The organism is Nocardiopsis sp. TSRI0078, from assembly GCF_001905145.1.
GTDB lineage: Bacteria > Actinomycetota > Actinomycetes > Streptosporangiales > Streptosporangiaceae > Nocardiopsis.
The window spans coordinates 57,672-113,023 of the sequence record NZ_LWLB01000006.1; the positions used below are offsets into that span (position 1 = coordinate 57,672).

Sequence of the window (55,352 nt, forward strand, 5' to 3'; positions counted from 1 at the left end):
TCGACCCCGTCGTCGTGCATGGGCATCTCGAACCAGACCGCCTTGCCGTCCGGGGTCGGGCGCGACCCCCACCGGCTGGCCAGCTGCTCGACCAGGTACAGGCCCCGGCCGCCCTCGTCGTCGGCGGCGGCGCTGCGGATCCGGGGCAGCCGCAGGTCGTTGTCGAAGACCTCCACCCACACCGCGGACGCCCCGCGCCGCAGCCGGAGCAGGAACTCCTTGTCCTCGTTCTCGGCGGGCTCGTCGTCCTCCTCCGCCACCGCCTCCAGCAGGTCCGTCCAGTCCTCGTCGAACTCGTCGGTCGGCCCGCCGACTCCGGGCGCGGTCTCCGAGTCCAGGACCCCGACACCGGTGAACTCGCGGTGCACCGGGTGCGGCGTGGCGTGGATGACGACGTTGGTGACGATCTCCGAGACCAGCAGGCAGGCCAGCTCGGCCTGGTCGCGGTCCATCCCCCACTCCTTGAAGGTGTCGGCCGCCAGGTGGCGGGCCTCGCCCACGGTGGAGGCCTCCGAGCGGAACCAGCCCTCGCACAGCGCGAGCGCGTCGGAGTGGGTGCGCACGACCAGCAGGGCGGTGTCGTCGTCCAACTCGCCCGGAACGCTGTGCACGGCCGCCTCGGCGATCTGGTCCACGTCCTTGTCGGCGACCTCGGCGACCCGCTCGGCCAGCAGCTCCAGCGCCCGGTCGGGGTCGGGGCTGCCGCCCACCGGCCGCCGGTCCACGAGGCCGTCGGTGTACAGCACCAGGGTGGCGCCTATGGGCAGGGCCAGGTCGGCCTGGTGGTAGACCACGTCCTCGCCCGAACCGCCCTTGGCGCGCACGCCCAGCATGCGGTCGGTGACCTCCAGGTCGAGCTTCTCCACCGATTCGGAGGTGACCAGCAGCGGCGGGGCGTGTCCGGCGTTGGCGTAGGACAGCTCACGCGACCAGGCGTCGTAGACCATGTACAGGCAGCTGACGCTGGGGATCCAGGTACCGCCGTTGCCGTCCTCCTGACCGAGCTGGCGGACCCACTCGTCGAGTTCGCGCAGGATGTCGGCGGGTTCGCGGTCGGCCTGGGCGAAGGCGCGCAGGGCGGCGCGCAGCTGTCCCATGACGGCGGCGGCGTGCGGCCCCCGGCCCTCGACGTCGCCGATGACCAGGCCGACGCGCCCGGCCGAGAGCGGGATGGCGTCGTAGAAGTCGCCGCCCACCTGGGTCTGCACGCCGTGCCCGTGCGCCTGGAGCGGGCCGGCGGGCAGATAGCGGTGGGCGACGGTCAGCCCGTCCAGGGAGGGCAGGTTGCTGGGCAGCAGGCTGCGCTGGAAGGCGAGCGCGGTGCTGCGCTCCTCCTCGAACAGGCGGGCGTTGTCGATGGCCAGGGCCACCCGGGAGGCGATGGCGCCGACGAGGTCGCGGTCGAAGCCGCCGTAGGTGCTCTTCTGCCGCGGGGAGAGTCCCGACAGGGCCAGGGTGAGCACCCCGAGCAGCTCGCCGCGGGCCCGCAGCGGGGCGGCGATGGCGGAGGTGACGCCGACCTGGCGGGAGACCTGGTCGGAGCGGCTGGTGGGCGAGCTCTCGAACAGGTACTCGCTGCTGACCACCGTCTCCATCCTGCGCAGCGCCTGGGTGACGAAGTGGCGCTCGGGGTAGCGGACCTCGTCGCCGACGTCGAACCAGGTCCGCGGCGGGGGCGTCCACCCCTCGGCGTGCACCGACACCTGTCTGATCAGGCGGTCGTGGTCGTAGAGGTCGATGAAGCAGTGGTCGGCGAACTGCGGGACGAGGATGCCCGCCACGCCCCTGACCGTGGAGTCGAACTCCAGGGAGCTGGACAGGCGGCTGCCGATCCGCTCCATCAGGCCGTACTGCTCCTCCACCCGGCCGCTGCGCAGCGCCTCGCGGGCGATGAGGGTGATGCCGTCGACCTCGCCGGACTCGTCGCGCATGGGCACGGCCTGGGCGCGTACGTGGATCCACGTGGAGTCGCCCCTGAGCACGGCGAAGGTGCCCTCCCACGGCTCACCGCGCAGGACCCGCCGGGCCAGCTGGGAGGCGTGCTCGCGGTCCGACTCGTGGATACCGATGTCGAGCAGGGAGAGGCCGACGTAGTCGCGGCCGTCCACGAAGCCGAAGAGCTCGCGCGCGAAGGGGTTCCAGTAGCGCAGCAGGCTGAAGCGGTCGATGACGACGATGGCGATCTGCGCCTGGTCCACCACGGCGGCCGTGGCGAGCGCGTCGCTCTCCCGGAAGGGCTCACCCCACCGTGTCATCTAGCCGCCACCTCGCCGTCATGAGCTGCATACATGCCCGCTCCGGGTACCCCGAACGACCGCACCTTGAAGCGAGCGTAGCAACACCGTCAACGTTCCCGCAGCGCAATGTGACAATCCTGATGAGCAACCAATCAACGTGTCCGTACGGTTCACGGCTTGGCGACGAAGATGTGTCCGGCGACGAGCGCCGAGAGTTCGGTCCCCCCGGATTCCCCGTCGATCACGCGGACCCCGTCGTCAGAGGCGCGCAACACCACTTCCTGACCCGGTTGTACCCCGCATTCGCGCAAGGTGAGCATGATGTCGGCGTCCGACTGGATCTGCTCGCTGATGCGGCGCACGGTGGCGGTGGTCTCGCTGTTGCCCGCGACGTCGATCATCGGGACGATGGAGTCGTCGGTGAAGGGCTCGGGGGAGTAGTCCTCCAGGCCCAGCTCGTCCAGGCCCGGGATCGGGTTGCCGTGCGGGCACACCGAGGGGGCGTTGAGCAGCGTCACCAGCCGCTCCTCCACCGCCTCGGAGATCACGTGCTCCCAGCGGCAGGCCTCGATGTGCACGTCCTCCCAGGGGAGCCCGATGACGTCGACGAGCAGGCGCTCGGCGAGCCGGTGCTTGCGCATGACGTGGGTGGCCAGGCGCCGCCCCTCGGCGGTCATGACGAGGTGCCTGTCGTTCTCGACCCGCAGCAGGCCGTCACGCTCCATGCGGGCCACGGTCTGGCTCACCGTGGGGCCGCTCTGGTGCAGACGCTCGGCGATACGGGCCCGAAGCGGGACGATCCCCTCCTCTTCGAGCTCGAAAACCGTACGGAGGTACATCTCCGTGGTGTCGATCAGCCCGTGTGCGGTCAAGTCTCCCCTCCCAAGGCTCTGTGCCCGGCGCGCGGTCGCGGACGGGCACGGCGGGTCTCTCTCAACACAGGCCGGGGCGACGTCATTCCCAGGGGCCGAGTGGGGACCGGGGCGTCCGCAGGACCGCGGGAGCGACCACCGATGGCCACAAGCATATCGTGACACGGAGAACCCGCATTTCCGCACTGTCTCACGATGCGGACACACTATCCCCGAACGCGCAAGAGGTGTCGGCCACGGAGGCCGGTCACCGGGGCGGCGGACCTCCCGGTGTGGAGGGGACGGCAGGTGGGCGGGTGCGCGGTGGGCGCCCCCACCTGGGAGAACGGGTGCTCCGGCCTCCGTGCGGGGCGGTGGGGCCACTCTCCGGCCCCTGTTCAGGGCGCGAGACGGTCGATCTCCCACATGCCGTCCTCGCCCCGGAGGTAGCGGAAACGGTCGTGCATGCGGTCGGCGCCGCCCTGCCAGAACTCCACCTCGCCGGGCACCAGCCGGAACCCGCCCCAGTAGACGGGCCGGGGGATCTCCTCGTCGGCGGACCACACCGTGTCGAACTGCCGGTAGAGCCGGTCGAGTTCGGCGCGGTCGGCCACCGGCTGCGACTGGCGCTCGCTGGCCCAGGCGCCCAGCTGCGATCCGCGCGGGCGCGAGGCGAAGTAGCGGTCGTTCTCCTCGTCACTGAGCCGTTCCACCCGACCGGCCACCAGGACCTGCCGCCGGATCGCGTGCCAGGGGAAGACGACACTGGCCCGGGGGTCGGCCTCCAGGGCGCGCCCCTTGCGCGAGGTGTAGTTGGTGAAGAAGCGCAGGCCGGTGCTGTCGTAGCCCTTCATCAGCACGGTGCGGGCGCGGGGCATGCCCGAGGGCTCGACGGAGGCCAGCACCATGGCGTTGGGCTCGGCGAGCCCGGATTCGTGGGCCTCCTCGAACCACAGGTGGAACTGCGTCATGGGGTGGTCGGCGAGAAGGGACCGCATCAGTGGTTCACCCGTGTACGGTTTGCGCAGTTCGGCGGGGTCTCGGTGGTCCACACGGGGCATCCTCTCGCGCCGGGCGCCTCCCGCGCCACCCGGTCGCGCGCGGGGCGTCCGCCATGCCGCCGGCGCGTTTCCCGAAAAGGCGTGTTCCGGTGCTCCGGGAACGGGGACGGTCCGCCCCGATGGCGAATTCGGCGGATGTGATGATTCGATCGGGCATCACGTCGTTTCACCTCGGGCAATCTCAGCCCTGACCGGCGGCGTCGCCGCCGCCACCACTACTCTGGGACCGTGACCGACGAGATTCAGATTCCCGCGAACCTGCTGCCCTCCGACGGCCGTTTCGGCAGCGGCCCGTCCAAAGTCCGCCCCGCGCAACTCGACGCCCTGGCCTCCTCCGGTTCCCTCTACATGGGCACCTCCCACCGGCAGAAGCCGGTCAAGACCCTGGTCTCCCGGGTGCGCGCCGGCGTGAGTGAACTGTTCTCCCTGCCCGACGGGTACGAGGTGGTCCTCGGCAACGGCGGGACCACCGCCTTCTGGGACATCGCCGCGCACGGCCTGCTGCGCAGCAAGTCCCAGCACCTGTCCTTCGGCGAGTTCTCCAGCAAGTTCGCGAAGGTCGCCCAGGGCGCCCCGTGGCTGGAGGAGCCCACCGTCATCAGCACCGACCCCGGCAGCCACGGCGAGCCCGTCGCCGAGGCCGATGTGGACGTGTACGCCCTCACCCACAACGAGACGTCCACCGGTGTGGCCGCGCCCATCAGGCGGGTGGCGGGCGCCGACGACGACGCGCTCGTCCTCGTGGACGCCACCAGCGGCGCGGGCGGCCTGCCCGTCGACATCACCGAGACCGACGTCTACTACTTCGCGCCGCAGAAGAGCTTCGCCTCCGACGGCGGGCTGTGGCTGGCCGTCATGTCGCCCCGTGCCCTGGCCCGCGTGGAGGAGATCGCCGCGAGCGGCCGGTACGTCCCGGAGTTCTTCTCGCTGACCACGGCGGTCGCCAACTCCCGCAAGGACCAGACCTACAACACCCCGGCCGTGGCCACGCTGCTGCTGCTCGCCGAGCAGCTGGAGTGGATGAACGGCCAGGGCGGCCTGGAGTGGACGGTGGCGCGCACCGCCGAGTCCTCGTCGGTCCTCTACGACTGGGCGGAGAAGTCCCCGGTCGCGACGCCGTTCGTCACCGACCCGGCCAAGCGCTCCCAGGTGGTCGGCACCATCGACTTCAGCGACGAGGTGGACGCCGCGGCGGTCGCGAGGGTGCTGCGCGCCAACGGCGTGGTCGACACCGAGCCCTACCGCAAGCTGGGCCGCAACCAGCTGCGCGTGGCCATGTTCCCGGCGGTCGAGCCGGACGACGTGCGCGCGCTCACCGAGTGCGTGGACCACGTGCTCACCAAGCTGGCCTGAGTCCCTGCTCCGGGCATCTGCTCCGGGAACCCGCTCCGGCGATCCCGCCCTGAGCCCCGCGCACCGCGTTGCACAATGGTGGCCGACCCGGACCCGGGTCGGCCTCTCCCTTTTCCCGACTTCTCGCTTACCAGGACGGTTCGGCTGTGCGCAGGAACAAGAAGGACATCCCCATCAAGATCATCTCGCACCGCGGTGCGTCGGGGCACCGTCCCGAGCACACCCTGGCCTCCTACGAGCTGGGGGCCCGGCACGGGGGCGACTTCATCGAGATGGACCTGGTCGCGACGAGGGACAAAAGGCTGATCTGCCGCCACGAGCAGGAGATCGGCGGGACCACGGACGTGGCCGAGCACCCCGAGTTCGCCGACCGGCGCACCACCCGGACCATCGACGGGCGCGAGGTGACCGGGTTCTTCGCCCAGGACTTCACCCTGGAGGAGATCCGTACGCTGCGCGCGGTCGAGCGCCTCCGGGACCTGCGCGGGATGAACGCCGTGATGGACGGGACCTACGGGATCCCGACCCTGGAGGAGGTCATCGAGCTCGCGTTCTCGCTCACCGAGGAGCTGGGCCGGCCGATCGGGATCTACCCCGAGACCAAGCACCCCGCCTACCACGAGTCGCAGGGCCTGGAGCTGGAGCCGGTGCTGGCCGCGGCCCTGCGCGAGGCGGGGCTGACCGGGCCGGAGCCGAGGGTGCCGGTGTTCCTCCAGTCCTTCGAGGCGGAGAGCCTGCGCAAGCTGGCGGGGACGGAGCTGCCGTTGGTGTACCTGATGGGCACCGAGGAGCACTGGCTGCGCCACACCACCCCGGACGGCCTGGCGGAGGTGGCGTCGTTCGCGCACGCGATCGGCCCGGCCAAGGCCCTGGTCATCCCCACCGGCGAGGACGGGGCCCTGGGCGAGCCCACCGACCTCGTGGAGAACGCGCACGGGGCCGGGCTCCTGGTGCACCCGTACACCTTCCGCAGCGAGAACCACTTCCTGCCCGCGGACCTGCGCTCGGACGGCGGGCCCGAGGACTACGGCTCCTTCGCCGCCGAGTACGAGGCGTTCTTCGAGGCCGGGGTGGACGGCGTGTTCACCGACTTCTCCCGGCACGCCTTCCTGGCGCGCGAGCACTTCCTGGACCCGCAGCCCGTGGACTAGTCGTACTGACCGCGAAGGTGCGCCGGCCCGCCCCATGGGCCGCGGTCTTGTACCTGTAGCGCGCTTCGGCGCCCGACCTCGCTACAAGTACAAGACCGTCCGGGGGCGGGGCACCCCGGACACAGGGGACTCGGCCGTCGGAGGGCCCGGCGAAACGCCGGACTCGTCGGCGGGCACACGCGCCTTCCCCTCCTCCGCCGGGCGGGGCGTCACTGCACGTCGAACTCGTTGCCCTCGGGGTCGCGCATGGTGACGTGCGAGGAGCCGTGCTCCTCCACCGTCCGCACGACCGAGGCGCCCAGCCCCTCCAGCCGCTCCACGACCTCGTCGCGGCGCTCGGGGCCCACCCGCAGGTCGATGTGCAGGCGGTTCTTCACGCTCTTGGGCTCGGGCACGGCCTTGAAGAGCACGCGCCGTCCCAGGCCGGCGCCGGTGGCGTCGTCCACGGGGTCGTCGGGGTGCCGGATGGCGGCGGCCTGGATCCACGCCTTGCGCCCGTCCACCTCGGTGTAGTCGTCCTCCCCCGCCATCCCGGCGGCGACCGCGTACTCGACGATCGCGGTGTTGTCCTCGGGCTCGTACTCCAGCGCCCCGGCCCAGAAGCGGGCGAGGGGGACCGGTTCGGCGCAGTCCACGACGAGCTGCCACTCCACGGCCATCGCTGGCCTCCTCACTGTCCACGCGGATCCGGCACCGCAGTGTGATTCCAGTTATACTGGTTACATGACGCGGAAAACAACCGGCCTGCCGATGCGTCCTCGGAGCGGATCCCCCTACGTCTTCGATCCGGGCGCGCTGTGCCTGGAGCTGCTGGTCACCGGCGGCCCTGGTGAGTACGCGGTCCACGAGAGCCTCCACCGGCCGCGCGACCTCGCCGACTGGTGCGCGCTGCTGCGCCTGCGCCTGGATCCGGAGCTGGTCACCGTGTCCGAGGCGGAGCTCGCCGCCGCCCGGACCCTGCGCGACGCGCTCTGGCGGATGGTCCTGGCCCACCTCGGCGATCGGCCCCTCGCCCCGGAGGACGTCGCCGAGGTCAACCGGGCCGCCGCACGGGCGCCGCTGGCGCCGAGGATGGGCACGGACCGGGAGTGCGCCTGGGCGCTGCCCGCGGACGCCACCGCGGTGCTGTCCACCATCGCCCGCGACGCGGTCGAGCTGTTCACCGGCCCCCTGGCCGACCGGATCCGCGAGTGCGGCTCGCATGACTGCCGCCTGGTCTTCGTGGACGTCTCGCGGCCCGGTCGGCGCCGCTGGTGCTCCATGGAGCGCTGCGGCAACCGCCAGAAGGTCCGGGCGCTGCGCGCCCGCGGGGAGGACCGCCTCAGCCCCGGCGGGCCAGAAGGACGATACCGGTGATGACCAGCGCGGCCACCGCGGCCCCGCCCACGATGAACGGCAGCGCGCTCCTCGCCTCCGGCCCGACCGTGCCGCCCTCCTCCTCGGCGGGCGGCTCCTCCCTGACGGGCTCCTCGGCCAGGTACCGCTCCTCCAGGGGGATCCGCCAGACCGGCGCGTCCGGTCCCTCGGTCCCGACCATGAGCGCGGTCCCGTCGGGGGTGAAGGCGAGGGACTCCCCCTGGTCGGACTCGGGCAGGTCGAAGGAGCCCAGCGCGGAGCCGGGCACGCCCTCGGTGGAGTCGTAGACCGTGACGCCCCAGTAGGTGCGGATCGCGTAGCGGGTGCCGTCGGGGCCGAACGCGGCGTCGGTGGCGAACAGGGGCACCGAGTCGATCCGCTCCAGTACGTGCTCGCCCCCGGGCTCCAGGGTCTCGGGCGCCGCGTACAGGCCGCCGGAGAACTCCTTGGACGCCACGTACAGCCGCCCGTCGCGGGGGTCGACCATCATCGACTCCGCGTCGCGCCCGCCGTCCTCGTAGGTGAGGGTGAACACCGCGGGCTCGACCAGCGCGTCGGCGACCACCTCGGGCTCGTCGAACCGGTACACCCGCACGTTGGGCCAGCCGCCGCCGAAGTTGTCGCCGATGTCGCCCACGAGGACCGACGGCGTCCCGTCGGGGCCCTCCACGACGGAGACCGCCTCCCAGTCGCGCCTTTCCAGGCCGAGGGTGACGGTGGCGAGCGTGCGCCCCTCCCCGTCGACCGCGTACACCTCACTGGGGTGGTCCCCGCTGTCGTTGTGCGTCCACCACACGCCCTCGTGGCGCAGGGACGGCGCGAGCCCGCTGGACTCGGAGATCCGGGGGTCCCGGAACGCGAAGGCGACCTCCGAGCCCTCGGGGCCCGTCCCTCCGCGGGGGTGGTCGAGCCCGTCCGGGCCGGACTCGCTCGGTTCCACCGGAAAGGCCGTGGCCGGGGCGGCCGGAAGGAGCGCACAGAGCAGGGCGGCGGCAAGAACGGGCGGAGTCCTCATGACCGACATCCTGCCAGGGAACGGCTCGGATGGCTTGCATCCGGGTGGTAACGGGCACATTGGGCTTACGGAGCGCCGTAAGGAGGGCCCTCATGAGGATCGTCGCCTGTCTGAACGGGGACCGCCGCCCCGGGGCGCACCCCGCCCTGCCCGTGTCCGTGGACCAGGTGGTGGCGGACGCCCATGCGGTGGTGGCGGCGGGCGCGACCGAGATCCACGTGCATCCGCGCGACGTCGGCGGCGCCGAGTCGCTGGAGCCGCAGGTGGTCGGCCCGCTGATGGAACGGCTGCGCGCCGAGGGGCCGCGGGTGCCGGTGTCGTTGACCACGTCGCTGTCGGCGGAGTCCGATCCCTGGCGGCGCTACGACCTGGTGCAGCGGTGGGCGGCCTCGGCGCTGCCGGACTCGGTGACGGTGAACCTGCACGAGGCCGGTTCGGTGGACCTGGTACGCCTGCTGGGGGACCGCCGGATCGGGGTGGAGGCCGGAGTGTGGACGGTGGAGTCCGCGCGCATCCTCATCGCCACCGGGCTGGAGGTCGCCGCGGTCCTGGTGGAGCCCACGCAGGTCGCGGTGGAGGACGCCCGGCGCAACGCGGACGCGGTCCTGTCCCTTCTGGACCGGGCGGGGGTGGGCCGGCCGCGGCTGCTGCACGGGGCCGACGCCACGGCCTGGCCGGTCCTGGAGTCGGCGGTCTCCGCGGGCTACGACATCAGGATGGGGCTGGAGGACACCATGCGGCTGCCCGACGGCGAGGAGGCGCACGACAACGCGGCCCTGGTCGCGCACGCGGTGAGCCTGGCCTCCGCGGCCGCCTGAGCGGCCCGGGCTCAGCCGAACAGGGAGCCGAGGAGCACGATGAGCATGATGGAGCCCAACACCACGGGGAGCAGCCAGCGCTGCTTGCGGTTGTTGGTGAGCATGCTCATGACGTGCTCCGCTCAGGAGGTGGGGTGGGATCCTCCTCCCAGCCTAACGCCCACGTCCGGACGGTCCGGTAGCGGTCCCGCCTCCCGACGCGGCTCTCCACCAGGTGCACCTCGTGCGCCCGCCACCCGCGGCTGCGCAGGGGGCCGAGGGCGCGGACGGTGTCGGTGAGGTCGCGCGCGGGGCGGCTGCGGGCGACCGTGATGTGCGGCACGTAGGCGCGGTCCTCCACGGGAAGGCCGGCCCCGGCCGCGGCGGCGCGCAGTCCTCCGGCGAGGGCGGTCAGGGCCTCGGTGTCGCCGCCGAGCCCGGCCCAGAGCACGGAGGAGCGGCCGCCTCCGCGCGGGAAGGTGTCCCAGCCGTGCGCGGCGAGGCGGAGCGGCCGGTGCGCGCGGACCTCGCCGCCGAGGGCGCCGGTGAGCGCGGGAAGGCGGTCCTCGTCCACCTCACCGAGGAAGACCAGCGTGAGGTGCCAGTCCGGGGGCCTGCTCCACCGCAGCCCGGGATCGTGGCGGCGGCCCCGGTCGACGGCTTCGCGCAGCACGTCCGTCACGTCGGGGGGCGGTTCCAGTGCGGCGAACAGTCTCATGTCCCCCTCCTGCCCACGCGGACGGCGGTGCCACCGGTCGTGCCCCGAGGACGGCGGGGCACGACCGGGGTCTCATGGGCGGCTGACCGCGTCCTCGGGGGGACGCGGCCCGTCGCCGCCCCGGGTGAGCCCGACATCGGCCGAGCCGTCCGCGCGGTGCTCCACGCGGACGTGTTCGTGCTCCGGCTCCGCCGCGCGCTCCCGTCCGGCCGGACGGCCCCCCGGAAGCAGGTCGCGCACCCGCACCCCCTTGGTCCGGAAGAGCAGGGCGGACAGGACCGAGACCACCACGAGCGTCACCGAGCCGCCGATCACGAAGCTGGTCCGCGGGCCGAACGTGTCGGCGAGCAGGCCCACCACGGGCGCGCCGATGGGCGCCACACCCATGAACACCAGCAGGAACATGCTCATGACCCGGCCGCGCATCTGCGGGTCCACGCTGAGCTGGAAGGTGGCGTTGAGGGTGGTCACGTACGTCATGAAGGCCATGCCCATGGGCACCAGCACCACGACGAACGGCACGTAGCCGGGCATGAACCCCGCGACCACCTGGAGCGCGCCGAAGGCCATCGACCCGATGAGCACCAGCCGCAGCCTGGGCCGTTCGCGGCGGGCGGCCATCAGGGCGCCCGCCAGCGCGCCGACGGCCAGGAACGCCGCGGCCGCGCCGAACGCGTCGGCCCCGCGCTCGAACACGTTGTTGACCACCAGCGCGATCTGGTTCTGGCTGTTGGCCCCGAAGAACTGGGTCGAGGCGGCCAGGGCCAGGAGGAGGACGAGGTCGCGCCTGCCGCCGATGTAGCGCAGCCCCTCGCGGATCTGCCCCTTGCCCCGGGGGACCCGGTCGGTGGGGTTCAGCTCGGCGGTGCGGACCATCGCCAGGGCGAGGATGGTGAACCCGAACGAGGCGCCGTTGATGAGGAAGACCGGCCCGCTGCCGATGACCGCGATGAGCAGGCCGGCGATGGCCGGTCCGGTGACCCGGCCCAGCTGGAAGCTGGCGCTGTTGAGCGCGATGGCGTTGGACAGGTCGTCGCGGCCGACCATCTCCGGCACGAAGGTCTGCCGCCCGGGGTTGTCGAGCACGGTGATCATGCCGAGTCCGAGGGCGAACAGGTACACGTGCCAGACCTGCGCGGCCCCGGCCGTGGCCAGGACGCCGAGGGCGACGGCGAGCACGCCCATGGCGCTCTGGGTGCAGATCAGGAGCCTGCGCTTGTCCATCCGGTCGACCAGGGCCCCGCCCCACAGCCCGAGGAAGAGCATCGGCAGGAACTGCAGGGCGGTGGTCATGCCGAGTGCGATGCCGCTGCCGCCGCTGAGCTGGAGGACCAGCCAGTCCTGCGCGATGCGCTGCATCCACGTACCGGGGTTGGACAGCAGCTGGCCGAGGGCGTAGAGCCGGTAGTTGCGGTTGGACAGTGAGCGGAACATGGCGATACGCCGCATCAGTCCCTCCCCGCGGACCGGTGGGGAGGGACTGATGCGGGCACTGGCCGACCGTGGCGACATGTCAGACAAAGCGGGCAAAGAAGTAAACGGCGTTGACTCATCACTGGAGTCAACGCCGTCCACCGCCGCCGGAATTCCCGCCCGGCGGGAAAGCCGGGGATCAGCCGATCAGCGCGTTGATCGGCGCCTCGGCGAAGTGGATCAGGAACACCAGCGAGATCAGCCACAGCAGCGGGTGCACCTGGCGGCCCTTGCCCAGGACGAGGCTGACGAAGGCGTAGGTCAGCAGGCCGAACCCGATGCCGTTGGCGATCGAGTAGGTGAAGGGCATCATGATGATCGCCATGAAGGAGCCCAGGCCCAGCGCCGGGTCCCTGAAGTCGATGTTGACGACCTGGGTCATCATCATGAAGCCCACGATCACCAGCACCGGCGTGGCGGCCTCGAAGGGCACCAGGTTCACCAGCGGGGTGAGCAGGGTGGCCAGCATCATCAGCGCACCGGTCACGATCGGCGCGATACCGGTCCGCGCGCCCTCACCGACGCCCGCGGCGGACTCGGCGTAGATGGTGGCCACCGAGGCCGAGCCCAGACCGCCGAGGATCGTGCCGAAGGAGTCGGCGGCCAGGACCTCGCGGCTGCCGGGGATGTTGCCGTTCTCGTCGGCCAGGTCGCCCTGGTGGGCGACGCCGACCATGGTGCCCATGGTGTCGAAGAAGTCGGCCAGCAGCAGCGTGAAGACGAGCATGACCACGGTGGCGAAGCCGATCTCGGACCAGCGCGCGACCACGTTGAAGCCGCCGTCGGCGAACAGGCCGATGAGCGAGAAGTCGGGGAACGCGACCAGGCTTCCGCCGTCGGGCAGGGCCGGGACGGTCAGGCTCCAGCCGAGGCGGTTGTCGCCGCCGCCGAGGACGGCCTCGACGAGGAGGGCGACGACGGTGGAGGCGATGATGCCCAGCAGCATCGCGCCCGGCACCTTGCGCACGTACAGGGCGACGGTGATCAGCAGGCCGATGACGAAGATCAGGATGGGCCAGCCCTGGAGGCCGCCGTTGCCGAGCTGCACCGGGGTGCCCTCGCCCGCCTGCACGAAACCGGCGTTGACCAGGCCGACCAGGGCCAGGAAGAGGCCCACGCCCACGGCGATGGCGACCTTGATGCCGGGCGGGATCGCGGCGAAGACCGCGGTGCGGAACCCGGTGAGCACCAGGATCAGCAGGACCAGGCCCTCGACCACGATCAGCAGGAAGACGTCGGACCAGGGCATGACCGGAGCGATGCCGTAGGCGACGACGGCGTTGAGCCCCATGCCCGCGGCGATGGCGAACGGGTAGCGGCTGACCACGCCCATGAGAAGGCAGGAGATCGCGGCGACCAGGGCGGTGACGGCGGCCACCTGGGGGATGCCCAGGGTCTCTCCGTTGACGTCCTCGGCCGTGCCGATGATCAGCGGGTTGAGGACGACGATGTAGGCCATGGCGAAGAAGGTCGCCAGACCGCCGCGGACCTCGGTGCCGAGGGTGGAGCCGCGCTCGCTGATGCGGAAGTAGCGGTCAAGGGGGCCCGACGGGCGCTTGCCGGTACTGCTGGGGGATGAACTTGGAGATTTCACGTCGACAGCCTGACCTGGTCGTGTTACTGGACAACAAGGATTCTGCGCCAGGTTAGTTGCATCTTCATACAACCTCAGCCACAGGTTTCATGCGAGTTTCAGAGAAAACGCCATATGGTCGGATGATCGATTCGCAGGATGTGACGAAGGCATCCCCGTTGGGCGGGGGCTCCCGGGCACGCGCCCCTCTCCGCGTGTGAACGGATAGCCTGGAGGGCGTGCGCACACCCCGCCGTCCCGACCCGGACGTCCACGAGAGCGATTACCGCGTGCCCGCGGCGATCGGCACCCTGGCGTGGGCGGTGGCGCTCGCCGTCCTCCTCGCCATGGGCGACGGCCTTCCCGAGTCCGAGCGCTGGTGGATCGGGGTCTGCGTGACCGGGATCGCACTGGGCGTCTTCGGCTTCCTCTACATCCCGCGCCTGCTCCGCAAACGCGCCGCAGCCGCCGAGCGCACGGCCGACCGGGCCTCCGACTCCCCCTGAACCGCGGCCGCCGCCGACCAACGGGGGCACCGTGCTTCTGCCTGATAATGGGCGGGTGTCTGAGACGAAATTCCCGCGCGGTCTGGCCGAGCGACTCCGCGGCATCCTCATCGACGCCGACTACACGGTGTCCGGCGTCCGTGACCGACTCGGCGACGCCGCCGCGCGTGCGCTGGCCCGCGAGGAGCTGGTGCCCGCACTGCGCGCCACCGGCGGCGAGGAACGGCTCGGACTACTGCTGCGCCTGTGGTGGCTCCGCTCGCCCATCCCCGCCAGGGCCGCGCGCTCCATCCTGCCCGTGGACGAACTGGCCGAGGCAGGCCTGGTCACCGTGGAGGAGGGTGGGAACGGGCCCGTCGTCCACGCCCTGGTGCACCTGGGCCCGTGGGAGCTGGAGGACGGCAGACCCGGGTTCGTGGTCTCCGATCCCAAGGTGCGCCCCGGCAGCGGCGGCGTTCCCCGCCCCGACCACGTGGTGGGCACGGGCGGCGCCTCCTCCACCCTCTCCCAGCTGATCGTGGACGGCCCGGTCGAGCGCGCCCTGGACGTGGGCACCGGCTGCGGCGTGCAGGCCCTGCACCTGGCCTCGCGGGCGCGCGAGGTGGTGGCCACCGACCTCAACCCGCGCGCGGTGCGCCTGGCCGGGATCAGCCTGGCGCTGTCCGGCGTCGACGGCGCCCGCCTGGAGCAGGGCTCGCTGTACGAGCCGGTCGGGGGCGAGCGGTTCGACCTGATCGTGTCCAACCCGCCGTTCGTGATCACCCCCGACTCCTCGCGGTACACCTACCGGGAGTCGGACCTGCCCGGCGACGCCGTGTGCGCCGAGCTGGTGCGCCAGGCCCCGGCGCACCTCACCGAGGGCGGCTGGTGCCAGATCCTGGCGAACTGGGTGCACCGCGACGGAGACGACTGGGAGGACCGGGTCGGCGGCTGGGTGACCGGGACCGGCTGCTCGGGCTGGGTGGTCCAGCGCGACGTGCAGGACCCCGCCCAGTACGTGGAGCTGTGGCTGCGCGACTCCTGCGAGCACGGCACGCCCGAGTACACGCGCCGCTACGACGCCTGGCTGGACTACTTCGAGCGCGAGGGCATCAAGGGCATCGGGTTCGGGTGGATCAGCCTGCGCAACGACGTCGCCCAGGACGCGACCGTGCGCGTGGAGGAGCTGCGGCACGAGATCGAGCAGCCCGTGGGCCCGTACCTGCCCGACGTGGTGGACGGCGCGATGACCGCGCTGCGCCTGACCGACGCCGCGCTGCTGTCCGCGCACGTGGCGCTCGCACCGGGCGTGGTGGAGGAGCGGGTGGGGCGCCCGGGCGCCCCGGATCCGGAGAAGATCGTGCTGCGCCAGCGCGGCGGCCTGCGGCGGGTCGCCCGTGTGGGCACGGTGGAGGCCGCCCTCGCGGGGGTGTGCGACGGCACCATGCCCGTGGGGCCGCTGCTGGACGTGATCGCCGAGCTCATCGGCGAGGACCCGGTGGCGGTGCGGGAGCGCGCGCCCGAGGCTCTGCGCACCCTCATCTCGGAGGGGTTCTTCCGGGTGGCCCGCTGACCCCGGGGAGCCGGCGGGCCCCGCGGCCTCATGCCTCCGGTGCGGCCTCGGCCTCCGGGTCGGCGGTGTAGAAGGCCACGGTGCGCCCGGCCGCGGCCGCGGCCTCCTCCGGGTCGGCACCGGCGGCGGCGTGCGCCTCGCCCCACAGGCGCCCGCTCAGCTCCATGAACCTGCGGGCCTCCTCCGACCTGCCCCACTCCGTCGTCTCCGGCGGCGCGTCGGCGCCCGAGGACAGGTGCAGGAACAGGCCGAGGAGCCCCATCTCCCAGCCGATGCCGGTGGCGCCCGGCCCGAACTCCGCCCAGAAGTCGTTGAGCGGCGCGACGTGGGTCAGCGCGAAGCGGGTGCGGGTGTCCGACAGCGCGGTCAGGCGCGCCTCCACCTCGCTGGCGCTCCCGTGGAACTCCCAGGTGATCCGGAAGGAGTTCGGCGGATCGCACGAGAGCACCCGCCCCCCGGCGTTGCCCTCCAGCTGGTAGGTGCCGCCCTCGCGCAGGTCGCCCGTGACGGGCAGGAACCACCGCGGGAGGCGCTCGGCGCTGGTGCAGGCGTCCCACAGGTCCTCGACCGGGGCGTCGTAGTCCTGCGTCAGCGTGACGGCGGTCTCGTCCCCGGCACCGCTGATCCCGACCGACCGGCCGACCGCGTCGAGCCGCTGCTGGATGTCCATCGTGTGCCCTCCCTGTTCATCGGTCCTCGTCGGCGGACTGCCGGCGTTCGCGCCTTCCCCGGGCGAGCTCGGTCTCCAGCGCCATCAGGTGCGGCTCCCAGCGTGCGGCGAAGCGCCGCAGCCAGGCGTCGACGTCGCGCAGCGGGGAGGGGTCGACCGCGTACAGCCGGCGGGCGCCCTCCCTGCGCACGGTGGCGAACCCGCTCTCCCTGAGCACGCGCAGGTGCTGGGAGACGGCGGGCTGGGAGATGCCGAACTCGGCCCGTACGACCTCGGTCAGCTCGCCGGAGGAGCGCTCGCCGTCGTTGAGCAGCTCCAGCAGGCGGCGCCGGACGGGGTCCCCGAGGACGTCGAAGGCGTGCATGGGACCACCTTATAAACAGAGACTTATATAAGGCAAGACTGATACAGGGAGGTCACGCCTCCTCGGTGAAGACCACCTTCCCGGACCCGTGCTCGTCGTCGCCGTCCAGCAGCGCGAGCCCGGGGACGTCCACGTGCACGGTGACCTCGGTGTCGCACTCCAGGCCGATGACGTGGCTCTCCCCCGGCCGGAACTCGCCCAGTTCCACGGGCAACCGGGCGGTGCACCCGGCCACCTGGCCACGGTGCTCGAACCGGACGGTGGTGCGGTACCCGGAGAAGAACGGGGTCGTACGGCCACCGTCCTCCCCGGCGTACATGGTCAGGTCCACGGTGATCTGCCGGCCCGGACCGTAGGTGTGCTCGGTGACGGGCTCCTCCACGGGCAGGGCCTCCTCCTCGGGAGGGGCCGCGCCGCCACCACCGTCACCGCCGTGGCAGCCGGGAGCGAGGAGGAGGGTCAGCAGGGCGAACAGGGCGAGAGGGGTTGGACGCATGGGGGATCCCTGTCGGTTTCGGGGATGTCGAGGCTACCCGCCGCGTGGGGAGGCTCCCACCGGTGGCGATAGCGTCTGTCCATGGTCCGAATCGCCGAACTCGTCCACTATCCGGTCAAGGGGTGTGCGGGCACGTCCGTGCGCACCGCCGAGATGACGCCCGCCGGTATCGCGCACGACCGCACGTTCATGGTGGTCGACGCCGACGGGAGGTTCCGCAGCCAGCGCAACGACCCCCGCATGGCACTCGTCCGCGCCGGCGTCGGCGCCGACGGCGCCCGGCTGCGCCTGGACCTCGACGGGCTCGGTCCCGTCGAGGTCGCGGTCGCCCCGGAGGGGCCGCGCCTGGACGTGACGGTGCACGGACAGCGGTTCACCGGCGTGGACCAGGGCCCGGAGGCCGCCGGGTGGCTGTCGGAGGCGCTCGGCGCGCCGAGCCGCCTGGTACGGGTGCCCGGGGACCACGACCGCCGGGTGGGCGGGATGACCCCGGGCACCAGCGCGTTCGCCGACAGCACCGCCGTGCTGATGGCGTCCCTGTCCTCGCTGGACCTGCTCAACGAGCGCATCCTCGCGCGCGGCGCCGAACCCGTGCCGCTCGACCGCTTCCGGCCCAACGTCGTGGTCTCGGGCTGGCCCGAGCCGCACACCGAGGACCGTGTCCGCGCCGTGCGCCTGGGCACCGCGGAGCTGGGTTACGCCAAGGTGTGCATCCGCTGCGCGGTCACCACGGTGGACCAGGAACGGGGGGTCAGGAGCGGGCCCGAACCCCTGCGCACGCTGGCGGACTACCGCCGCGCCGACACGGGCGGGGTGTCCTTCGGCGCCAAGTTCGCCGTCACCCGCCCGGGAACACTGTCGGTCGGCGACGCGGTGGAGGTCACCGCCTGGGACGAGCCCGAGGAGGGGCTGGGCGAGCGCCTGGCCGCCGCCCTGGCCTGACACCGGGGCGGCCCCTCGGCCACTCCTCAGTCGCCCAGGTCGGCCTCGGCCAGGAGTAGGGCGGCCGCGGAGGGGTCGCGCAGCGCGGCCGCGAGCAGGTGCCGCCGCGACCACTGGCCGGCGCGCCAGCACAGGGCCCGGGCCAGCCCGTCGGTGGTGGAGGCGTGCACCGAGCCGTCGCCGACGTACCACTCCAGTTCGACGCCGTCCACGGTGAGCGTCTGGTGGTGCAGGTAGGTGCGGTCGGGCTCCCCGTCGGGGTCGAGGAAGAGGTCGGCCTCGTCCGGTACCGGGCGGATCTGCCCGGCCGAGCCGACCTTGCCGGTCACGGTCTCGCTCGCCAGGTCCAGGTCGAGCACGTCCGCCAGGGCCTCGGCGGACTCCGCCGGCGCCAGCACCAGGGCGCGGTCCTCCAGCAGCGGCAGCAGGTCCGGGGAGTCCACCACGACGGCGTACTCGACGTCGGCCACCACGATCGCGCCGCCCCGCACCGCGCGCACCATGGTCGGCGGGGTCACCAGGTCGGCGTCCACCCCGGCGAGGGCGGTCCACACCCGGCGCAGCGCCGTGCGGTCCACGTGCCGGGCCGGGTCGGCCAGGCGGGCGAGCAGGTCGTCCGGCCCGTCGGGGTCGACCAGCAGGTCGGCCAGGGTGGTGCGCACGCCCAGGGCGCGGGCGAACTCCGGGTCGACGTCGGCGGACACCTCGTCGTACAGGCCGGTCAGCGCGGGTTCGGCGTCGGCGGTGCGCAGCTCGACCGGCGCGCCGCCGTCCAGCAGGGCGCGGCCGCGCAGCCACCAGGCGGTGTAGGAGGGCACGTCCACCACGCGGCCGTCGGGCAGCAGCACCCGGGCGGGCGTGGTGACCGCGTCGCGCAGCGAGCCCTCCGCGAGCATGGCCAGGGCTCGGGGCCACTGGTCCTCGGCGATGCAGTCGAGGTCGGCCACGCACACCAGCTCGGGCACGACCGGCGGCAGCTCGGGGTCGCCGACGAGTTCGAGGACCTCGTCGGCCCAGTCCTCCAGGCCGTCCGGGCCGTCCTCCCCCGCGGCGCCGTCGAAGGCCGAGGCCAGGTCCTCCCCCAGCGCGACCTCCTCGGCGCGGACCGCGGTCAGCTCCCACAGGGCTCCGACCGCGCGCAGCGCGTCGACCCCGTGCCGCTCCACGAGGTCGGGGTGCACGGTGCCGAAGGGGGCGTCGTCCGCGAGCAGGTCGGCCAGGGGCGCGCCGGGGACGAGGAGTTCGGCGGCGATCGAGTAGCCGTCCTCGTCGTCGCGCAGGGCCAGCTCGGACAGCCAGGGCGCGTCGGCGACGGTGGTTCCCGAGGCGGCGACCAGGTCCAGGACGGCCTCGGCCACGGGGTCGGGGTCCTCTGCGTCCAGGGAGTCGCGGACGGCGGCCTCGGTGCGCGGGTCGGACAGGACGGTGCCGGCGCCGGCCTCCACCGCGCCCAGGCGGTTCAGGAGCGGGTGGACGGCGTCGGGGTGGACCACGCGCACGCCCAGGGTCGCCAGGGCACCGGGGGAGACCCGGTTGCCGTGTGCGTCGCTGACCGCGGCCCAGTCCTCGCCCGGCAGGAGCAGGGAGCGGGGTCCGCGCACGAGCCGCCCGTCCGCGAGCGGGACCGGCAGGGCGCCGAGCTCCTCCAGGTCGGCGCCGCCGCTTCCCGCGCCCGCGAGGGCGGAGTAGAGGGCGGCCCACCAGTGCGGCGGCCGGTCGGTGTCGGCCAGCAGGTCGGCGACGTCGGCCAGCCCGATGCGGTGGACGCGCAGGGCGGCCAGCGCCGGATGGCGGGGGTTCCAGGTGCCGGGCAGCAGCTGGGGGACGAGTTCGGACAGGGCCGAGACGAGGTCGGCGGCCCCGCCGGATCCGCCGGTGTCGAGCAGCGCGGCCTCGCGCGCGGCGACCGGAGCACCGGCGGCGGTGGCCAGGAACGGGGTGTCCCGCAGGGGTTCGGCCACACGGGCGCGGAAGGCGGCGTCGACGGCGCCGCCGCCCACCCGGGTGCCGGGCACCAGGTCCAGGGCGGCGCGGGCGTCGAACCGGCGCAGCATGGCGCAGTAGGCGTCCGCGGCCTCCCCGAGCAGCAGGTCGGTGGCGGCGCCGGACTGGACCGCGCGCCGGTCGCTTCCGAGCGGGAAGGTGCCGATGAGGACGGCGGGCAGGTCGAGTTCGGTGTCGGTGGGCGTGGGCGCGTGGACCACGGCGTCCACGTCGGCGGGCAGGGTGGCGACCGCGCCCTCCTCGTCCACCGGGACCGCCCAGGTCAGCGACCAGGCGGTGCGGCCGCGCTCCTCGGTGGGGCGGTCGGCGAGCAGGGCGGGGTCGAGGGCACCGGACCGGTTCAGGACGCGCCACAGGGTGGTGCGGGTGCCCTCGGCGTCCCGGTGGCTGGTGATCAGGTCGGCCGTCCCGGCGGTCTCCTGCCGGGTGAGGACGCGCTCGGCGCCCTCCACCTCCACGCGGACCTCGTCGAGGCCGGGCAGGGCCAGCAGGAGCGCCTCCCCGGTGCGGTCCAGGAGTTCGCGCACCCGGTCGCGGGCGGAGTCGTCGCGCAGCATCAGGGTGACGACGGTGTCGTAGCCCCCGGCCGCGGTGCTCCCGGCGGAGGTGCCGCCGACGGTGCTCCGGGCGGGGAAGGGCAGGCGCAGCATGGGAACGTGCCCGGAGCGGCGCTGCACCTCCTCGGCGAGGTCGCCGTGGGTGCCCTCCTCCGCGAGCAGGCCGGTGACGGCCTCGCGGGCGGCCTCGGCGCTGAAGCGGACGGCCGCGCCGCCGGAGTCGACGGTGACGTCGTCGCTGAGCGCCGCGACCGCGGAGAAGCCCACGCCGAAGCGCCCGGCGGAGCCGTGCTCGTCGCGCTTGGTGGAGGCCCGCAGGGTGGCCAGCGACTCCACTCCCTCGGAGGTCAGCGGGGCGCCGGTGTTCGCGGCGGTCAGCCGGTGGCCGGCCAGGGCCAGGCGCATCCGTCCGGGCACTCCCGCGCGGCGGGCGGCGTCGGCGGCGTTCTGGGCCAGCTCGACCACGACCCGGTCGCGGTAGCCGCCGAGCGCGAAGTCCTCCTCCGCGTTGGCGTCCTCACGGAACCGGGCGGGCGCGTCGGCCCACGCCGCGAGTACGCGTCTGCGCAGCTCTGCGGTGTTGTAGGGATCGGCCACCGAAGCGGTCAACGGCTCGGCCATAGCGGTTTCCTCCTGCGCTGCGGGCACGACCCGGCACGGTGCACCCGGGGCGGAAGCGGATGCGGTAAACCGACCCTAGCCCACCGCGGTGGAGGGCCGGGGTCTGGATGTGCGGCGCGGCGGGGCACCGGCGCGGCGTGTTCAGGAGTCGGAGGAGACCAGTTCCAGCTCGGCGGTGTCGTCGAAGACGATGTGGTCGTAGCCCATCTCGTCGACGACCGGTCCGACCGGCTCACCACGCGCCTCCGGCCGGCGCACCTCGGAGTGGGCGCCGCAGCCGTGGTCCATCGAGACCACCTTGCCGTCGTCGGGGGCGTACTCGTTGGTGCACACGCCGAACATCTGGCGCAGCTCACCGGCGAGGGGGGTCATGAAACCGCAGGTCAGGCAGCGGGCGGGTGCGGCCGCGGCGATCGGGCTGCGCGGTCCGGCCTCGCCGTTGTACCAGCGCTCGGCGGCCTGCTCGCGGCCGGCCTCGGAGAGCACCTGGCGCCGGCCCAGACCCAGCTCCCACACCATCTGCCGGTCCACGCCCTCCTCGTCCAGGTCGCTGTCGGGCACCTGGGCGTAGCCGGGGACGAGGCGCTCGTCGTCCTCGTCGGTGGGCAGCAGGTCGCCCACGCCGAGGTCGCCGGGGCGCAGCCGCTCCTTCCAGGGGACCCATTCGGGCGCGACGATGGCGCCCTCGCCGGGCAGCAGAACGACCTCGTTGACCGTGACCTTCTTGGCGCGCGAGGCGCGGACCACGGTAACGGCGTAGTTCCACCCCGGGTAGGCGGGGTCCAGGCAGGTGAAGTAGTGGGTGATCAGGCGTGTGTCCTCGACCTGGGGGGTGAGGTGCTCACCCACCCATTCGGGCCGTCCGGCCTCGGCGGCCACAGAGCGGGCCAGATCCACCGCCTCGATACATGCCTTGTCCGGTACAGGAGAACGTCGAGAAGGGCTCACGTTTCCCATTCTCACTGATCGCGGGCACCGATTTGACCATAACGAGGGTCAAGGTTCGACCGATACACCCTCTTGACACGGTCGTGCGCCGGTCACCGGGTGGCCCGGGCCGCCGGTCCCGGGGACCGGCGGCCGCTCAGGCCTCCAGGTCGTCGGCCACCACGCGCAGGACGGAGGCGATCTTGGCGGCCTCCCTGCGCTCGGGGTGGCGGCCCCTGCGGTAGCCGTTGGACAGGCCCTCCAGCAGTTTGATGAGGTCCTCTGTGATGACCACCATCTCGTCGGGTTTCTTGCGCCGTGCCCTGACGACCGAGTGCTGGGTGTCCAGGAGCTTGACCTGGAGCGCCTGCGCGCCCTTGCGCCCCTCGGCCACGCCGAAGTCGACCCTCTGGCCGGGGCGCAGCGACGTGGTGCCTTCGGGGAGCGAGGAGGAGTGCACGAACACCTCACCGCCGTCGTCCCTGGTGAGGAAGCCGAAGCCCTTTTCGCCGTCGTACCACTTGACCTTGCCGGTGGGCACCTGAATGACCTCATGCTTTCAGTGACGTGCGCCCGGAGCCGGAAGGGCACGGGGATCCGCGCTGTCCGCCCGTTCCCGGAGCGCCCCTGGTTTCCATGGGTGCCTCCAAGGTAATGCCCGGGGCCCGGCGGACGCGAGGGCATAAACGCCCCTTCCGCGCCGGGGCTCCCCGTGGCCGGGCCGGGCACAGCAGACGAGGCCCGGATACGGATCACCCGGGCCTCGTGGCGTCGGCGGCGGCCCCTCACCGCTGGGTGCGGAGTGTGGGACGGGACTCGGCGGAGGCATGGGCCGCCCCGACGGGAGTGGCGCCCGGGCTGGAGGCCGGGCCACCGGTACTGACGCGACCGCCGTCAGGTGAATGAGGCGGTGTACCGACATGACTACCCGAATCCGTGTGTTCGGACGCACGGTGACGGGCCGACCGGAAAAGGTTATTCCCCAGCGTTTGCCAAGCGGTGACCCGCGTCCCGGCCGAGGGGGCGCTCAGCGCCCCGCGGCGCCCTCCGCGGCCCGCGCCGAGCGCAGTGCCCGCGGGTAGAGGTAGGCCGCGCACGCCAGGGAGGCCAGGCCGAGCCCGATGACGCCGGTGCCGGCCAGGGACTCCTGGACGTACTGGTCGACGAACCTGGCGTCCCCGGCCCACAGGGCCATGCCGACCGCGCAGGACAGCAGGGGCAGGCCCACGCCGATCCACTTGTCCACGGCCGTCCACACCTGGCTGAGGAGGATCAGGGCCGCGCCGAGGACCCACAGGAACGACAGGTTCCACCACCAGGGCGCCGACGCGAGCAGCAGGACCAGGGCGGCGGCCTCGCCCGGGGCGTGGCGCGCCACCGCCGCCAGGCCGTGCAGGGGCCCCGGCCCGCGGTCCTCGCGAGCGGCCCGGTCCGCGCGGCGGCCCCTGATGTGCACGTCGGTCTGGCCGGGGCCCTCCAACAGGGACAGCAGGCCGCGGCTGGGGCCGCCCCGCCACGGCGGCGGCGGCCGGTCGGCGTGGCGGGGCCTGGGCGGGATCAGCTCGTCGTCCTCGATGTCGAGGTCGCGGCCGGCGACCTCACGCTCCACCAGGTCCTGGGGGGAGCCCAGGCCCCTGAGGATGCCCCGGACGGTGTCCTCGTCGTCCCTTCCCGCGGCGGCGCGGCGCGCGTTGATGCGCGAGCGCACACTCGTGAGGTAGGCGGTACGTTCCCTCGCGGTCATACGACCGTGCAGAACCAGGCCGACCTCGGACAGATAATCGAGTACCAATTGTTCCGAGCGCTGGGTCATGCCCCCATATTGGCCTACGATGACCTGGCTTTTAAGACCCTCGCGAGAATTCCGGTCGCAGAATTGTCTTCGAATACGGTCTGCAACCGTGTGACGGGCGGCACTCCGGAAGAACGGAGCGGGCTCGCGGGGCCCCCGGGGCGGGAATCGCTTAGCGTTGACGTGATGACCGACAACGCACAGTCCGACGAGCACGAACCAGGCACGGGGAGCAGCGGACCCCCCGCGCCGGGCCGTCCCCCCACGTTCACCTCCTGGCTGCGCGGCCGGTCGGACGCCGAACTCGCCGACCTGCTGCGTGCCCGTCCCGACCTGGCCCGGCCGGTGCCGGTCGACCTCGGCGCGCTCGCCTCCCGCGCGACCTCCCGCAACACCGTCCTGAGGGTCCTGGAGCGCCTGGACCGGTTCACCCTCCAGGTGCTGGAGTCGGTGGTCGCGCTCGGCGACGACCGGTTGTCCGAACCGGTGGGGGTGCCCACCGCCGACCTGGCCGGGGCGCTCGGGCTGGCGCCCGCACCCGAGCCGTCGGAGGACCCGCTCGTGCGCGCCCTGGACACCCTGATGGGTCTGGCGCTGATCTGGCCCGACCGGGGGCGGCTGCGCCCGGTGCAGGTGCTGCGCGACCTGCTCCCCCACCCCGCTCAGCTCGGCCCTCCCGCGCGCGTGCTGCTGGCGGCGCTGCCGCCCGGCGCCGCCAAGAGGCTGGCCGACGACCTCGCGCCCGACAGCACCGCGGGCACCCCCGTGGAGACGGTCGCCACGCTCCTGGCCGACCCCGCCCGGGTGGCGGCGCTGGTCGGCCAGGTGAGCGACGGACCGCAGGCCCGCAGGCTGCTGGACAGCATGGCCTGGGGGCCGCCCCACGGAACCGTCTCCGGCGCCCGCCGCGAGGTCACCCTGGCCACCGCCTCCTCACCGGTCGACGCGCTCATCGCCCGCGCCCTGCTGCTGCCGAGCGGGGACGACACCCTCACGCTGCCGCGCGAGGTGGGGGTGTACCTGCGCTCGGGGCTGCTGTTCCGGGAGGTCACCACCGCCCCGCCGACGTTCGCGGGCACCGAGAACCCCGCCGACGCCGTCACCCGGGCGGCCGCCGGGCAGGCGTTCACGGTGCTGCGCGCGGTGGAGGAACTGCTGGAGCACTGGTCCCAGGAGCCGGCCGCGGTGCTGCGCAACGGCGGGCTGGGCGTGCGCGACCTGCGCCGCGCGGCCCGGGTGATGGACACCGACGAGCCCACCGCCGCCCTGTTCGTGGAGGTCGCCCACGCCGCCGGGCTGCTCGCGGCGGACGACCGGGTCGAGGGCGAGTGGCTGCCCACCCGCGAGTACGACCTGTGGCGGGAGCGACCGCCCGAGCACCGGTGGCTGCGCCTGGCGTCGGCGTGGCTGGAGTCGGAACGGGTGGCGACGCTGACCGGTTCGCGCGACTCGGGCGGCCGGGTGCGCAACCTGCTCGGTCCGGGCCTGGTGCGGCCCGCGGCCCCGCAGGCCCGCCGCGACCTGCTCGGGGAGCTGGGCACCGCGGAGCCCGGGTTCGCGCCGCTGCCGGACTCGCTGTCCGCCCGCCTGGCCTGGCGCCGTCCGCGCCGCCAGTCGCCGGTCCACGCCGAGCTGGTGCGGGCCGCCTCGACCGAGGCCGCCGCGCTCGGGCTGACGGGGCGGGGGGCGCTGGCCGACCACGTCCGGCCGCTGCTGGAGGGCGACGAGGACGCCGCTGCCCGGATCCTGGCCAAGGAGCTGCCCAGGCCGCTGGACTACGTGCTGGTCCAGGGCGACCTGACCGCGGTCGCGCCGGGGCCGCTGGTGCCCGACCTGGCCCGGGAGCTGGCCCTGGTCGCCGACGTGGAGTCCACCGGCGGGGCCACCGTGTACCGGTTCACCGAGGAGTCGGTGCGCCGGGCCCTGGACGCCGGACGCGGCGCCGACGACGTCACCGCCATGCTCGAACGCCACTCGCGTACCCCGCTCCCCCAGGCGCTGCTGTACCTGGTGTCGGACGTGGGACGGCGGCACGGGCGGCTGCGCGCGGGTACGGCGTCGAGCTACCTGCGGTGCGACGAGCCCGCGCTGCTGGACGAGCTGGTCAGCGACCGCCGGGCCGAGGAGCTGGGGCTGCTGCGGCTCGCCCCGACCGTGGTGGCGAGCCGGTCGACCCGGCCGGCGCTGGTGGAGCGGCTGCGGCAGCTGGGGTACCACCCGGTGCCCGAGGGCGGGGACGGGTCGATGCGCCTGGGCCGCCCCGAGGTGCGGCGCGCCGACGCGGCGGACGTCCCGCCCGCGCCGGGCGAGGGGGGCTCCCCCCGGGAGCTGGCGGAGGCGGCGGTGCGCGCCCTGCGGGCCGGGGACGAGGCGGCCACGGCGGCGCGCAGGCCGGTCGCGCTGCCCGAGGACGGCCCGCCGGGTTCGCGGTCGGCGGCGGTGCTGGAGGTACTCGCGCGAGCGGCCCGCGAGGGGCGCAGGGTGTGGATCGGCTACACCGACACCGACGGGCGCCAGGTGAGCCGGATCGTGGAGCCCTCGGGCGTGGACGGCGGCTTCCTGACCGCCTACGACGCCACGCGCGCGGCGGTGCACCGGTTCGCGGTGCACCGGGTGACGGCCGTGGCCGAGCTGGAGCAGGAGTCCGGGGGGAGGTAGGGGCCTCCTCGGGGATCCCGGCCCGGTACCGCCGGCCGGCCCGGGTCGCGAAGGCTCCGGAGGGGGCCGGCGGGTTAGGCTGAGGGCGAGTTGGTCGCCCACCGACAGCGAGAGAACCCCCATGAGCAACGCATCGCTGCCCCCCGGGGCATCGTCCCCCCGTGAGCACGGACGCGACGACGGCCGCGGGCGCGGGAGGACCCGGGATCCCGAGCGCGATCGCGACGGGGACCGCGGGGACGACCGCGGGGAACGCCAGGTGGCGGGCGGGTCCAGCAGCTCCACGATGGCCCTGATCCTGCACGCCCTGACCTTCGTGTGCTGTGCGAACTGGCTGTTCGGCATCGCCGGGATCGTGTTCGCGGTACGCGCCGCGCACGCACGCGACCGGGGGCGTCCGGACCAGGCCGAGACCCTCACCCGCTACTCCTGGTACTGCCTGGGCGCGGCCGGTGTGATGCTCTTCGTGATGCTGGTGCTGACGTTCGTGCTGTTCACCCAGGCGGGATCGTGGATCCAGGGGATCGTCCCGGTCATCAACTACTGACCGGGTTTGGCGGCCCGGGCCGACGGGCACCGCGTCTGAGCGGACGCGGGTAACGGACAAGGGCGTCGTGCGCTGGTGCGCGACGGCGGGGAGGCGGCACGAGCGGTGATGAGAGGCAGGGGCGACCCGAGGAGCTTCTGGGAGAGGACGGCTCCCTCTCCCGGCCCGGCGCCGTCCAGGGGCGGGCCGCCGCCGGCTCCGCGGGAGTCCCCGGGACCGCCGGCGCCCTGGGGGCGGCCGGGAGCACCGGAGCGCCCCGGACCGGCGACGCCTCCCCGCACCGGCCCCGTGTATCCTCCGGAGGCACCCCCGCCGTCCGCTCCCCCCGCGCGGGTGGGCGGCGCCGTGGCGGCGCTGGTGGTGGCGGTCCTGACCGTGGCGGGGCCGGCCCTGATGGTCTACCTGGACTTCTGGTTCTTCCTGCTGGTGGTGAACGTTCCGGGGATCGGCTTCGGAATCGCGACGCTGAGGAAGCTTCCCGACCCGGTCGAGGTGGAGCGGTACATCCGTTACACCTGGGCGTGCACCTTCGCCTACGCCATCCTGTTCGTACTGTTCACGATCCCGGTCGTGGTCCTGTTCATGATGATGCTCCTCCTGACCTCCTGACCAGACCCTCTCCCCGGTGCTCCGGCACCCCGGACACGAAGACACGACATTGAGCGAGAACCGGCCGCCCTGGCCCCCTCACGGCGGCTCCCCCCACCACGGCCACGACCAGTACGGCGCCTACGACCAGTACGGCGCCCCCGGCTCCCACAAGGACTCGACCGGCGGATACAGCGGCTACGGCGGTCACGGCGCTCCGGCCGGCTGGCCCCCGCCGCCCGGCGGCGCCCCCGTGCCCCCGCCCGGGCCCGGTTACGGCACGGGGCCGTATCACCTCCCCCATCCGGGCTTCCCCCACCAGGCGGAGCCGCAGAACCTGGCCAGCCCGATCCTGGCCCTGTGCCTGTCCGTCCTCATGGTGGTGACGTGCTGCGGCGCCCTGGGGATCGTCGGGACCGTCTTCTCCGCGCTGGCGCTCTCGGAGAGGACGAACCCGGAGAAGTTCCGGCGCCACACCCGCAACGCCTGGATCGCCAACGGCGTCGTCCTGGGCCTGGTACTCGTCCTCGTCGGATCCCTCGTGGTCTCCGAGGTCACCGCCGGGACCTGAGCAGGCCGCCCCCGCGGCCCGTGGCGGCGGCGTCCGTCTGAGACCACGGTTTCGCGGGCATGATCAGGAGCCCGGATGCGTTGCACCTGGGGTCGCCCCTCCCCGTGAGATTGAAGGTCCGTGTGTCCTGCCTGATCGTCCAGTCCGACAAGACGCTCCTGCTCGAGGTCGACCACGAGCTCGCCGGCGAGTGCCGCCGGGCCATCGCCCCCTTCGCCGAGCTGGAGCGCGCCCCCGAACACGTGCACACCTACCGGATCACCCCGCTCGCGCTGTGGAACTCCCGGGCCGCGGGGCACGACGCGGAGCAGGTCGTGGACGCGCTGATCCGGTTCTCCAAGTTCCCGGTGCCGCACTCGCTGCTGGTGGACATCGCCGAGACGATGGACCGCTACGGCCGGCTCCGGATCGTCGGCGACCCGGTGCACGGGCTGGTCCTGGAGTCCTCGGACCGGGCCGTGCTGGAGGAGGTCGTCCGCGCCCGGAAGCTCAGGGGGATGCTGGGCGAGCGACTGGGCGAGGACTCGGTCGCCGTGCACCCGAGCGAGCGCGGCAACCTCAAGCAGGCGCTGCTGAAGATCGGCTGGCCCGCCGAGGACCTGGCCGGGTACGTGGACGGCGAGGCGCACCGGATCGACCTGGACCAGGACGGCTGGGAGCTGCGCGGCTACCAGAAGGAGGCCGCCGAGAGCTTCCACGCGGGCGGCTCCGGCGTGGTGGTGCTGCCGTGCGGCGCGGGCAAGACCATCGTCGGCGCGGCGGCGATGGCCATGACCGGCGCGACCACGCTCATCCTGGTGACCAACACCGTGTCGGTGCACCAGTGGAGGACGGAGCTGCTGCGGCGCACCTCGCTGACGGAGGACGAGATCGGCGAGTACTCGGGCACCCGCAAGGAGATCCGCCCGGTCACGATCGCCACCTACCAGGTGATGGCGGCCAAGCGTAAGGGCGCGTACACGCACCTGGAGCTGTTCGACGCCCGCGACTGGGGGCTCGTGGTCTACGACGAGGTGCACCTGCTGCCCGCACCGATCTTCCGGATGACCGCCGACCTCCAGGCGCGTCGCCGCCTGGGGCTGACCGCGACCCTGGTGCGCGAGGACGGCCGCGAGGGCGACGTGTTCTCCCTGATCGGCCCCAAGCGCTACGACGCCCCGTGGAAGGACATGGAGAACCAGGGGTGGATCGCCCCGGCGGACTGCGTGGAGGTCCGGGTGGACCTGTCGCAGTCCGAGCGGCTGGCGTACGCGACCGCCGAGCCGGAGGACCGCTACCGGTTCTGCGCCTCCTCCGAGACCAAGACCTCCGTGGTCCGGGAGATCGTGGAGCGCCACCCCGAGGAGCAGGTGCTGGTGATCGGCTCCTACATCGACCAGCTGGACGAGCTGGGCGAGTCACTGGGCGCGCCGGTGATCAAGGGCGAGACGCGCAACAAGGAGCGCGAGCGGCTCTTCGACGCCTTCCGCTCCGGGGAGCTGCGGACGCTGGTGGTCTCCAAGGTCGCGAACTTCTCCATCGACCTGCCCGAGGCCGGTGTCGCGGTGCAGGTGTCGGGCTCCTTCGGCTCCCGCCAGGAGGAGGCCCAGCGGCTGGGCCGGGTGCTGCGCCCCAAGTCCGACGGACGCGCGGCCCGCTTCTACGCCGTGGTGGCCCGCGACACCCTCGACCAGGACTACGCCGCGCACCGGCAGCGGTTCCTGGCCGAGCAGGGTTACGCCTACAGGATCACCGACGCCACCGACCTGCTCTCGGGCGAGGAGATCTGACCGGGCCCGGGCCCTCGACGGCGCGGGGGTGGCGTCCGCCCTCCCCCGGTGGCCGCCTCCGCCCTCGGCGGGGGACGGGGCCGCGTCGGGGCGCCGGCCGTCCCTGCCGTCAGACGGAGGGCAGGACGCCCATGACGTAGGTGCCCGCCGCGATCATCCAGGCCACCAGGGAGTAACTGAGGGTGCGGGTGCGCAGGAGCCGGTCCCCCCGGACGGAGGGCGCGGCGAAGGCGGCCACCAGGAGCGCCAGGCCGAGCAGCGCGGGGATGGCGGAGGCCAACGCGAAGAGCTGGGTCTGGGCGGCGCACGCGGTGTAGCCGGAAGTGCCGGGATCACCACAGAACACGTCGTCCCCCGATCGATCGTTCGGTGCGGGCGGTACTCCCTGACCGTACCGTTTCGGAAGAGGCGGACCGCCAACGACACCGGCCGAATCCCGGCTTCGCCGCGGCTCCGGGAACGGTCCGCCCCGTCCCCGGCCGGGTCGGCGACCGGAGGACCCGTGCTCCGCTGCCCTCTCCAATAGAACCGGATTCGGTTTTCTGTGACGCACACCTCCCCCGCCCTTTACACAGAGCCCTTCCGTGTCCAATCATGAGGGCACGACAGCGTCCCCAGGAGGTCCTCCCATGCCCGACGCCCCCGCCCCCGGGTCCCCCGCCCCCGACGGTGCCGACGCCCCGGCCCCCGGCCTCCCCGAACCGGCCGCCGCCGATCAGCGCACCGGCTTCCACTCCCTCCGCAAGGGCGGCCTGAACTGGGAGTCCCTGCCGCTCAGGCTCTTCAACAAGGGCAACGCCAGGTTCTGGGACCCCGCGGACATCGATCTGAGCCAGGACGCCGAGGACTGGGAGAAGCTGGGCGAGGGGGCCCGCACGCGCATCCTGCGGCTGTGCGCGTTCTTCGTGGCGGGCGAGGAGGCGGTCACCGAGGACATCCAGCCCTTCATCCGGGCCATGGCCGCGGAGGGGCGGCTGGGCGACGAGATGTACCTGACCCAGTTCGCGTTCGAGGAGGCCAAGCACGTCCAGGCCTTCCGGCTGTGGCTGGACGCGATCGGGGTCCACGACGACCTGCACGAGCACGTCGACGCCAACCCGGGCTACCGCAAGCTGTTCTACGAGGAGCTGCCCGGGTCGCTGGAGAGGCTGCTGGAGGACCCGGGCCCCCGCAACCAGGTGCGCGCCTCGGTGACCTACAACCACGTCATCGAGGGGTCTTTGGCACTGACCGGCTACTACGCCTGGAACCACGTGTGCACGGTGCGGGACGTCTTCCCCGGCATGCGTCAGATCGTGCGGCGGATCGGCGACGACGAGCGGCGCCACATGGCGTGGGGGACCTTCACCTGCCGGCGCCACGTCGCGGCCGACGACGCCAACTGGGACGTGGTGCGCGAGCGCCTGGACGAGCTGCTGCCGCACGTGATGTCCACGGTCGAGCGCGGCGAGGAGCCGTCGCAGGACCCCGACACGCAGCGCTACGAACTGCCGCCCGGGGAGCTGGTCAGGTACGCGGGCGACCGGGCGCTGCGGCGCCTGGGCGCGATCGAGTCCGCGCGCGGGGTGTCCGTGTCCCGGATCGACCTGGACGCCGCCCCCGAGGACCTGGAGGAGCGGTTCGGCGAGGAGGACCGGGAGGCCATGCGCCGGGCGCTCGCCCGGGGCTGACGGCCGAGGCCGGGGGCGGACCAGCGGACCGGAGGCGGCGGGCGGGAGCCGGTGGGACGGGACCGTCGGCCCCGGCGAGCGCCCGGTGCCCCCTCAGAGGGCGCCGTGGGGCAGCGGCTCCTCCCCGTGCCGCAGGTCGCGGCGCCCGCGCTCGGCCTCCAGGGCGATTCGGCCGAACGGCTCGGTCCTCCAGTCGCCGCCCTCCTGGTGGTTGGCGTAGAGCACCTCGCCGTCGCGGGAGAGCACGTAGAGCGATTCCACCAGCCGGTGGGTCTCCAGGAACTCCACCGTGTTGGGCACTCCCAGGTAGAAACGGTCGTGGTGGAGTTCAGAGATCCACCTGCCGAAACCCTGATGGGCACGGGCCCTCGCGTAGCGGTCGGCGAGTGAGGACCGGCTGTTGGAGGAGTGGGTGGCCACGAAGGCGACCTCGACCCGGTATCCGGCGTCGTGGAACCCCTCGACCCAGGACGCCGCCCGGTCGGCGCGGCCGAGGGGGTGGCTGCACACCACGTCCACGCGGCCCGCGCGCAGGTGGTCCATGGCGAGTCCGTGCAGCCCGCCGACCTGCCGGGCCAGGGAGGAGGACGCCACGCGGTCGTCGGCGGTCATCGCCCACTCGTAGTCGGGCGACAGGCGCAGCAGGTCGTCGCCGTCGTAGCTGACGGTGCCCTCGGGCAGGACGGGCAGGAGGAGGCGCTGCAGGGTGGACGTGCCCGAACCGGGCTGACCGCCGAGCAGCAGGAGCCGGGGGCGTTCGCGGGCGGCGCCCGTGAGCCTGTCGCGGAGCGCGAGGTCGAACAGAGCGGCCAGTTCCGCCTCCGCCAGGGTCCTGCGCGGGTCCCCGGGGGTGGCTCCCCCGCGGACGCGCACGGGTTCCGCCCGTAGTTCGGCGAGGACCCCGGGCAGCTCGCGGTTGGCCCGGTCGACCTCGTCGGGGGTGAGGAAGGGCAACCGGGCCTCCTCCGCGAGGAGCTCGGCGGCGCGCTCCCTGAGCCCGGGGCGGGTGTCGGCGCGGCCCAGGCATGCGCCGACGGCCGCGCCGTACAGGTTGTGGGCCCGCTCGCGCGCCTCCCGCAGGGCCCTGGTCTGCGTTGGGACGCCGCCGTGGGAGCTCTCCGCCAGGAGCGGCCGGAGGATCCGCTCCTCCGTGTGCGAAGCCGCCATGCTGTCCACCTTCCAGGCTTCGGAGGCGGCCGTGACCCCGGGCCGGGGGACCGGCCCGGAGGGGCCGGAGCCGGCCGGTCACCGCCACTGACACCGGGGATGCTAGTGCGTCGCCCCGCCGAAGGTGCGGGGTTCGGCTCCGCTGGCCGAAGGCGGACAGGAGGGCGGGGCCGTGAGGGGCCGGGAGCGCCGACGGGGCGGGGCGCGGGAAGGCCCCACCCCGTCGGGTGTCCGGAGCCGTCAGGATCCCGGATCCGTCAGGACGCGGAGCACGCCACGTCCGGCACGCTGTTGGTGCCGCCGTGGGTTCCGGTGAGCCCGAAATCGGTGCTGCTGCCGGCACCGAGGGTGCCGTTCCAGCCCAGGTCGGTCGCGGTGACCTGCGACCCGCTGGCGGAGACGTCGGCGTTCCACCCCTGGCTGACCCGCTGGCCGTCGGTGTAGGTCCACGTCACGGTCCAGCCGGTGAGGGCGGAGTCGGCGGTGACCGTCACCGTGGCCTGGAAGCCGCTTCCCCAGTCGTTGTCGATGCTGTACTCGGCCGTGCAGCCGTCGCCGGAGGGGTCGGTGGGCTCCTCACCCGGGTCGGTGGGCTCCTCGCCGGGGTCGGTGGGCTCGTCCGGGGGCTCGGGGGCGTCGACCGCCATGTCGTAGGCGGCCTGCGGCACGAACTGCCCGGCGGGCGCGATGCAGCCGTCGGCCTCACCCGGGAGCTTGGTCCAGATGAAGGCGTCGACCAGCGGGTGGCCGGTGTCGGTGGTGCTGGGGCGGCCGATCATCCGTCCCGGCGGGTCGCACCACTCGCCGTCGGGGGCGGGGCCGTTGCCGTTGCGGCTGGTGTCGACCACGGCGCCGAGCCCGGAGACGCCGGTCGCGTTGATGACGGCCTCGGCGAAGGCGACCTCGTCGTCGGTCCAGTTGTAGTTGGAGGTGTTGGTGGCCACACCGTGGGCGCTGCCCGCGATGTCGGCGCCGTTGAGCAGGTCGGCGGCCTCCTGGGGGTCCAGCCAGGCCGAGTGCCCGATGTCGAAGTACACCCGGGCCTGGGAGGAGCCCGCCATGAGCGCCTTGCCCGCGTGGGCCATCGAGGCCAGGAGCTCGGACGGGTCGCTGCAGCCGCTCACCAGCGGGAGGGCGTCGGGCTCCAGGACGATGGTGGCGGGACGGCCCTCCAGTCCGGAGGCCAGTTCGTCCACCCAGGAGCGGTAGGCGTCGTGGCTGGGCGCTCCGCCGCTGCTGTGGTTGCCGCAGTCGCGTCCGGGGATGTTGTAGACCACGAGGATGGGGCTCTGGCCCCGGGCGTCGGCGGCGCTGACCACCTCGTCCACGTCGCCGCGGATCTCACCGGGGTTGTACTGGGTGAACCAGGTGGCCTGCGCGACCGAGGCGATACGGTCGCGGATGACGTCGGCCCGGTGGTCGTCGGGATTCTCCCGGACCCAGGAGGCCGCCGATGTGTTGGGGTTGACGTAGAACTCGGTCTCGGCGGCCGAGGCGGGCGACATGCTGAGCAGCGCCGCTCCCGTGGCCAGTGCCGAGACGGAGCCGATGAGGGCTCCGATGGCTGTGCGTGTGCGGGACATTGAGCCTTTCCTTCGTTGAGTCGGTCCCCGTCCTGGTCTCCCGTGTCCCCGTATCCCCCGGGGGAGTCCGGAGGCCCCGTACATGTGGGAGCGCTCCCAAACGCCGTCAGGCTACCCCGCGAACTCCTCCAGTCCCAGGGGGGTAACGGCTGCTTTTCCCATAAATCGCATCCGCGGCATGACATAGGGTGATCACATGTCCTCCACCCCGTCCTCCCCTCCCGCCGTCATCGACGCCCTGGCCTGGGTCCACGTACGCGAGGGACGCCTGCTGTGCGTCCGCACCGAGGGGGTGGACCTGTTCTACCTCCCCGGCGGCAAGCGCGAACCGGGGGAGAGCGACGAGGCCGCCGTGGCCAGGGAGGCCCGCGAGGAGGTCAGCGTGGTCCTGCGTCCGGGCACGTTCCGCAGGATCGCGGTGATCGAGGAGGCGGCCCACGCACAGGCCCCGGGCACGCGGGTGCGGCTGTCGTGCCACACCGCGGAGCACGACGGCGAGATCAGGGTGGACAACGAGATCGCCGACCTGGCGTGGATCGGCTTCGCCGAGCGGGAGCGCTGCGCTCCGGCCGTGCGCCGCCTCATCGAGCTGCTGCACGCCGAGGGCACCGTCCGCTAGGAGGCCCCACGCTCGTTGATCTTGTACTCAGAAGGCGCGGGCGTAGCGTGGCTGACATGACTGCTCATCCGTCCCACGGCGAACGACTCCTCGCGGTCAACGGCGTCGAGCTGTGTGTCGAGACCTTCGGAGACCACACGGCCCCGGCGATCGTGCTGATCGCCGGGGCCTCTGCCTCGATGCTGTGGTGGGACGCCGAACTGTGCGGACGGATCGCCGCCCGCGGCCGGTTCGTGGTCCGCTTCGACCACCGCGACACCGGCCGCTCGACCTGCTACCCGCCGGGCCGACCGGCGTACTCCTGCACCGACCTGGCCCAGGACGTGCTCGGCATCCAGGACGCCCTGGGCATCGAACGCGCCCATGTGGTCTGTCAGTCGATGTTCGGCCAGAGCGGCCTCATCCTCGGCGTGGACCACCCCCACCGGGTCGCGTCGCTGACGTTCGTCTCGAGCTCGACCGGGGCCGACGACCTGCCACCGCCCTCCAGCGACCTGGCCATGCCCGCCCAACCGCGTTCCTCCGACACGGCCGCGGTCGTGGAGTACGTGATCGCCGACGCGCGGGCCTGCGCCGGCGACTCGCCGTACTTCGACGAGGCCGCGGTCCGGGCGCTGGTCGAACGCGACGTGGCGCGCGCCAGGAACTACGCCTCCACGCTGGTCAACCACTACGCCATCGACCTCGGCGGACCGGCCCGCGGCGGCTTCGGCGACATCGCGGCGCCCACGCTCGTGGTCCACGGCGACCGAGACCCGCTCCTGCCGCCTGCGCACGGCGAGGCGCTGCGTGCGGCGGTCCCCGGGGCCGAGCTGCTGGTCCTGCGGGGGGCCGGTCACGACCTGCCCGGGCCGGTGTGGGACGACTTCGTGTCGGCCCTGGTCCGGCACACGGGAGACGGCCGCCCGTGAACCGGTTGCGGTCGGCGCTGTGGCCGCTGCTCTTCGGGGGCGAGGGGTGCTGAACACGAGGCCCGGACGGGTCACCCCGTCCGGGCCTCGTTACGCTACTGGCCACAGGTGTTGCGACGATCCCTAGAATTCGCCTTTCAGGGCGGGGCTTTCGTGTTTCCAGGGTTCCTACCTGGCGTGATACGCGTGCTATCCGTGCGAGAGGTAGCACGCGTGCGAGGACCCGCACGCCTCGCACCGCGCCGCCGGGGCCATCCTGGGGAGCATCCGCCCCGCCACCACCGCCGACCGGCCCGGCCTGCACGCCCTGGCCCTCGACGCCGAGGCCGTCTTCGCCCCGGACGGGGACGTGCTCCTGGTCGCGGAGGACGACAGCGGCGCCCCCGCCGGCTGGCTCGCGGGCACGTTCGACGGCGCCTACCCCGGGCCCGATGCCCCGGTGCGGCCGCCGCACGGCTACGTCCAGGCCGTCGTTGCCGACCCTGCCGCCCGCCGTGCGGGGGTCGGTCGGGCGCTCCTGGAGGCGTTCACCGCCACCGCCCGCGAGCACGGCCTGGAGTGGGTGTTCGCCGTCCCCGGCGAGGCGCCCGGGGTCGCGGGCCGGGTGGCGTGGTTGGCCGAGTCCGGGTTCACCCCCGTGGTCGACCCCGGCGAGCTGTGGCCGGTCATGGGCCGGTGGACCGAGCCCGGCCGGTAGGACTGCGGTCCTCCGCAGTTTCGCGCTTGTGCAGGTCAGCGCCCTGTCGCGTTCGGTTGGACGGTGGCCACGACGTCCGCGCCGAAGAGCTGCGGTGTTGCGCAGTCGTTCGCGCACGTGCGCAGGACCGCAGTCGGCGGCCCCGCGCTCGAAAGTGCGGAAGACCGCAGTTTCGCGTCCGTGCTGGTCAGCGGAGTGTCGTGCGGGTACACCTTCCTCATGGGCAGACGTACTGGGATGGACAAGGCGGCCGCCGCGCGGATCCAGTCCTCGGCCGCCCGCAACCCGCGCTCGGACTCGGCACGCTCGGGGTTCTCCTCCCGAGCCCAGTCGGTGGCCGACCGTCGCCGGGCCTCGCGCGAGGCCCGACGTAGGAGTGCACCGCAGCGCTGAACACAGGGGTTCCTCGCGGGAAAGTGCGCCGACCCCTGGCCCCTGCGGCGGTGCGCACCCGGTTGCACGTGGCCGGTGCTCCCGAACGCCCGACAACAGGACATGTGACCGGTGAGTAGCTACACCGGACCCTGTATCCCAGTGTCAGCGGCGACTGCTGTGCGAGAAGATGATGCGTATCATCCCCCGTTCGTACGGAGCCACGATGTCCGCACCACCCCCGCATCCCCCCAGAAGCGCATCCCTGTCCCTTGGGCCCTGGGATGCGGCTGTGGCGGGTTTGTCCTGGGCGTGATCACGATGCTCATCTTCACCCTGGCCACCCTTCCGCCTCTGCCGAGTGAGGAGTCCACGGGTACAACCGCCGAGCAGGACCCCGCGCCTCGACAAGGCGACTCCGAAGAGCCCTTCGACTATGCGGGATTCACCATCACCGTCGAGGAACTGGACCTGGATCCGGTCGAGGCCGCTGAGGAGCGGGTGATGGGCGGCACGGTTTTCGTTGTCCTGCGTTTGAAGGTAGAGAACTCCAGCCTGGAGCCACTTGAAGTCGAGCGGGAATGGTTTCAGCTCGTTGATGGCGAGGAAGCCCGCCACGCCTACGACTTGGGTATCGCGGGAGGTCTGAGCGTCGACGTCAACCCCGGCACCGACGTCGTGTTGGAAAACACCTACAAGGTTCCGGTAGACGCCGAGATCACCCACTTGTGGGTAGATGATGAGTACGTGGAAGACTCGCCGATCAGGGTGGATTTCTGACGAGATCGCCCTCGCGTGCGAGCGCTGAGCACTGTGGCCGAATGGTGTGGTTTAGGAAAAGCTTTTGGGGTGCCGCAGTCGCCAACTGCACGCCCCTGCACCTGTCGCTTCTCCAACGGAGAGGGGCCAAATGCGCCGACAAGGGGCAATGGCCTGACGTTCCCGCACGTCAGGAGGTAGACCAATCCAGCCGTGCGGAGTGGTCTAGCGATCCGGCGTGGTTCGTCCCGGTATCGACGAGTTCTGACCTCCGGTAACTGCTCTTATCCAGTGCGGTCAGACCGCCTCCGAGCTCCGCTGGAGAACCTCGTTGCCCCTTTCCGGCGTACTTGGCCCAGTTCTCCCGAAGCTACGGCGAGGGGCAAAGTAACCCGTGAGTAGCTTCGGGAGAACTGGGCCCACACCCAGGCCCGGGCCTCTCTGGAGGAGCTGCTGAACGAGCTCGGCCGCCCCGCCGCGGGTCCGCTCATCCGCAACCGCGACGGCGCCGGCCTGTCCACCCGGGCCGCAAACACGGTGGTCACCGCCCTGGGCGCTGCGGCCGGGATCGGGCCCGGGGACGACGGTGAGGCGTTCGGCCCGCACGTTTTGCGCCACACCTTCGGCACCAACCTGGTGCGCGGCCGCGGCGAGGTGGCCACCGCACCGGTCGACGTGGTGCTCGTGGCCGAACTGATGGGCCACGCGGACCTGAACACCACCCGCCGCTACATCCTGCCCAGCGAGGCGGACAAGACCCGCGAGTTGGAGGCGCTCACCACCGACCGGTGAGCGGTCGGAGGTCTACCGCTAAATCCTGTAGCAATCCTCCTCGACCCCCCTCAGTCGGCGTTGAACGCCTTCTCGACGGTCAGCGTGTCCTCGTACAGGTGCATGCGGACGATCTGGTTGTCCTCGACCACCAGGTGTATGGCCGCCGGTGTGGTGAACTCCTTCCCAGTGGCCACGACGGTGTGCGTCCAGACCGCCAGCAGTACGACGTCACCACCGTCGGCGATGACGCGCTCCAGCAAGACCTCGCTCCTGCCGTGCGCGAAGTGCGGCCACATCGTGGTGAAGTACGGCGCGACCTCCTCCCGGCGGGTACGGCGCCCGGCCCAAGACAGCGCGTCACTGCCGGGGACGTGCCAGTCGATTTCCTCGGCGAACAGTTCCTGGATGCCGTCGGGGTCTTGCCTGCCGAGGCGTTCCACGAACTTCTCGGCCACGGTCCGCGAGGTCTGAGTATCTGTTGCCATCGTCCTTGTCCTTGTCTTTTCGTTCGTATGAGGTGCGCCGCTCGGGCCTCAGCCCTGGAACAGTGGCGTCTAGAGCTGTGTGACGCCGCCGTCGACGAGCAGTTCCGCGCCGGTGGTGAAAGTGCTTTGGTCACCGGCCAGGTAGAGGGCGGTGGCGGCGACCTCGTCGGGGCGGCCGGCGCGACCGAGCGGGGTCAGCGGGGCGGGCTCGGCCCCGCCCGGGGTTTCGACAGGGCCGGGGCTGAGGGTGTTGACGCGGATTTCCCGGTCGGCCAGTTCCGCGGTCCAGGTGCGGGCGAGGCTGCGGATCGCGGCCTTGCGGTGCCCGGTCAGGTAGACGGTCGCGCCCTCGGCTGCGAAGCGGCGGGCGATCGCCAGTCCGATGCCGCTGGAGGCGCCGGTGACGAGGGCGGTCTTGTCGTCCAGCTGTCCCATGGGATTCTCCGATTTCTTGATGTAACAATTTTTGTTACATCTTTGAGTGCGGGGGGCGATCCCCCTGGGGTCAGGGGAGGTCGACGGTCCGGGGTCAGGCGGCTTTCAAGACGTCCCGCAGGACGTCCTCCAGTGTGGTCTTGGCCAGCTCCCTGCGCAGGGCGGCCTCCACGTCGTCGTACACGGCTGTCATCGCCGGCCCGATGCCGTGGCCCACGACGCATTCGGGGTTCGGTGTGGCGCGATGCAGGGCGAAGACCGGCCCCGGTTCGATCGCCTGGTAGACGTCGAGCAGGGTGATCGCCTCCAGGTCCCGCGCGAGCATCCAGCCCGCCCCCGCCCCCCGCCGTGAATCGGCCAGGCCGGCCTTGCTCAGCTTGGCCAGCAGGCGGCGGATCACCACCGGGTTGGTGTTGACGCTCGTCGCGATCTGCTCGGAGGTGGCGACCTCGTGGCCGCGCCGCTGATACAGCCCGATCCATGTCAGGGCGTGCGCCGCGATGGTCAGTCTGCTGTTGGCACTCACGTCGGCCTCCACCTCCTTTGCCCCGCAGTTCTGGTCGTAACAGTAATAGTTACCACCGCATGCGGCAAGTCGGCCGTCGAGGAGGATTGCTACAGCCGTTGGCGGCAGACCCCGCCCGAGGTCACGGCCCGGTCACGGCAGCCCCCGCGCGACGCTGCGTTGCTCGGGGGCTGCCTTGTGTCCACAGTCGTCAACTTGGGTTGTCTGACCGCCGATAAGGCGAATCGTCCTCCCGTCAATAGCCCGTGCGCGACCGCCTGCGGCCAGGACCGCGCCTGGCCCCGTGGACTGCGCGGCAGCACCGCGTCCGGTCATGGCCACACCTGGACGCCCATGGGGACCTTGGCTGCTCCGACCATGGCGCGGCACGCTGTCCTCGTCCTCTTTACCTTTGACACAAGGAGTTCTCGCCATGCTTGGGAAGACAACTTCAGTAATGGCCGCCAGTGCGCTGGCAGCGGCCGGGCTTCTGGCTTGGTCCGCTCCCGCCGCCGCAGCGACAGCTCCGCAGGCCGCTGCGGCGGTCCCCAACTGCGTTGACACCGACCTCGACGCCAGTGGGGTGGAGGACACCCTGACCGTGACCAACAACTGCAGCTACAGCGTGCGCGTCAAAGTCGTGCTCGCCTATGAGACCGATCTCCCCTGCGTCACGATTCGCTCTGGTGGCTCCCACTACTACGGCTGGTACTGGCCCGGCAGGTTCGACGGACTCGTGTCCTGCTAGTCCGACCTCGGCCACGGGCGGGGGCCACCGAGATACGTGTAAAAGCTGCCGCAGGCCGATGAACGATCACAGCACGAAGCCCCGCGCAACCAGACGTTGCGCGGGGCCGGTTTTTCATGCCCGCGTTGCGAGACGCTGCGTCTCACTACCGATAAGCCAGGGCTAGCGCGGCCTGCGCGTGCGGATCCCGGCAGGCGTGGCCGAGAACGCCGCTCAGGCGGCAGACTCGGCATATGCGACGAACCTGGGTGTGGATCCTCGTGGCCGTGGGAGCGGCCTCGCTGGCGGTGCTGGGCGCCTCCCTGGTACTGCCCTGGCTGGAGGAACTCTCCTGGGCCGCGGGGACCGGGTCCTTCGACTTGGCCGCCGCGGCCCTGGCCCTGGCCGATCCGTATCCCTTCGGCGTCGGCCAGCTCCTGGCGGCGGCGCAACGCGGCGGCCAGGTGCACGGCTTCCGGTTCGGAGACGTCGGGTGTGTCCTGGGGTGTCTGTCGGCTGGCGTTCAGGTTCCCCAGGATCGCGCAGTGGTCGGACGCTCGCGTGGTCTGGGACCGAGTACTGCAATACGGCATGACGTACCCACGTCACGCCTGTGACCTGCGGCGGTTTCAGATTCTCGCCCTCGCCTGAGGCGGCCCGGAACACAGAAAAGCCCCGCACCCTCCCGACGAACGGGGGAGTGCGGGGCTTCGCCGTGTCCGGGGTCAGTCGGGGTGCTCCGCCGCGTACAGCCGCACCCGCAGCCGGTCGGCCAGCTCGGTGATGCGGGCGCCGGCGGGGGTGTGCGGGGCGGCGGCCGCGGCCGCGTCCAGGACCTGGAGGACGTCCGTTGCCTCCTCCACGGTCAGCAGCGGCGGCACGCTCCCCGGGGCCAGGAGATCGTCCACGAGGTCGACGTGGGCGGGCGGGTCCGGGACGGCCTGGCGGATCCGGTCGCGGGCCGCGTGCAGCCCGCTGGACCCCAGACCTCCGCGCTGGCGCGGCATCAGGACTCCTGGGAGAGACGGTCGGTGTGCGCGGGCGCTGCCGGAATCCACGAGTCGCGGTAGCGGTCCGGGTCGGCGAGATGGTCGAGCAGGTGGTCCAGCACCTGGCGGCACACGCGTCGATAGCGTGGCGAGCCGACCACCGCGATCGCGGCCAGGCCGCCGTCATCCGTCGCGGTGGCGCAGCTCCACAGGCCCTCCTCGCGGGTGCGCCACAGGTAACCGGCCAGAACCCCGTCCACCAGGACCCGGTACATCCGCGCCGCGTCCACATCGAGGGCGTCCGCCTGCTCGACGGTGAGCAGCTCCAGGTGCACGCCCGCCTGCGGCGCGGGGGCGGGCACCCGCTCGTGCTCCTGGTCGTCGTCGGTGGAGGGCGGCTCGACCGCGTCGATGCGGGGGCGCCCCGGTTTGGCGTCGGGGATCGCGCCGGACCAGCGGGCGGCGGCGGACTGTCGGGTGATGCCCACCGCGTCCCCGAGGTCGGCGTAGGTGACGGGCGCCTCGCGGCGGTGCCCCGCCCGGATCGCGAGCATGGCGGCGTGCTCGGCCAGCTCCTCGCGCAGCACCTCGGCCGCCCGCAGGCGGGCCAGGTCGTCGGCGCGGGCCCGCTCGGGGGTGGCCTCCATCGCGCGGCCGGGTTCGGCGAAGGCGGCCGCGGGGTCCATGGCGTGCGCGGCGCGGCGCACGAGCAGGTGCAGTTCCATCTCGACGCGCGCGTCGGGGTCGGTGAGGGGGTCGCCGTCCAGGGCGCCAGCCTCGCGCGCATCGGCCAGCCAGAGGAGGGAAGAGGAGGTCTGGCCCTGGTACGCGACCTCGGCGTTCACTTTTCGGTTGCTTTCGGTTAAAGCTTTGCCAAGGAGTAGAGACAAGTAGAAATAATGTCAACCATGGGGCCACATGTGGTCACTGGTTAAGCTTCTTCTGTTGCGCACATGAGAGCTTAATTGCCGTTCACCAGAAAATACGATGCACATGACGCCAAGGCCGCGAAGTTGCGGTCACATGCGAACGCCCTTCGTGCATCTGCGGAGGTTGATACGGAGTACCTAATCTGTCACTTTCGGTGTTTCCTGGTAACTCTTAGGAAGATGATAGATTAATGAAATTCGGCGTATTTAAATTTTCCACGGTGCTCCTGGCACTGGTTTCGACCCTGCTGTACACCTCAGTCCCCGCTTCGGCGACGGCGACCAGCGAGTCGTCCGTGAGCGTGCTCTCCGCACCCAATCCACAAATGGCCATGGGTCAGCTGGCGAACACGACCGAGACCCTTGAGCAGGCGGAGCAGATCCAGGGGGAGGAGGCCGACTCCTACCTCGCGCAGGCTCGCGGTGAGGTCGAGGCCGTCGGCACACACGTGCAAGCAAAGGAGGGAGAGAGCGTTGCCTTCGCGGACGGACGCGTCTCCCGCCTGGACGATGGCACGACTCTCGCAGTCTTCCCGCTGGTAGGAGGTAGTCTCACCAGCAGTGCGCTGACCGTCTCCTTCTCCCCGGCCGGGGACGCCTACGTACACGAGATCCTCCTGCGCGAGATCAGCTCAACCTCCGGAAGCGTCGAATTCTGGTCCGGCGGAGAGAAGGTCGTCGACCAGGTGGTCGAGTCGAACATGCCCTCGACCCAGGGATGGTCTGAGTTCATCGACTGCCTGAACAGCTCGGGTGCGGCCTCCTGGGTGGTCACCGCAATTACCATTGCCTGTGCTGCTGCCTGTGCGGTCACGGCCGGGGCCGCATGTATCGCATGTATTGCTGCCGCTGCGGGTACGACTGGTGGCGTGGTCGGTTACTGCATCAACGAAGGATGGTAGAGGAGAGGAGGTGATTGGCAAATGAAGGATCGCCTCTCCCATTTCGGCTTCGCTGTTCTGGTGTCCTGTAGTGTTCTCTTCGCTGCGTATGCACCCTTCCAGTGGTCGGGAATTGTCGGCTATGCGGTCGCTGCAGCCGCCCTGATCATCTGGGCTTACTACGCAGGAGGAAAGTACCAGGAGCACAGAGCAAAGAAGCGGATGGCGATGAATTCGTCGCACTCCTCGTGAGGCTAAGCGCTCGGTAGTCACCAAGGAGTTACGGCGAACGCCAAGTCGCCTGCCCCGCCCGGAGAACCGGGCGGGGCTCTCGTGTTCCCTGGGCTTCCAACTGCCGTGATACGCGTATTGGCCTGGTGCTCCCGAAGCTACGGCGAGGGGCAAAGTAGCGGACGCTGCCAGCGATGTACCGGTGTGTCAGCCCACCGGTACACCGGTGTATTGGTGTGCCGGTCCACCGGCGCTGTAGGGGTGTTGGGCCTGGCCAGCCCGGTAGGGGAGCGAGGCGCCTCCTGGGCGCCCCGCAGGGCAGGGTCCGGCCTTCCCGGTGCGCCGGGCCCCGCCTCGGGGGCATCGCCGGGTCGTGCGCGGTTCTCCCCACGGAGACGTCCTACCTTTGCCGCCCCGCTGTGCGCGGCTCCCGCACCGGCACGGGCGTGACCGTTCCGTGATCTCCGGGGCGTTCTCCCGCCAACGGCTGTAGCTTTCCTCCTCGCCCCCTTTTGGCGAGACGTTGCGTCTCGGCTCCGGTGAGGCCCACTTGCCGGAGGCCAGAACCGGGCCAAACCAGCAGCGGACGAGCACATTCCGACGCCACGGCGGTGCTCACTCAGCACCCTCCATCTCTCGGGCCCGTTGCCGCCAGTGTTCGGCTTCCTGCACCCGCCCCGCCTTCCCCAGCGAGATCCCGAGGTTGACCATCGCGTTGGTGTGGTCCTGTTCGGCCAAGGAGCGCCAGGCTGCTCCGGTGATGTCGGCCCGTCCGGCACGGTAGGCCGTGACACCGATGGTGAAGCGGTCCTGGTCGGTGGCCATATCCAGGGCCGTGCGCCACACCGCTTCGGGCAGGGGGTCCTGAGTGGTGAGGTAATCGAAGGCCCGCCACCGGCGGCCTTCGTGGTCGGCGGGCACCAGCAGCACGGCTTGGCCACTGCGTGGTCGGGTGGCCCATGCCCAGGCCTGGTCGGTCTCCTCGGGCAGGGGCGGCGGGTGGGGCAGGTAAGCGGTGTGGGCGGTGTGGAGCTGTTCTCGGGTCAGTGGGCTCGACACCCCAGCCTGGGCCAGGCCCATCACTGCGGCCACCAGCGCGTACCCGCGTGGGTGGCCGCTGTCGGGACCGCTTTCCCAGGCCTGTTGCAGGTGGGGCCCGCGGCCAGCTGCTCAGCCACCCCGAAGCGCTCATCGGCGGCGGCCCGGACCAGGCGCTCATCGTCGCTGGCGCGGGCACGCTCACGCTCTTGCCGGCTCCAGTTACGCCGGACGGTGACCGGTGGGGTTTTGAGCGCCGCATAGCCCACCCCCTCGGCGGCAGGGGTGTGGTCGGTAGTGCTCGGGCGTAGAGCCTCCAGCCGTTCCCGGCGGATGGTGGCGGCCACCACCGCGCCGGCGGCACCTCCCGCCCGTGGACGGTTCCGGCCCGCGGACGGCTGCGGACGGCCGGCGGAAAATGGGTGGCCCCTCCGCGCCGCCCTGGTTACAGTCCGGAGACTGTGCGCACACTTCCCCAGCCCACCGGCGTTCCCGAACACCGGTCGGCCGACCGGTTCCTGTGGTGGCTCGCCCTGGGTGAGCGGCGCGCGCTGCTGTGGTCGGGGACGGCCACGGGCGCCTTCATGGTCACCGGCGTGCTCATCTCCGCCACGCTCGGCGCCGCACTCGACTCCGGGCTCGTCCGAGGGGACATGGGGGCCCTGCTCGGCTGGTCGGGCGTCCTCACCGCGCTGGTCGGGGCCGCCGTCGTGCTGGTCCCCGTCGCCCACCGCGCCGAGTGCTTCAACTGGTACGCCTCCGCCTACCGGACCATCCAGGCGGTCACGGAGCACTCCGTACGCATGGGACCCACGCTCACCCGGCGCCTGCCCTCGGGCGAGGTCGTGGCGGTGGGCACCGAGGACATCGACCGCATCGGCGGCTTCTACGAGCAGGCGGGGCAGATCCTGTCCTCCCTCGTGGCGGTGGCCGCGGTCAGCGCGCTGATGCTCACCTCGCACGCCGCGTTCGGCCTGGTCGTCCTGGTGGCGGTACCGCTCATCATGGCGGGGATGGTCCCCCTGCTGCGCCTGTTCTCCCAGCGGCAGGAGCACCAGCGCGACCGCCAGGCCGAACTCACCACCCTGGCCACCGACCTGGTGGCGGGCCTGCGCGTGCTGCGGGGTGTGGGCGGCGAGCGCACCGTGGACCACCGCTACCGGGCCGCCTCGCGAAGGGTCCGTGCCGCCGCCATGCGCGTGGGCTGGGCGGACGCCGCGCTGAACGCCGTGCGCGAACTCCTGCCGGGCCTGCTGCTGGTCGGGATCGTCTGGTACGGCGCGCGCCTGGCCCTGGCCGGGGAGATCACCGTCGGCCAGCTCGTCGCCTTCTACGGCTACACCGGCACGCTGTCCGCGACGGTGCGCCACCTGATGCACGCCCTGTCCCTGCTCGTCTCCGCCCGCGTGGCCGCGGGGCGCGTGGTGCGCGTGCTGGGCCTGGAGCACGACCACCCCGACCCCGGGCACCCCGAGCGGGAACCGGCCGGCCCCTGCGACCTGCACGACCCGGGCAGCGGCGTGACCGTCGCCGCACGGCGCGTCACGGGCGTGGTCTGCGCCGACCCCGCCGACGCCACCGCCGTCGCCGAGCGGCTGGGCCGCTACCGGGACGAGGAGGGCGCGGACGCGGTGCTCGTCGCCGGCTCCACGGGCCGGACCGTGCGCCTGCGGGACCTGCCCCGCGCATGGGTGCGCCGCCACGTCCTCGTCGCCTCCAACGACGCGCACCTGTTCTCCGGAACGCTGCGCGAGGAGCTGTCCCCGGACCACGGCGTCTCCGACGAGCGCCTCGCCGAGGTCGTGCGCGCCGCGCACGCCGACGACGTGGTGCGCCAGTCCGCAGCCGGACTGGACGCGCTGCTCACCGAGCGCGGCCGCGAGTACTCCGGCGGCCAGCAGCAGCGGCTCCGCCTGGCCCGCGCCCTGGCGCTGGACCCGGAGTTCCTGCTACTCGTGGAGCCCGCCTCGGCCGTGGACGCCCACTCCGAGGCCGCCATCGCCGCACGGCTGCCCGTGGAGCGCGCGGGCCGCACGACCGCCCTGGTCACCACCAGTCCCCTGCTGCTCGACCACACCGACCGCGTGCAGTACGTCGAGGAGGGCCGCCTCGTGGCCGAGGGCGTCCACCGGGAACTCCTCGCCACGTGCGACCGCTACGCCGCCACCGTCCTGCGCGCCGTCCCCACGGAGGGGAAGACATGACCCGGACCGCCGACCGCGCCGAGCCCGCCGGTACGGCCGGAGCACCGCGGGAGTACCACACGACCGGGCTGCCGGTCGCGTCCGTGCCCACCGCGTGGGCCCGACTGCGCCGCGCCGGGCGGGAGCACGGTGCCCAGTTCTCCGTCGTCGCGGCCCTGTACGGTCTGGCCGCGCTCATGGCGCTGGCCTCACCGTGGATCCTCGGCATGATCATCGACACCGTGCGGGCGGAGGGGGCCTCCTCGCGCATCGACGTGCTCGCCGCGCTGATCGTCGTGTCGCTGGTGCTGCACGCCGGGTTCACCCTGGCGTCCGTGGCGGCCTCGATCCGCTTCGGCGAGACCGTGCTGGCGGAGCTGCGCGAGGAGTTCGTGCGCGCGGTGCTCCGGCTTCCGCTGGGGGTGGTGGAACGCGCGGGCACGGGCGACCTCGTGGCGCGCACCGGTCGCGACATCGGCCACCTGAGCCACACCGTGCGCTTCTCGGTGCCGGTGATGGCGGTCAGCGCGGTGACCCTGGTGATCGTCGTCGCGGCGATGGCCGTCCTGCATCCGGCCCTGCTCCTGGCGTGGGCGCCGTCCCTGGTGGTGCTGTGGGTGTCCACGCGCTGGTACGCCCGCAGGGCGCCGAACGGGTACGTGCGTGAGCTGGCCACCTACTCGGATCTGACCCAGGGCGTGACCGACACCGTGGAGGGCGCGCACACGATCGAGGCGCTGGGTCGGCAGGCCCGCCAGATCGCGCTCAACGAGCGGCGGGTGGGCCGCGCCTACGCGGCGGAGCGGTACACGCTGTGGCTGCGGTGCGTCTGGTACCCGCCGCTGGAGGTCGGGTACATGTTCCCGATCGCCCTGACCTTCCTGGTGGCGGGACTGCTGTACGTGGACGGTTCGCTGAGCCTGGGGGAGATCGCCACGGCGGTCTTCCTCAGCAGGCAGATGGGGCGCCCGGTGGACCAGCTGCTGGACCAGGTGGACAGCCTGATGATGGGGTTCACGAGTCTGCGCAGGCTGCTGGGCGTGGAGCTCGCCGAGGAGCCCTCCGCGTCGGACGCGCCCTCCACCGGGAGGCCGGGGGAAGTCCGGTTGGAGGACGTGCGGTTCGCCTACACGGACGTGGAGGTGCTGCACGGGGTCGACCTCGTCCTGCGACCCGGGGAGCGCCTGGCCGTGGTGGGACCGAGCGGCGCGGGCAAGTCGACCCTGGGCAAGCTGGTCGCCGGTGTGCACCCGCCGACGTCGGGGAGCGTACGCGTGAGCGGGGTGTCCATGTCGGGGCTGGCTCCCGAGGCGCGGCGCGGACGGGCGATCATGCTGAGCCAGGAGAGCCACATGTTCCGGGGGACGGTCGCCGAGAACCTGGCGCTGGCGCTGGACCTGCCCGAGGGAGCCGCGGAGGTGGACCGGGGGCACCTGTGGGAGGCGCTGGCCGCCGTGGACGCCGACGACTGGGTGCGCTCGCTGCCCGACGGGCTGGACACCCGGGTGGGTTCGGGCAACGCCGCGCTGGACCCGGCCCGCGTGCAGCAGCTCGCCCTGGCCCGCGTGGTGCTGGCCGATCCCGACGTGCTGGTGCTGGACGAGGCGACCTCCCTGATGGACCCGCGCTCGGCCCGCCACCTGGAGCGCTCCCTGGCGGGGGTGCTGTCGGGCCGCACGGTGGTGGCCATCGCGCACCGGCTGCACACCGCGCACGACGCCGACCGGATCGCGGTGGTGGAGGACGGCCTGATCAGCGAGCTGGGCGGCCACGACGAGCTGACCGCCCGCGGGGGCTCCTACGCCTCCCTGTGGCGCGCCTGGCACGGCGAGGACTGACCTTCTCCCCGGCCGGACCCGGCGGGCCTCAGGCCGACCACTGGTCGGGGCCGGGGGACCCGGACGTGTCGAGCTCGACGTCGAAGGGCTCGGGCATGCGGGTCTTCTCGCCGAAGTCCACGGTCGTGGCGTGGTTGTACCGGCCGTTGCCCGGCTGCTCGTAGAGCGTGACCGAGGGCCCCGTCTCGTCCCAGGGCGTCGATCAGCAGGTAGTCCCATCGCGACGGCCCCACCGCCGGGGCGGCTTCCTGCACAGCCGGACTCATTTCGCCTCGCACCTTTCGAACAAGGCCGCGCTGACGCTCCGTGCGCCCGTCCGCCCGACACTTCGCGGACCAACTCCGGCTTTCCGCGAAGGACAGTGCCGACCTTGCCCGTTTGGCCTGGAAACAGCGAAACCGGGCGACCCCGAAGGGCCGCCCGGTCGTCGCGGGCGAGGTCGCGTATCCGGACCTCAGACGCCTGCGGGCCCGAGGGCCCGAGGTCGCACGGACCTGCTAGAAGTCCATGCCGCCCATGCCACCGGTCGGGTCGCCGGCGGGAGCGGCGGCCTTCTCCGGCTTCTCGGCGATGACGGCCTCGGTGGTCAGGAACAGACCAGCGATGGAGGCCGCGTTCTGCAGAGCGGAACGGGTGACCTTGGTCGGGTCGATGACGCCGTCCTTGAACAGGTCGGTGTACTCGCCGGTGGCGGCGTTCAGACCGAACCCGGGCTCCAGGTTCCGGACGCGCTCCGCCACGACGCCGCCCTCCAGGCCGGCGTTGACGGCGATCTGCTTGAGCGGCTCGGCGATGGCGCGGCGGACGATGTCGGCGCCGATGGCCTCGTCGCCCTCCAGGTCCAGCTTCTCGAACGCCGGGACGCTGGCCTGCAGCAGCGCGACGCCACCGCCGGGCAGGATGCCCTCCTCGACCGCGGCCTTGGCGTTGCGGACGGCGTCCTCGATGCGGTGCTTGCGCTCCTTGAGCTCCACCTCGGTGGCGGCACCGGCCTTGATGACGGCCACGCCGCCGGCCAGGCGGGCGAGACGCTCCTGGAGCTTCTCGCGGTCGTAGTCGGAGTCGGTGCGCTCGATCTCGTTGCGGATCTCGTTCACGCGACCGGCGATCGAGGCGGCGTCGCCGGCGCCGTCCACGATGGTGGTCTCGTCCTTGGTGACGACGACCTTGCGGGCGCGGCCGAGCATGTCCAGCTCGGTGCTCTCCAGCTTGAGGCCGACCTCCTCGGTGATGACCTGGCCGCCGGTCAGCACGGCGATATCGCCGAGCTGGGCCTTGCGGCGGTCACCGAAGCCCGGGGCCTTGACGGCGACGGACTTGAAGGTGCCGCGGATCTTGTTGACGACCAGCGTCTGGAGGGCGCCGCCCTCCAGGTCCTCGGCGATGACCATCAGCGGACGGCCGGCCTGCAGGACCTTCTCGACGATCGGCAGGAACTCGTTGTTGTTCGAGATCTTGGAGTTGACGATGAGGATGTAGGGGTCCTCAAGGACCGTCTCCATGCGCTCCAGGTCGGTGGCGAAGTAGGGCGAGATGTAGCCCTTGTCGAAGCGCATACCCTCGGCGAGCTCGAGCTCCAGCCCGAAGGTCTGGCCCTCCTCGACGGTGATGACGCCTTCCTTGCCGACCTTGTCCATCGCCTCGGCGATGGTCTCGCCGATCTGCGGGTCGCCGGCGGAGATCGAGGCGGTGGAGGCGATCTGCTCCTTCGTCTCGATGTCCTTGGAGAGGTGGCCGAGCTCCTCGTTGATGCGGGACACGGCGGTCTCGATGCCGCGCTTGAGACCGACCGGGTTGGCGCCGGCGGCGACGTTGCGCAGACCCTCGCGGACGAGCGCCTGGGCGAGCACGGTGGCGGTGGTGGTGCCGTCACCCGCGACGTCGTCGGTCTTCTTGGCGACCTCCTTGACCAGCTCGGCCCCGATCTTCTCCCAGGGGTCCTCGAGCTCGATCTCCTTGGCGATGGAGACACCGTCGTTGGTGATGGTGGGGGCGCCCCACTTCTTCTCCAGGACGACGTTGCGGCCCTTGGGGCCGAGCGTGACCTTGACGGCGTCAGCGAGCTGGTTCATGCCGCGCTCAAGGCCGCGACGGGCCTCCTCGTCGAACGCGATCAGTTTGGCTGCCATTGAGTTCTTGTCCTCCCGTGACCGGGCTGATACGCGATGGGACGAGGCGTGCGCCCGCGACGGACGACCGCGGAACTCCCGGCAACCCTGCTGCCGGACACCGCGGTCTCGCAGCCTCGCTCCGGTTAGCACTCAGTGAAGGCGAGTGCTAACCAGATCCATTTTTAGCACTCGACCCCCGAGAGTGCAAACGATGTGGTCACGATTTCCCCCGCACCCATTCCAGCATCTACCTGCACGAACACCACATGGAACCCCGGTTTTCCGCGCTCAGCGGACAGCGGACCGGGAGAACCGGGCCGAATCCGCCCGGCGGGGAGGCCGACGGGCTCCCCGCCGGCCTCCCCTCGGCACCGCGTGTCGACGGCCCCGGGCCGGGGTCCGGAGCCGGGATCAGGAGCTGAGGCGGCGCATCGCCCGCGAGCCCACCGTCAGCGCCGCGACGGCCAGCACGGCCGCCACCGCCCAGCCGATCGCGACCGGGGCGCCCCACTCACCGGCGAACAGCGCCCGCTCGGCGTCCACCACGTACGCCACCGGGTTGGCGCGCGAGAGCGCGTACAGCCACGAGGGCGCCAGTTCCATCGGCAGCAGCACGCCGGACAGCAGCATCAGCGGCATGATCACCGTCTGCAGGATCGGCGCGAACACGTACGTCTGCCTCACCGCCATGGCCGTCAGGTACGACAGTGTGGCCAGCCCGGTCCCCAGGACCGCGAGCAGGAGCAGTCCCACGACCGCGCCCGCGGCCGAGACGCGGAACCCGAACGGGATCACCATCACGATGACGAGCACCATCTGGAGCAGCATGGTCGCCACGTCGCGCAACACCCGGCCGAGCAGCAGCGACACCCGGCTCACCGGGGTGGCCAGCAGCCTCTCGTGCGCCCCGGAGGCCATCTCCGGCAGCAGCGCGAACCCGGAGAACCCGGCCGTGAACAGGGCCAGCATGACCAGCAGTCCGGGGACGAACCACTGCCACGGGCTCTCGCCCCGGGCTCCGGCCAGCCCCGTCAGCAGGGGCGCGAACAGCACCAGGTACAGCACCGGCTGCAGCATCCCGAAGCACAGCATCAGCGGCCTGTGCAGGATCGGCCGCATCTGGCGGGAGAAGACGGTCGCGGTGTCGCGCAGGAGGCTCGGCCCCCGCCAGGCCCTCCCGGCCGTCTCCACGGACCCTCCGGTCCCCTCGTGAACGCTCACGCCTCCTCCTCCCGCAGGCTGCGGCCGGTCAGGGTCAGGAACACGTCGTCCAGGGTGGGCCGCTGCACCCTGACCGTGAGCAGTGGGACTCCGGCGGAGTCCAGCGCGCGCAGCAGCTCGGGCAGCACCGCGTCCCCGCGCTCCACCCGCAGGCGCACCTCGGGGTCGCGCCCCACCGCCGTGACGACCTCCGCCGCCCCGGAGGTGAGCGTCCGCTCGGCGACCCCGGCGCCGGTGCGCGCGTGCTCCTCGTCCGGCACCGCGAAGGTGACCAGGTCCCCGGAGACCCTGCCCTTGAGCTCGTCGGCGGTGCCGTCGGCGATGACCCTGCCGTGGTCGATGACCAGGACCCGCTCGGCCATGTCGTCGGCCTCGTCGAGGTAGTGGGTGGTGAGCACGACCGTGGTGCCCAGCCGCTCGCGCAGCCTGGTGATGTGCTCCCACAGGTTGGCGCGGCTGTGCGGGTCGAGTCCGGTGGAGGGCTCGTCCAGGAACAGCAGTCCGGGTTCGTGGATGAGCCCCATCGCGATGTCGAGCCGCCGGCGCTGGCCGCCGGAGAGCTTGGCGGCCTCGCGGTCGGCGGCGCCGCCCAGCTCCAGCAGGTCGAGCAGCTCGTCCGCGCGGCGGCGCGCGGTGCGCCGGTCGAGCCCGTACAGCAGCCCCTGCGTGTACAGCTCCTCCCCCGCCCGCTGGTCGTCCCCGGCGCCGTGGCCCTGGCCGACGAAGCCGATCCCCCGCCGCACCTTCGCGGGGTCGGCGCGGACGTCGTGCCCGGCCACCACGGCCGTTCCCGAGGTGGGCTCCAGCAGTGTCGTGAGCATGCGCAGCGTGGTGGACTTCCCGGCCCCGTTGGGCCCGAGCAGGGCGACGAGTTCGCCCTCCGCGACGTCGATGTCGACACCGCGGACGGCCTCGACGACCTCCTTGCCGACCCGGAAGTTCCGGGTCAGCCCACGTGTGTGGATCATCCACTCCCCTTCCTATTCAAACTTGAACACGGAATGAGTGTGCACCACGCGGAGGGGATATTCAAACTTTAATAAGAGTAGCCTCCGGTCCGCCCGCGCGCGGACGGGTTCCCTCGCCGGTCAGCGGCCCGGGGCCGTCCGGCGGACGCCCCTCAGGGCTCCGCCGGCGGCAGCCCGAAGGCGTCGGGGCCGTCGTCGGCCATGGTGTACTCACCGGCCCGCAGGGAGGCGATGAGCTCGCGCGTCCACCGGACGTCGGCCTCGATCGTGCCCCTCCACAGGCGGAACAGCTCGCGCACGTGCCCCGGCTCGCCCCAGTCCTCGGAGGGGAGCAGGTCACCGCTGGTCTTCTCCAGCAGCTCCAGCCGCCGGCGCAGCAGGTCGACGGCCTCGGCGCGCGGCAGCGAGGTCATCAGGGTGATGGCCGCGAACAGCATCGCGGGGTCGTCCCTGCGGGTCAGCCCGCGGCGCAGGAGGCGGTGGATCTCCTCGACGCCGTCCTCGGTGATCGCGTAGGAGGTGCGGTCGACCACCTCGTCGCCCTCGGCGACGAACTCGCGCAGCTTGCCCTCCTGGGAGAGCTTGCGCAGGGCGTGGTAGATGGAACCCCACTTGACGTTGGCCCACTCCTCGGCGCCCCAGGACAGGAGCGCACGGCCCACCCGGTACCCGTGGGCCTGCCCCTCCATGCGCACCACACCCAGGACCAACAGCCGCGTCGCCGACATCTCCACCCTCGTTCAACCGCAGATCCCACCAGCCTACGAGGATCGGCGGGGCGCACCGGTGCGCCTGCCCGGGCGGCCACCGCCGCGGCCTCCGGAGGTACCGGGCGGCGGGCGGCCGGATCCGGGCACCCACGGGCACACGCCAGGGACCACGGGTCCGGACCGCACGGGACCCTCGGCGGACGGAGGAGGGGCGGCCCCGCGCCCCCTTCCGGGACCGGAGCCGCCCCTCGCACGGGCATGCGGGGCTCATCAGCCCCCGGCGACCGCCGGGATGATGGAGATCTTGGCGCCGTCGGCGATCTCGGTCTGCAGGCCCTTCTCGAAGCGCACGTCCTCGTCGCCGACGTAGACGTTGACGAAGCGGCGCACCTTGCCGTTGTCGTCGAGGATGCGGGCGCGGATGCCGGGGTGGTTGGCCTCCAGGTCGTCGAGGACCTCGGCGAGGGTGCCGCCCTTGGCGGTCACCTCGGCGGCGTCGTCGGTGTAGGTGCGCAGGATGGTGGGCACGCGGACGCTGGCGGTCATGGCGGACTTCCTTCTGGTGGGAGACTGCGGAGCTGCTGGCCGGTCCGGGCGGCGGCGGGCCGGATTCGCCGGCCGACCGGTGGAACCGGGTTCTGTACGGTCCGCCCTAGGCGAGGCCGGCGCCGGTGAAGGCGCTCAGGGACGGCTTGATGGTGGCGGTCACCCCGGCGTCGACGGCGTTCAGGGTCTTGAGCCCGTCACCGGTGTTGAGCACCACGGTCTCGGCCTTGGGGTCGAGCCTGCCCTCGCGGACCAGCTTGCGCAGGACACCGGTGGTGACGCCGCCCGCGGTCTCGGCGAAGATGCCCTCGGTGCGGGCGAGGAGCTTGATGGAGTCGACGACCTCGTCGTCGCCCACGTGCTCCACCGAACCGCCCGTGCGCTGGGCGATGTCCAGCACGTACGGGCCGTCGGCCGGGTTGCCGATGGCCAGCGACTTGGCGATGGTGTCGGGCTTGACCGGCTGGATGACGTCGATGCCCTTCTCCCAGGCCTGCGCCACCGGGGAGCAGCCCGTGGCCTGGGCGCCGAAGATCCTGTACGGGCGGTCCTCCACCAGGCCGAGCTTGACGAGCTCCTGGAAGCCCTTGTCGATCTTGGTGAGCTGGGAGCCGGACGCGATCGGGATGACGATCTGCTCGGGCAGGCGCCAGCCGAGCTGCTCGGCGATCTCGTAGGCCAGCGTCTTGGAGCCCTCGCCGTAGTAGGGGCGCAGGTTCACGTTGACGAAGCCCCAGCCCTCGCCGACCGGGTCGCCGATGAGCTCGGAGCAGAAGCGGTTGACGTCGTCGTAGTTGCCGTCGATGGCCACGACCTTGCCGCCGTAGACGGCGGCCATGACCACCTTGGCCTCC

General features: G+C 72.3%; 55 protein-coding genes (2 of these 55 cut by a window edge). 25 read left to right on the top strand and 30 right to left on the bottom strand.

The annotated features are described in order from the left end of the window. The 3 genes from A6A08_RS07510 to pdxH all read right to left on the bottom strand — a co-directional run. Positions 1 to 2,255 carry the 5' portion of a SpoIIE family protein phosphatase gene (locus tag A6A08_RS07510; RefSeq protein ID WP_073701812.1) on the bottom strand. The gene continues 28 nt to the left of window position 1, outside the view, so 2,255 of the gene's 2,283 nt are visible here — the first part of the coding sequence; its start codon is at positions 2,253 to 2,255; the stop codon falls past the left edge of the window. Positions 2,256 to 2,407: 152 nt separating this feature from the next. After that, the gene (locus A6A08_RS07515) at positions 2,408 to 3,109 is read right to left on the bottom strand and encodes a metal-dependent transcriptional regulator (protein ID WP_073701813.1); all 702 of its coding nucleotides are present in this window, start codon (positions 3,107 to 3,109) and stop codon (positions 2,408 to 2,410) included. Between the two features lie 377 nt (positions 3,110 to 3,486). Beyond that, on the bottom strand, positions 3,487 to 4,140 hold the full coding sequence (gene pdxH, locus A6A08_RS07520) for a pyridoxamine 5'-phosphate oxidase (RefSeq protein WP_073701814.1): 654 nt from the start codon (positions 4,138 to 4,140) through the stop codon (positions 3,487 to 3,489). A 237-nt stretch (positions 4,141 to 4,377) separates the two neighbouring features. Here pdxH and serC point away from each other — a divergent pair, with 237 nt between their 5' ends. Together serC and A6A08_RS07530 are read left to right on the top strand one after the other, a co-directional pair. Beyond that, positions 4,378 to 5,502, top strand: a complete 1,125-nt coding sequence (gene serC, locus A6A08_RS07525; protein ID WP_073701815.1) for a phosphoserine transaminase — start codon at positions 4,378 to 4,380, stop codon at positions 5,500 to 5,502. Positions 5,503 to 5,648: 146 nt separating this feature from the next. Beyond that, the gene (locus tag A6A08_RS07530; RefSeq protein ID WP_073701816.1) at positions 5,649 to 6,653 is read left to right on the top strand and encodes a glycerophosphodiester phosphodiesterase family protein; all 1,005 of its coding nucleotides are present in this window, start codon (positions 5,649 to 5,651) and stop codon (positions 6,651 to 6,653) included. 209 nt (positions 6,654 to 6,862) lie between these two features. Here the strand turns inward: A6A08_RS07530 and A6A08_RS07535 are convergent, their stop codons facing one another. Further along, positions 6,863 to 7,312 carry a VOC family protein gene (locus A6A08_RS07535; RefSeq protein ID WP_073701817.1) on the bottom strand — a complete coding sequence of 150 codons (450 nt, stop codon included), beginning with the start codon at positions 7,310 to 7,312 and terminating at the stop codon, positions 6,863 to 6,865. A gap of 64 nt (positions 7,313 to 7,376) precedes the next feature. Here A6A08_RS07535 and A6A08_RS07540 point away from each other — a divergent pair, with 64 nt between their 5' ends. Then, the gene (locus tag A6A08_RS07540) at positions 7,377 to 8,009 is read left to right on the top strand and encodes an ABATE domain-containing protein (RefSeq protein ID WP_073701818.1); all 633 of its coding nucleotides are present in this window, start codon (positions 7,377 to 7,379) and stop codon (positions 8,007 to 8,009) included. Here the strand turns inward: A6A08_RS07540 and A6A08_RS07545 are convergent. Continuing rightward, the gene (locus A6A08_RS07545) at positions 7,975 to 9,024 is read right to left on the bottom strand and encodes a hypothetical protein (protein ID WP_073701819.1); all 1,050 of its coding nucleotides are present in this window, start codon (positions 9,022 to 9,024) and stop codon (positions 7,975 to 7,977) included. The two genes, A6A08_RS07540 and A6A08_RS07545, sit on opposite strands and share 35 nt — an antisense overlap. A 92-nt stretch (positions 9,025 to 9,116) precedes the next feature. Here A6A08_RS07545 and A6A08_RS07550 point away from each other — a divergent pair, with 92 nt between their 5' ends. Further along, positions 9,117 to 9,842, top strand: coding sequence for a 3-keto-5-aminohexanoate cleavage protein (locus tag A6A08_RS07550; protein ID WP_073701820.1), 726 nt, complete (start codon positions 9,117 to 9,119; stop codon positions 9,840 to 9,842). Positions 9,843 to 9,948: 106 nt separating this feature from the next. Here the strand turns inward: A6A08_RS07550 and thpR are convergent, their stop codons facing one another. The 3 genes from thpR to A6A08_RS07565 form a co-directional block, all read right to left on the bottom strand. Beyond that, positions 9,949 to 10,539 (bottom strand): RNA 2',3'-cyclic phosphodiesterase, encoded by a 591-nt coding sequence (gene thpR, locus A6A08_RS07555; protein WP_073701821.1) that lies wholly within the window; start codon positions 10,537 to 10,539, stop codon positions 9,949 to 9,951. A gap of 72 nt (positions 10,540 to 10,611) precedes the next feature. Beyond that, positions 10,612 to 11,988, bottom strand: coding sequence for an MFS transporter (locus A6A08_RS07560; RefSeq protein WP_073701822.1), 1,377 nt, complete (start codon positions 11,986 to 11,988; stop codon positions 10,612 to 10,614). A 163-nt stretch (positions 11,989 to 12,151) separates the two neighbouring features. Beyond that, positions 12,152 to 13,606 (bottom strand): NCS2 family permease, encoded by a 1,455-nt coding sequence (locus tag A6A08_RS07565; RefSeq protein ID WP_073701823.1) that lies wholly within the window; start codon positions 13,604 to 13,606, stop codon positions 12,152 to 12,154. Between the two features lie 218 nt (positions 13,607 to 13,824). Here A6A08_RS07565 and A6A08_RS07570 point away from each other — a divergent pair, with 218 nt between their 5' ends. Both A6A08_RS07570 and A6A08_RS07575 read left to right on the top strand, forming a co-directional pair. Further along, positions 13,825 to 14,091, top strand: coding sequence for a DUF2530 domain-containing protein (locus A6A08_RS07570; RefSeq protein WP_073701824.1), 267 nt, complete (start codon positions 13,825 to 13,827; stop codon positions 14,089 to 14,091). 55 nt (positions 14,092 to 14,146) lie between these two features. Beyond that, entirely contained in the window at positions 14,147 to 15,643 is a 1,497-nt protein-coding gene (locus tag A6A08_RS07575) for a methyltransferase (protein ID WP_073701825.1), read from the top strand. A gap of 28 nt (positions 15,644 to 15,671) precedes the next feature. On the opposite strand, the gene A6A08_RS07580 is transcribed toward A6A08_RS07575, so the two are convergent. Genes A6A08_RS07580 through A6A08_RS07590 form a run of 3 tightly spaced genes read right to left on the bottom strand, consistent with a single transcriptional unit; the run spans position 15,672 to position 17,173 of the window. After that, entirely contained in the window at positions 15,672 to 16,313 is a 642-nt protein-coding gene (locus tag A6A08_RS07580; protein WP_073701826.1) for an SRPBCC family protein, read from the bottom strand. A gap of 16 nt (positions 16,314 to 16,329) precedes the next feature. After that, positions 16,330 to 16,677: a helix-turn-helix transcriptional regulator gene (locus A6A08_RS07585; RefSeq protein WP_073701827.1), complete on the bottom strand. Its 348-nt coding sequence runs from the start codon at positions 16,675 to 16,677 to the stop codon at positions 16,330 to 16,332. 52 nt (positions 16,678 to 16,729) lie between these two features. Beyond that, positions 16,730 to 17,173: a hypothetical protein gene (locus tag A6A08_RS07590; RefSeq protein ID WP_073701828.1), complete on the bottom strand. Its 444-nt coding sequence runs from the start codon at positions 17,171 to 17,173 to the stop codon at positions 16,730 to 16,732. Positions 17,174 to 17,254: 81 nt separating this feature from the next. Between A6A08_RS07590 and A6A08_RS07595 the strand changes: the two genes are divergently transcribed. Further along, positions 17,255 to 18,115, top strand: coding sequence for an MOSC domain-containing protein (locus A6A08_RS07595; protein ID WP_073701829.1), 861 nt, complete (start codon positions 17,255 to 17,257; stop codon positions 18,113 to 18,115). 26 nt (positions 18,116 to 18,141) lie between these two features. Here A6A08_RS07595 and A6A08_RS07600 read toward each other — a convergent pair whose 3' ends face one another. From A6A08_RS07600 to A6A08_RS07615, 4 genes are all read right to left on the bottom strand, one after another. Continuing rightward, positions 18,142 to 21,297 carry a sacsin N-terminal ATP-binding-like domain-containing protein gene (locus A6A08_RS07600; protein WP_073701830.1) on the bottom strand — a complete coding sequence of 1,052 codons (3,156 nt, stop codon included), beginning with the start codon at positions 21,295 to 21,297 and terminating at the stop codon, positions 18,142 to 18,144. Between the two features lie 141 nt (positions 21,298 to 21,438). Continuing rightward, positions 21,439 to 22,194 (bottom strand): DUF3027 domain-containing protein, encoded by a 756-nt coding sequence (locus tag A6A08_RS07605; protein WP_073701831.1) that lies wholly within the window; start codon positions 22,192 to 22,194, stop codon positions 21,439 to 21,441. A 187-nt stretch (positions 22,195 to 22,381) separates the two neighbouring features. Next, positions 22,382 to 22,765: a cold-shock protein gene (locus A6A08_RS07610; RefSeq protein ID WP_073701832.1), complete on the bottom strand. Its 384-nt coding sequence runs from the start codon at positions 22,763 to 22,765 to the stop codon at positions 22,382 to 22,384. A 486-nt stretch (positions 22,766 to 23,251) separates the two neighbouring features. Then, a complete protein-coding gene (locus A6A08_RS07615; RefSeq protein WP_073701833.1) occupies positions 23,252 to 24,037 on the bottom strand; it encodes a hypothetical protein in 786 nt (261 codons plus the stop codon). A gap of 165 nt (positions 24,038 to 24,202) precedes the next feature. Here A6A08_RS07615 and A6A08_RS07620 point away from each other — a divergent pair, with 165 nt between their 5' ends. The 5 genes from A6A08_RS07620 (at position 24,203) to A6A08_RS07640 (ending at position 30,149) form a co-directional block, all read left to right on the top strand. Then, the gene (locus A6A08_RS07620; protein WP_073701834.1) at positions 24,203 to 26,674 is read left to right on the top strand and encodes a helicase C-terminal domain-containing protein; all 2,472 of its coding nucleotides are present in this window, start codon (positions 24,203 to 24,205) and stop codon (positions 26,672 to 26,674) included. A 121-nt stretch (positions 26,675 to 26,795) separates the two neighbouring features. Beyond that, on the top strand, positions 26,796 to 27,221 hold the full coding sequence (locus A6A08_RS07625; RefSeq protein WP_073701835.1) for a hypothetical protein: 426 nt from the start codon (positions 26,796 to 26,798) through the stop codon (positions 27,219 to 27,221). A gap of 333 nt (positions 27,222 to 27,554) precedes the next feature. Next, entirely contained in the window at positions 27,555 to 27,830 is a 276-nt protein-coding gene (locus A6A08_RS07630; RefSeq protein WP_083608968.1) for a hypothetical protein, read from the top strand. A 49-nt stretch (positions 27,831 to 27,879) separates the two neighbouring features. Then, positions 27,880 to 28,380, top strand: a complete 501-nt coding sequence (locus A6A08_RS27000; protein ID WP_083608970.1) for a hypothetical protein — start codon at positions 27,880 to 27,882, stop codon at positions 28,378 to 28,380. Positions 28,381 to 28,502: 122 nt separating this feature from the next. Next, entirely contained in the window at positions 28,503 to 30,149 is a 1,647-nt protein-coding gene (locus A6A08_RS07640) for a DNA repair helicase XPB (RefSeq protein ID WP_073701837.1), read from the top strand. Positions 30,150 to 30,258: 109 nt separating this feature from the next. Here A6A08_RS07640 and A6A08_RS07645 read toward each other — a convergent pair whose 3' ends face one another. Next, positions 30,259 to 30,495 carry a hypothetical protein gene (locus tag A6A08_RS07645; protein ID WP_073701838.1) on the bottom strand — a complete coding sequence of 79 codons (237 nt, stop codon included), beginning with the start codon at positions 30,493 to 30,495 and terminating at the stop codon, positions 30,259 to 30,261. A 283-nt stretch (positions 30,496 to 30,778) separates the two neighbouring features. On the opposite strand from A6A08_RS07645, the gene A6A08_RS07650 reads away from it, so the two are divergent. After that, positions 30,779 to 31,819 (top strand): R2-like ligand-binding oxidase, encoded by a 1,041-nt coding sequence (locus tag A6A08_RS07650; RefSeq protein ID WP_073701839.1) that lies wholly within the window; start codon positions 30,779 to 30,781, stop codon positions 31,817 to 31,819. 93 nt (positions 31,820 to 31,912) lie between these two features. Here the strand turns inward: A6A08_RS07650 and A6A08_RS07655 are convergent, their stop codons facing one another. Both A6A08_RS07655 and A6A08_RS07660 read right to left on the bottom strand, forming a co-directional pair. Continuing rightward, a complete protein-coding gene (locus A6A08_RS07655) occupies positions 31,913 to 32,986 on the bottom strand; it encodes a zeta toxin family protein (protein ID WP_073701840.1) in 1,074 nt (357 codons plus the stop codon). A gap of 257 nt (positions 32,987 to 33,243) precedes the next feature. Then, positions 33,244 to 34,569: a glycoside hydrolase family 6 protein gene (locus A6A08_RS07660; RefSeq protein ID WP_073701841.1), complete on the bottom strand. Its 1,326-nt coding sequence runs from the start codon at positions 34,567 to 34,569 to the stop codon at positions 33,244 to 33,246. 196 nt (positions 34,570 to 34,765) lie between these two features. Between A6A08_RS07660 and A6A08_RS07665 the strand changes: the two genes are divergently transcribed. From A6A08_RS07665 to A6A08_RS07685, 6 genes are all read left to right on the top strand, one after another. Continuing rightward, positions 34,766 to 35,188 (top strand): NUDIX domain-containing protein, encoded by a 423-nt coding sequence (locus A6A08_RS07665; protein ID WP_073701842.1) that lies wholly within the window; start codon positions 34,766 to 34,768, stop codon positions 35,186 to 35,188. Positions 35,189 to 35,244: 56 nt separating this feature from the next. After that, positions 35,245 to 36,099: an alpha/beta fold hydrolase gene (locus A6A08_RS07670; protein WP_073701843.1), complete on the top strand. Its 855-nt coding sequence runs from the start codon at positions 35,245 to 35,247 to the stop codon at positions 36,097 to 36,099. Between the two features lie 307 nt (positions 36,100 to 36,406). Then, positions 36,407 to 36,796 carry a GNAT family N-acetyltransferase gene (locus tag A6A08_RS07675; RefSeq protein ID WP_274534013.1) on the top strand — a complete coding sequence of 130 codons (390 nt, stop codon included), beginning with the start codon at positions 36,407 to 36,409 and terminating at the stop codon, positions 36,794 to 36,796. 219 nt (positions 36,797 to 37,015) lie between these two features. Beyond that, positions 37,016 to 37,189, top strand: a complete 174-nt coding sequence (locus A6A08_RS28165) for a hypothetical protein (protein WP_199866871.1) — start codon at positions 37,016 to 37,018, stop codon at positions 37,187 to 37,189. 291 nt (positions 37,190 to 37,480) lie between these two features. Beyond that, entirely contained in the window at positions 37,481 to 37,948 is a 468-nt protein-coding gene (locus A6A08_RS07680) for a DUF4352 domain-containing protein (protein WP_073701845.1), read from the top strand. A gap of 432 nt (positions 37,949 to 38,380) precedes the next feature. Continuing rightward, positions 38,381 to 38,719: a tyrosine-type recombinase/integrase gene (locus tag A6A08_RS07685; protein WP_073701846.1), complete on the top strand. Its 339-nt coding sequence runs from the start codon at positions 38,381 to 38,383 to the stop codon at positions 38,717 to 38,719. A gap of 50 nt (positions 38,720 to 38,769) precedes the next feature. On the opposite strand, the gene A6A08_RS07690 is transcribed toward A6A08_RS07685, so the two are convergent. The 3 genes from A6A08_RS07690 to A6A08_RS07700 all read right to left on the bottom strand — a co-directional run bounded on the left by A6A08_RS07690 (position 38,770) and on the right by A6A08_RS07700 (position 40,147). Beyond that, entirely contained in the window at positions 38,770 to 39,186 is a 417-nt protein-coding gene (locus A6A08_RS07690) for a nuclear transport factor 2 family protein (protein WP_073701847.1), read from the bottom strand. 69 nt (positions 39,187 to 39,255) lie between these two features. Then, positions 39,256 to 39,621 (bottom strand): SDR family oxidoreductase, encoded by a 366-nt coding sequence (locus tag A6A08_RS07695; protein ID WP_073701848.1) that lies wholly within the window; start codon positions 39,619 to 39,621, stop codon positions 39,256 to 39,258. A gap of 94 nt (positions 39,622 to 39,715) precedes the next feature. Further along, complete coding sequence (locus tag A6A08_RS07700; RefSeq protein ID WP_073701849.1) at positions 39,716 to 40,147, bottom strand: Rrf2 family transcriptional regulator; 432 nt, start codon at positions 40,145 to 40,147, stop codon at positions 39,716 to 39,718. Between the two features lie 412 nt (positions 40,148 to 40,559). Here A6A08_RS07700 and A6A08_RS07705 point away from each other — a divergent pair, with 412 nt between their 5' ends. Then, positions 40,560 to 40,874: a hypothetical protein gene (locus A6A08_RS07705; protein WP_143181709.1), complete on the top strand. Its 315-nt coding sequence runs from the start codon at positions 40,560 to 40,562 to the stop codon at positions 40,872 to 40,874. 233 nt (positions 40,875 to 41,107) lie between these two features. Next, positions 41,108 to 41,470, top strand: coding sequence for a hypothetical protein (locus A6A08_RS07710; RefSeq protein WP_143181710.1), 363 nt, complete (start codon positions 41,108 to 41,110; stop codon positions 41,468 to 41,470). 108 nt (positions 41,471 to 41,578) lie between these two features. Here the strand turns inward: A6A08_RS07710 and A6A08_RS07715 are convergent, their stop codons facing one another. Together A6A08_RS07715 and A6A08_RS07720 are read right to left on the bottom strand one after the other, a co-directional pair. Next, positions 41,579 to 41,860, bottom strand: coding sequence for a hypothetical protein (locus A6A08_RS07715; RefSeq protein WP_073701852.1), 282 nt, complete (start codon positions 41,858 to 41,860; stop codon positions 41,579 to 41,581). Then, on the bottom strand, positions 41,860 to 42,687 hold the full coding sequence (locus A6A08_RS07720) for a hypothetical protein (protein ID WP_073701853.1): 828 nt from the start codon (positions 42,685 to 42,687) through the stop codon (positions 41,860 to 41,862). Before A6A08_RS07720 ends, A6A08_RS07715 begins: the two co-directional genes overlap by 1 nt. Positions 42,688 to 42,962: 275 nt before the next feature. Between A6A08_RS07720 and A6A08_RS07725 the strand changes: the two genes are divergently transcribed. Both A6A08_RS07725 and A6A08_RS07730 read left to right on the top strand, forming a co-directional pair. Further along, positions 42,963 to 43,673 (top strand): hypothetical protein, encoded by a 711-nt coding sequence (locus tag A6A08_RS07725; RefSeq protein ID WP_073701854.1) that lies wholly within the window; start codon positions 42,963 to 42,965, stop codon positions 43,671 to 43,673. A 21-nt stretch (positions 43,674 to 43,694) separates the two neighbouring features. Beyond that, positions 43,695 to 43,904, top strand: coding sequence for a hypothetical protein (locus tag A6A08_RS07730; protein WP_073701855.1), 210 nt, complete (start codon positions 43,695 to 43,697; stop codon positions 43,902 to 43,904). A gap of 594 nt (positions 43,905 to 44,498) precedes the next feature. Here A6A08_RS07730 and A6A08_RS28635 read toward each other — a convergent pair. Continuing rightward, complete coding sequence (locus tag A6A08_RS28635) at positions 44,499 to 44,975, bottom strand: hypothetical protein (RefSeq protein ID WP_242422170.1); 477 nt, start codon at positions 44,973 to 44,975, stop codon at positions 44,499 to 44,501. A 407-nt stretch (positions 44,976 to 45,382) separates the two neighbouring features. Between A6A08_RS28635 and A6A08_RS07745 the strand changes: the two genes are divergently transcribed. Together A6A08_RS07745 and A6A08_RS07750 are read left to right on the top strand one after the other, a co-directional pair. Further along, the gene (locus tag A6A08_RS07745) at positions 45,383 to 47,125 is read left to right on the top strand and encodes an ABC transporter ATP-binding protein (RefSeq protein ID WP_073701858.1); all 1,743 of its coding nucleotides are present in this window, start codon (positions 45,383 to 45,385) and stop codon (positions 47,123 to 47,125) included. After that, the gene (locus A6A08_RS07750; RefSeq protein WP_073701859.1) at positions 47,122 to 48,942 is read left to right on the top strand and encodes an ABC transporter ATP-binding protein; all 1,821 of its coding nucleotides are present in this window, start codon (positions 47,122 to 47,124) and stop codon (positions 48,940 to 48,942) included. The genes A6A08_RS07745 and A6A08_RS07750 overlap by 4 nt, the downstream gene beginning before the upstream one ends. A 497-nt stretch (positions 48,943 to 49,439) precedes the next feature. Here A6A08_RS07750 and groL read toward each other — a convergent pair whose 3' ends face one another. The 6 genes from groL to thrC form a co-directional block, all read right to left on the bottom strand. Further along, complete coding sequence (gene groL / locus A6A08_RS07760) at positions 49,440 to 51,071, bottom strand: chaperonin GroEL (RefSeq protein WP_073701860.1); 1,632 nt, start codon at positions 51,069 to 51,071, stop codon at positions 49,440 to 49,442. A gap of 393 nt (positions 51,072 to 51,464) precedes the next feature. After that, positions 51,465 to 52,274: an ABC transporter permease gene (locus A6A08_RS07765; protein ID WP_073701861.1), complete on the bottom strand. Its 810-nt coding sequence runs from the start codon at positions 52,272 to 52,274 to the stop codon at positions 51,465 to 51,467. Then, positions 52,271 to 53,242 (bottom strand): ATP-binding cassette domain-containing protein, encoded by a 972-nt coding sequence (locus tag A6A08_RS07770; protein ID WP_073701862.1) that lies wholly within the window; start codon positions 53,240 to 53,242, stop codon positions 52,271 to 52,273. The genes A6A08_RS07765 and A6A08_RS07770 overlap by 4 nt, the downstream gene beginning before the upstream one ends. A 152-nt stretch (positions 53,243 to 53,394) precedes the next feature. Further along, complete coding sequence (locus A6A08_RS07775) at positions 53,395 to 53,970, bottom strand: PadR family transcriptional regulator (protein ID WP_073701863.1); 576 nt, start codon at positions 53,968 to 53,970, stop codon at positions 53,395 to 53,397. 252 nt (positions 53,971 to 54,222) lie between these two features. Further along, positions 54,223 to 54,498, bottom strand: coding sequence for a ubiquitin-like small modifier protein 1 (locus tag A6A08_RS07780; RefSeq protein WP_073701864.1), 276 nt, complete (start codon positions 54,496 to 54,498; stop codon positions 54,223 to 54,225). A 106-nt stretch (positions 54,499 to 54,604) separates the two neighbouring features. Then, on the bottom strand, positions 54,605 to 55,352 hold the 3' portion of the coding sequence (gene thrC / locus A6A08_RS07785) for a threonine synthase (RefSeq protein WP_073701865.1). 512 nt of this gene lie beyond the right edge of the window; the window shows 748 of its 1,260 coding nt (coding positions 513-1,260); the start codon falls outside the window, past its right edge; its stop codon occupies positions 54,605 to 54,607.

What these genes read in the sequence shown, in the direction of transcription:
- A6A08_RS07560 (WP_073701822.1), bottom strand. Translation starts at nt 11,988, where the DNA reads ATGCGGCGTATCGCCATGTTCCGCTCACTGTCCAACCGCAACTACCGG.
- A6A08_RS07600 (WP_073701830.1), bottom strand. Translation starts at nt 21,297, where the DNA reads ATGGCCGAGCCGTTGACCGCTTCGGTGGCCGATCCCTACAACACCGCA.
- A6A08_RS07535 (WP_073701817.1), bottom strand. Translation starts at nt 7,312, where the DNA reads ATGGCCGTGGAGTGGCAGCTCGTCGTGGACTGCGCCGAACCGGTCCCC.
- A6A08_RS07715 (WP_073701852.1), bottom strand. Translation starts at nt 41,860, where the DNA reads ATGCCGCGCCAGCGCGGAGGTCTGGGGTCCAGCGGGCTGCACGCGGCC.
- A6A08_RS07615 (WP_073701833.1), bottom strand. Translation starts at nt 24,037, where the DNA reads ATGACCCAGCGCTCGGAACAATTGGTACTCGATTATCTGTCCGAGGTC.
- A6A08_RS07690 (WP_073701847.1), bottom strand. Translation starts at nt 39,186, where the DNA reads ATGGCAACAGATACTCAGACCTCGCGGACCGTGGCCGAGAAGTTCGTG.
- thpR (WP_073701821.1), bottom strand. Translation starts at nt 10,539, where the DNA reads ATGAGACTGTTCGCCGCACTGGAACCGCCCCCCGACGTGACGGACGTG.
- A6A08_RS07595 (WP_073701829.1), top strand. Translation starts at nt 17,255, where the DNA reads ATGGTCCGAATCGCCGAACTCGTCCACTATCCGGTCAAGGGGTGTGCG.
- A6A08_RS07620 (WP_073701834.1), top strand. Translation starts at nt 24,203, where the DNA reads ATGACCGACAACGCACAGTCCGACGAGCACGAACCAGGCACGGGGAGC.
- A6A08_RS07770 (WP_073701862.1), bottom strand. Translation starts at nt 53,242, where the DNA reads ATGATCCACACACGTGGGCTGACCCGGAACTTCCGGGTCGGCAAGGAG.
- A6A08_RS07650 (WP_073701839.1), top strand. Translation starts at nt 30,779, where the DNA reads ATGCCCGACGCCCCCGCCCCCGGGTCCCCCGCCCCCGACGGTGCCGAC.
- A6A08_RS07590 (WP_073701828.1), bottom strand. Translation starts at nt 17,173, where the DNA reads ATGCGTCCAACCCCTCTCGCCCTGTTCGCCCTGCTGACCCTCCTCCTC.
- A6A08_RS07695 (WP_073701848.1), bottom strand. Translation starts at nt 39,621, where the DNA reads ATGGGACAGCTGGACGACAAGACCGCCCTCGTCACCGGCGCCTCCAGC.
- A6A08_RS07780 (WP_073701864.1), bottom strand. Translation starts at nt 54,498, where the DNA reads ATGACCGCCAGCGTCCGCGTGCCCACCATCCTGCGCACCTACACCGAC.
- groL (WP_073701860.1), bottom strand. Translation starts at nt 51,071, where the DNA reads ATGGCAGCCAAACTGATCGCGTTCGACGAGGAGGCCCGTCGCGGCCTT.
- A6A08_RS07750 (WP_073701859.1), top strand. Translation starts at nt 47,122, where the DNA reads ATGACCCGGACCGCCGACCGCGCCGAGCCCGCCGGTACGGCCGGAGCA.
- A6A08_RS07705 (WP_143181709.1), top strand. Translation starts at nt 40,560, where the DNA reads ATGCTTGGGAAGACAACTTCAGTAATGGCCGCCAGTGCGCTGGCAGCG.
- A6A08_RS07710 (WP_143181710.1), top strand. Translation starts at nt 41,108, where the DNA reads ATGCGACGAACCTGGGTGTGGATCCTCGTGGCCGTGGGAGCGGCCTCG.
- A6A08_RS07665 (WP_073701842.1), top strand. Translation starts at nt 34,766, where the DNA reads ATGTCCTCCACCCCGTCCTCCCCTCCCGCCGTCATCGACGCCCTGGCC.
- A6A08_RS07545 (WP_073701819.1), bottom strand. Translation starts at nt 9,024, where the DNA reads ATGAGGACTCCGCCCGTTCTTGCCGCCGCCCTGCTCTGTGCGCTCCTT.
- A6A08_RS07725 (WP_073701854.1), top strand. Translation starts at nt 42,963, where the DNA reads ATGAAATTCGGCGTATTTAAATTTTCCACGGTGCTCCTGGCACTGGTT.
- A6A08_RS07775 (WP_073701863.1), bottom strand. Translation starts at nt 53,970, where the DNA reads ATGTCGGCGACGCGGCTGTTGGTCCTGGGTGTGGTGCGCATGGAGGGG.
- A6A08_RS07580 (WP_073701826.1), bottom strand. Translation starts at nt 16,313, where the DNA reads ATGGACATCCAGCAGCGGCTCGACGCGGTCGGCCGGTCGGTCGGGATC.
- A6A08_RS07660 (WP_073701841.1), bottom strand. Translation starts at nt 34,569, where the DNA reads ATGTCCCGCACACGCACAGCCATCGGAGCCCTCATCGGCTCCGTCTCG.
- A6A08_RS07585 (WP_073701827.1), bottom strand. Translation starts at nt 16,677, where the DNA reads ATGCACGCCTTCGACGTCCTCGGGGACCCCGTCCGGCGCCGCCTGCTG.
- A6A08_RS07625 (WP_073701835.1), top strand. Translation starts at nt 26,796, where the DNA reads ATGAGCAACGCATCGCTGCCCCCCGGGGCATCGTCCCCCCGTGAGCAC.
- A6A08_RS07540 (WP_073701818.1), top strand. Translation starts at nt 7,377, where the DNA reads ATGACGCGGAAAACAACCGGCCTGCCGATGCGTCCTCGGAGCGGATCC.
- A6A08_RS07550 (WP_073701820.1), top strand. Translation starts at nt 9,117, where the DNA reads ATGAGGATCGTCGCCTGTCTGAACGGGGACCGCCGCCCCGGGGCGCAC.
- A6A08_RS07730 (WP_073701855.1), top strand. Translation starts at nt 43,695, where the DNA reads ATGAAGGATCGCCTCTCCCATTTCGGCTTCGCTGTTCTGGTGTCCTGT.
- A6A08_RS07655 (WP_073701840.1), bottom strand. Translation starts at nt 32,986, where the DNA reads ATGGCGGCTTCGCACACGGAGGAGCGGATCCTCCGGCCGCTCCTGGCG.
- A6A08_RS28165 (WP_199866871.1), top strand. Translation starts at nt 37,016, where the DNA reads ATGGGCAGACGTACTGGGATGGACAAGGCGGCCGCCGCGCGGATCCAG.
- A6A08_RS07670 (WP_073701843.1), top strand. Translation starts at nt 35,245, where the DNA reads ATGACTGCTCATCCGTCCCACGGCGAACGACTCCTCGCGGTCAACGGC.